Origin of the sequence: Cloacibacterium rupense, from assembly GCF_014645495.1 — a bacterium.
Lineage (GTDB): Bacteria > Bacteroidota > Bacteroidia > Flavobacteriales > Weeksellaceae > Cloacibacterium > Cloacibacterium rupense.
Genome location: NZ_BMLV01000007.1, coordinates 1 through 57,671, shown reverse-complemented (window position 1 = coordinate 57,671; position 57,671 = coordinate 1). Strand labels below are relative to the sequence as shown.

56 protein-coding genes and 2 tRNA genes (1 of these 58 running past the window's edge) are annotated in these 57,671 nt (G+C 32.6%); 38 read left to right on the top strand and 20 right to left on the bottom strand.

Going from position 1 to position 57,671, the window contains the following annotated elements; translation table 11 throughout:
* The 3 genes in view from IEW40_RS13410 to recR are tightly spaced (at most 26 nt apart) and all read right to left on the bottom strand, a layout consistent with a single transcriptional unit that may run on beyond the window.
* On the bottom strand, window positions 1–435 hold the 5' portion of the coding sequence (locus tag IEW40_RS13410) for a glycosyltransferase family 2 protein (RefSeq protein WP_229663460.1). It extends 402 nt beyond the left edge of the window; 435 of the gene's 837 nt are visible here — the first part of the coding sequence; it begins with the start codon at window positions 433–435; its stop codon lies off the left edge, out of view.
* Window positions 436–461: 26 nt separating this feature from the next.
* Window positions 462–1,274 (bottom strand): glycosyltransferase family 2 protein, encoded by an 813-nt coding sequence (locus IEW40_RS13405; protein ID WP_188618627.1) that lies wholly within the window; start codon window positions 1,272–1,274, stop codon window positions 462–464.
* Between the two features lie 15 nt (window positions 1,275–1,289).
* Window positions 1,290–1,901 carry a recombination mediator RecR gene (recR, locus tag IEW40_RS13400; RefSeq protein ID WP_188618626.1) on the bottom strand — a complete coding sequence of 204 codons (612 nt, stop codon included), beginning with the start codon at window positions 1,899–1,901 and terminating at the stop codon, window positions 1,290–1,292.
* 59 nt (window positions 1,902–1,960) lie between these two features.
* On the opposite strand from recR, the gene IEW40_RS13395 reads away from it, so the two are divergent.
* From IEW40_RS13395 to IEW40_RS13385, 3 genes are all read left to right on the top strand, one after another.
* Window positions 1,961–2,563, top strand: a complete 603-nt coding sequence (locus IEW40_RS13395; RefSeq protein WP_229663462.1) for an LURP-one-related family protein — start codon at window positions 1,961–1,963, stop codon at window positions 2,561–2,563.
* 101 nt (window positions 2,564–2,664) lie between these two features.
* Window positions 2,665–4,107 carry an aminoacyl-histidine dipeptidase gene (locus IEW40_RS13390; RefSeq protein ID WP_188618625.1) on the top strand — a complete coding sequence of 481 codons (1,443 nt, stop codon included), beginning with the start codon at window positions 2,665–2,667 and terminating at the stop codon, window positions 4,105–4,107.
* A gap of 127 nt (window positions 4,108–4,234) precedes the next feature.
* Window positions 4,235–6,736 (top strand): M14 family zinc carboxypeptidase, encoded by a 2,502-nt coding sequence (locus tag IEW40_RS13385; protein WP_188618624.1) that lies wholly within the window; start codon window positions 4,235–4,237, stop codon window positions 6,734–6,736.
* 66 nt (window positions 6,737–6,802) lie between these two features.
* Here the strand turns inward: IEW40_RS13385 and IEW40_RS13380 are convergent, their stop codons facing one another.
* The 3 genes from IEW40_RS13380 to IEW40_RS13370 are packed head-to-tail and all read right to left on the bottom strand — an operon-like array spanning window position 6,803 to window position 8,398.
* A complete protein-coding gene (locus IEW40_RS13380; protein WP_188618623.1) occupies window positions 6,803–7,207 on the bottom strand; it encodes a nuclear transport factor 2 family protein in 405 nt (134 codons plus the stop codon).
* Between the two features lie 41 nt (window positions 7,208–7,248).
* Window positions 7,249–7,632: a DUF3037 domain-containing protein gene (locus tag IEW40_RS13375; RefSeq protein ID WP_188618622.1), complete on the bottom strand. Its 384-nt coding sequence runs from the start codon at window positions 7,630–7,632 to the stop codon at window positions 7,249–7,251.
* Window positions 7,619–8,398: a HipA family kinase gene (locus tag IEW40_RS13370; RefSeq protein WP_188618621.1), complete on the bottom strand. Its 780-nt coding sequence runs from the start codon at window positions 8,396–8,398 to the stop codon at window positions 7,619–7,621. The genes IEW40_RS13375 and IEW40_RS13370 overlap by 14 nt, the downstream gene beginning before the upstream one ends.
* Before the next feature lie 120 nt (window positions 8,399–8,518).
* Here IEW40_RS13370 and polA point away from each other — a divergent pair, with 120 nt between their 5' ends.
* From polA to IEW40_RS13315, 11 genes are all read left to right on the top strand, one after another.
* Entirely contained in the window at window positions 8,519–11,380 is a 2,862-nt protein-coding gene (gene polA / locus IEW40_RS13365; protein WP_188618620.1) for a DNA polymerase I, read from the top strand.
* 263 nt (window positions 11,381–11,643) lie between these two features.
* Window positions 11,644–11,913: a YciI family protein gene (locus IEW40_RS13360; RefSeq protein WP_188618619.1), complete on the top strand. Its 270-nt coding sequence runs from the start codon at window positions 11,644–11,646 to the stop codon at window positions 11,911–11,913.
* A 3-nt stretch (window positions 11,914–11,916) separates the two neighbouring features.
* Window positions 11,917–12,810, top strand: a complete 894-nt coding sequence (locus tag IEW40_RS13355) for a glycosyltransferase family 2 protein (RefSeq protein ID WP_188618618.1) — start codon at window positions 11,917–11,919, stop codon at window positions 12,808–12,810.
* Window positions 12,811–12,829: 19 nt separating this feature from the next.
* Window positions 12,830–14,509 (top strand): amidohydrolase, encoded by a 1,680-nt coding sequence (locus tag IEW40_RS13350; RefSeq protein WP_188618617.1) that lies wholly within the window; start codon window positions 12,830–12,832, stop codon window positions 14,507–14,509.
* Window positions 14,510–14,513: 4 nt separating this feature from the next.
* Window positions 14,514–15,554: a hypothetical protein gene (locus IEW40_RS13345; RefSeq protein ID WP_188618616.1), complete on the top strand. Its 1,041-nt coding sequence runs from the start codon at window positions 14,514–14,516 to the stop codon at window positions 15,552–15,554.
* 25 nt (window positions 15,555–15,579) lie between these two features.
* The gene (locus tag IEW40_RS13340) at window positions 15,580–16,374 is read left to right on the top strand and encodes an FkbM family methyltransferase (RefSeq protein ID WP_188618615.1); all 795 of its coding nucleotides are present in this window, start codon (window positions 15,580–15,582) and stop codon (window positions 16,372–16,374) included.
* 136 nt (window positions 16,375–16,510) lie between these two features.
* Window positions 16,511–17,992, top strand: coding sequence for a lipopolysaccharide biosynthesis protein (locus IEW40_RS13335; RefSeq protein ID WP_188618614.1), 1,482 nt, complete (start codon window positions 16,511–16,513; stop codon window positions 17,990–17,992).
* Window positions 17,993–18,222: 230 nt separating this feature from the next.
* Window positions 18,223–18,777, top strand: coding sequence for a hypoxanthine phosphoribosyltransferase (gene hpt, locus IEW40_RS13330; RefSeq protein ID WP_188618613.1), 555 nt, complete (start codon window positions 18,223–18,225; stop codon window positions 18,775–18,777).
* Window positions 18,778–18,895: 118 nt separating this feature from the next.
* Window positions 18,896–19,474 (top strand): adenylate kinase, encoded by a 579-nt coding sequence (locus IEW40_RS13325; protein ID WP_188618612.1) that lies wholly within the window; start codon window positions 18,896–18,898, stop codon window positions 19,472–19,474.
* A gap of 94 nt (window positions 19,475–19,568) precedes the next feature.
* On the top strand, window positions 19,569–20,552 hold the full coding sequence (obgE, locus tag IEW40_RS13320) for a GTPase ObgE (RefSeq protein WP_188618611.1): 984 nt from the start codon (window positions 19,569–19,571) through the stop codon (window positions 20,550–20,552).
* A gap of 679 nt (window positions 20,553–21,231) precedes the next feature.
* Window positions 21,232–22,482 carry a DEAD/DEAH box helicase gene (locus IEW40_RS13315; protein WP_188618610.1) on the top strand — a complete coding sequence of 417 codons (1,251 nt, stop codon included), beginning with the start codon at window positions 21,232–21,234 and terminating at the stop codon, window positions 22,480–22,482.
* Window positions 22,483–22,599: 117 nt separating this feature from the next.
* On the opposite strand, the gene IEW40_RS13310 is transcribed toward IEW40_RS13315, so the two are convergent.
* The 10 genes from IEW40_RS13310 to IEW40_RS13265 form a co-directional block, all read right to left on the bottom strand.
* Complete coding sequence (locus IEW40_RS13310) at window positions 22,600–23,364, bottom strand: TatD family hydrolase (protein ID WP_188618609.1); 765 nt, start codon at window positions 23,362–23,364, stop codon at window positions 22,600–22,602.
* A 65-nt stretch (window positions 23,365–23,429) separates the two neighbouring features.
* Window positions 23,430–23,948: a GNAT family N-acetyltransferase gene (locus tag IEW40_RS13305; RefSeq protein WP_188618608.1), complete on the bottom strand. Its 519-nt coding sequence runs from the start codon at window positions 23,946–23,948 to the stop codon at window positions 23,430–23,432.
* 39 nt (window positions 23,949–23,987) lie between these two features.
* Window positions 23,988–24,326, bottom strand: a complete 339-nt coding sequence (locus tag IEW40_RS13300) for a hypothetical protein (RefSeq protein WP_188618607.1) — start codon at window positions 24,324–24,326, stop codon at window positions 23,988–23,990.
* Between the two features lie 32 nt (window positions 24,327–24,358).
* A complete protein-coding gene (locus tag IEW40_RS13295) occupies window positions 24,359–25,057 on the bottom strand; it encodes an SIMPL domain-containing protein (protein WP_188618606.1) in 699 nt (232 codons plus the stop codon).
* A gap of 51 nt (window positions 25,058–25,108) precedes the next feature.
* Entirely contained in the window at window positions 25,109–26,059 is a 951-nt protein-coding gene (locus tag IEW40_RS13290) for a GSCFA domain-containing protein (RefSeq protein ID WP_188618605.1), read from the bottom strand.
* 3 nt (window positions 26,060–26,062) lie between these two features.
* A complete protein-coding gene (locus IEW40_RS13285; protein WP_188618604.1) occupies window positions 26,063–27,034 on the bottom strand; it encodes a polyprenyl synthetase family protein in 972 nt (323 codons plus the stop codon).
* A 113-nt stretch (window positions 27,035–27,147) separates the two neighbouring features.
* On the bottom strand, window positions 27,148–28,290 hold the full coding sequence (locus IEW40_RS13280) for an inorganic phosphate transporter (protein ID WP_188618603.1): 1,143 nt from the start codon (window positions 28,288–28,290) through the stop codon (window positions 27,148–27,150).
* Between the two features lie 35 nt (window positions 28,291–28,325).
* Window positions 28,326–28,964, bottom strand: a complete 639-nt coding sequence (locus IEW40_RS13275; protein WP_188618602.1) for a DUF47 domain-containing protein — start codon at window positions 28,962–28,964, stop codon at window positions 28,326–28,328.
* 80 nt (window positions 28,965–29,044) lie between these two features.
* Window positions 29,045–29,758 (bottom strand): DUF2490 domain-containing protein, encoded by a 714-nt coding sequence (locus IEW40_RS13270; protein WP_229663459.1) that lies wholly within the window; start codon window positions 29,756–29,758, stop codon window positions 29,045–29,047.
* Between the two features lie 183 nt (window positions 29,759–29,941).
* On the bottom strand, window positions 29,942–31,630 hold the full coding sequence (locus IEW40_RS13265; protein ID WP_188618601.1) for a DEAD/DEAH box helicase: 1,689 nt from the start codon (window positions 31,628–31,630) through the stop codon (window positions 29,942–29,944).
* Between the two features lie 231 nt (window positions 31,631–31,861).
* Here IEW40_RS13265 and IEW40_RS13260 point away from each other — a divergent pair, with 231 nt between their 5' ends.
* Both IEW40_RS13260 and IEW40_RS13255 read left to right on the top strand, forming a co-directional pair.
* On the top strand, window positions 31,862–32,392 hold the full coding sequence (locus IEW40_RS13260) for a hypothetical protein (protein ID WP_188618600.1): 531 nt from the start codon (window positions 31,862–31,864) through the stop codon (window positions 32,390–32,392).
* 11 nt (window positions 32,393–32,403) lie between these two features.
* The gene (locus tag IEW40_RS13255) at window positions 32,404–33,051 is read left to right on the top strand and encodes a DUF2461 domain-containing protein (protein ID WP_188618599.1); all 648 of its coding nucleotides are present in this window, start codon (window positions 32,404–32,406) and stop codon (window positions 33,049–33,051) included.
* Between the two features lie 7 nt (window positions 33,052–33,058).
* Here IEW40_RS13255 and IEW40_RS13250 read toward each other — a convergent pair whose 3' ends face one another.
* From IEW40_RS13250 to IEW40_RS13240, 3 genes are all read right to left on the bottom strand, one after another.
* Window positions 33,059–33,844 (bottom strand): hypothetical protein, encoded by a 786-nt coding sequence (locus IEW40_RS13250; RefSeq protein WP_188618598.1) that lies wholly within the window; start codon window positions 33,842–33,844, stop codon window positions 33,059–33,061.
* 156 nt (window positions 33,845–34,000) lie between these two features.
* Entirely contained in the window at window positions 34,001–34,516 is a 516-nt protein-coding gene (locus tag IEW40_RS13245; protein ID WP_188618597.1) for a TlpA family protein disulfide reductase, read from the bottom strand.
* Window positions 34,517–34,659: 143 nt separating this feature from the next.
* Window positions 34,660–36,291, bottom strand: coding sequence for an alpha-amylase family glycosyl hydrolase (locus tag IEW40_RS13240; RefSeq protein ID WP_188618596.1), 1,632 nt, complete (start codon window positions 36,289–36,291; stop codon window positions 34,660–34,662).
* Between the two features lie 296 nt (window positions 36,292–36,587).
* On the opposite strand from IEW40_RS13240, the gene IEW40_RS13235 reads away from it, so the two are divergent.
* From IEW40_RS13235 to IEW40_RS13140, 20 genes are all read left to right on the top strand, one after another.
* Entirely contained in the window at window positions 36,588–37,874 is a 1,287-nt protein-coding gene (locus IEW40_RS13235; protein ID WP_188618595.1) for an adenylosuccinate synthase, read from the top strand.
* A gap of 331 nt (window positions 37,875–38,205) precedes the next feature.
* On the top strand, window positions 38,206–39,036 hold the full coding sequence (locus tag IEW40_RS13230; protein ID WP_188618594.1) for an energy transducer TonB: 831 nt from the start codon (window positions 38,206–38,208) through the stop codon (window positions 39,034–39,036).
* 183 nt (window positions 39,037–39,219) lie between these two features.
* Window positions 39,220–39,993 (top strand): ParA family protein, encoded by a 774-nt coding sequence (locus tag IEW40_RS13225; protein ID WP_188618593.1) that lies wholly within the window; start codon window positions 39,220–39,222, stop codon window positions 39,991–39,993.
* Window positions 39,994–40,054: 61 nt separating this feature from the next.
* Window positions 40,055–40,942, top strand: coding sequence for a ParB/RepB/Spo0J family partition protein (locus IEW40_RS13220; RefSeq protein ID WP_188618592.1), 888 nt, complete (start codon window positions 40,055–40,057; stop codon window positions 40,940–40,942).
* The gene (locus IEW40_RS13215) at window positions 40,942–41,526 is read left to right on the top strand and encodes a DUF5683 domain-containing protein (RefSeq protein ID WP_188618591.1); all 585 of its coding nucleotides are present in this window, start codon (window positions 40,942–40,944) and stop codon (window positions 41,524–41,526) included. The genes IEW40_RS13220 and IEW40_RS13215 overlap by 1 nt, the downstream gene beginning before the upstream one ends.
* Before the next feature lie 247 nt (window positions 41,527–41,773).
* On the top strand, window positions 41,774–42,475 hold the full coding sequence (gene dapB, locus IEW40_RS13210; protein ID WP_188618590.1) for a 4-hydroxy-tetrahydrodipicolinate reductase: 702 nt from the start codon (window positions 41,774–41,776) through the stop codon (window positions 42,473–42,475).
* A 203-nt stretch (window positions 42,476–42,678) separates the two neighbouring features.
* Entirely contained in the window at window positions 42,679–44,334 is a 1,656-nt protein-coding gene (gene lepB / locus IEW40_RS13205; RefSeq protein ID WP_188618589.1) for a signal peptidase I, read from the top strand.
* Window positions 44,335–44,443: 109 nt separating this feature from the next.
* Window positions 44,444–45,052, top strand: a complete 609-nt coding sequence (locus IEW40_RS13200; RefSeq protein WP_188618588.1) for a WbqC family protein — start codon at window positions 44,444–44,446, stop codon at window positions 45,050–45,052.
* A gap of 12 nt (window positions 45,053–45,064) precedes the next feature.
* The gene (locus IEW40_RS13195) at window positions 45,065–46,720 is read left to right on the top strand and encodes a S8 family serine peptidase (RefSeq protein ID WP_188618587.1); all 1,656 of its coding nucleotides are present in this window, start codon (window positions 45,065–45,067) and stop codon (window positions 46,718–46,720) included.
* 133 nt (window positions 46,721–46,853) lie between these two features.
* Window positions 46,854–47,327, top strand: coding sequence for a lipocalin family protein (locus IEW40_RS13190; RefSeq protein WP_188618586.1), 474 nt, complete (start codon window positions 46,854–46,856; stop codon window positions 47,325–47,327).
* 19 nt (window positions 47,328–47,346) lie between these two features.
* The gene (locus tag IEW40_RS13185; protein WP_188618585.1) at window positions 47,347–48,039 is read left to right on the top strand and encodes a YiaD family glycine zipper/OmpA-like lipoprotein; all 693 of its coding nucleotides are present in this window, start codon (window positions 47,347–47,349) and stop codon (window positions 48,037–48,039) included.
* Window positions 48,040–48,132: 93 nt separating this feature from the next.
* Window positions 48,133–49,020, top strand: a complete 888-nt coding sequence (locus IEW40_RS13180; RefSeq protein ID WP_188618584.1) for a decaprenyl-phosphate phosphoribosyltransferase — start codon at window positions 48,133–48,135, stop codon at window positions 49,018–49,020.
* Window positions 49,017–50,333, top strand: a complete 1,317-nt coding sequence (locus IEW40_RS13175) for an FAD-binding oxidoreductase (protein WP_188618583.1) — start codon at window positions 49,017–49,019, stop codon at window positions 50,331–50,333. The genes IEW40_RS13180 and IEW40_RS13175 overlap by 4 nt, the downstream gene beginning before the upstream one ends.
* Window positions 50,334–50,456: 123 nt before the next feature.
* Entirely contained in the window at window positions 50,457–51,182 is a 726-nt protein-coding gene (locus tag IEW40_RS13170) for an SDR family NAD(P)-dependent oxidoreductase (protein ID WP_188618582.1), read from the top strand.
* Window positions 51,183–51,791 (top strand): hypothetical protein, encoded by a 609-nt coding sequence (locus IEW40_RS13165; RefSeq protein ID WP_188618581.1) that lies wholly within the window; start codon window positions 51,183–51,185, stop codon window positions 51,789–51,791.
* Window positions 51,792–52,379, top strand: coding sequence for an HAD family hydrolase (locus IEW40_RS13160; protein ID WP_188618580.1), 588 nt, complete (start codon window positions 51,792–51,794; stop codon window positions 52,377–52,379).
* 68 nt (window positions 52,380–52,447) lie between these two features.
* Window positions 52,448–53,590 carry a cysteine desulfurase family protein gene (locus IEW40_RS13155; protein WP_188618579.1) on the top strand — a complete coding sequence of 381 codons (1,143 nt, stop codon included), beginning with the start codon at window positions 52,448–52,450 and terminating at the stop codon, window positions 53,588–53,590.
* Window positions 53,591–53,699: 109 nt separating this feature from the next.
* Window positions 53,700–54,017, top strand: a complete 318-nt coding sequence (gene trxA, locus IEW40_RS13150) for a thioredoxin (RefSeq protein WP_188618578.1) — start codon at window positions 53,700–53,702, stop codon at window positions 54,015–54,017.
* Window positions 54,018–54,143: 126 nt separating this feature from the next.
* Window positions 54,144–54,217: transfer RNA gene (locus IEW40_RS13145), tRNA-Asp, on the top strand.
* Window positions 54,218–54,249: 32 nt separating this feature from the next.
* Window positions 54,250–54,323 (top strand) — tRNA-Asp (locus IEW40_RS13140).
* Window positions 54,324–54,403: 80 nt separating this feature from the next.
* On the opposite strand, the gene IEW40_RS13135 is transcribed toward IEW40_RS13140, so the two are convergent.
* The gene (locus IEW40_RS13135) at window positions 54,404–55,279 is read right to left on the bottom strand and encodes an AraC family transcriptional regulator (RefSeq protein WP_188618577.1); all 876 of its coding nucleotides are present in this window, start codon (window positions 55,277–55,279) and stop codon (window positions 54,404–54,406) included.
* Window positions 55,280–55,488: 209 nt separating this feature from the next.
* Here IEW40_RS13135 and uxuA point away from each other — a divergent pair, with 209 nt between their 5' ends.
* Window positions 55,489–56,664 (top strand): mannonate dehydratase, encoded by a 1,176-nt coding sequence (uxuA, locus tag IEW40_RS13130; RefSeq protein WP_188618576.1) that lies wholly within the window; start codon window positions 55,489–55,491, stop codon window positions 56,662–56,664.
* A gap of 68 nt (window positions 56,665–56,732) precedes the next feature.
* Window positions 56,733–57,548, top strand: coding sequence for an SDR family oxidoreductase (locus tag IEW40_RS13125; protein ID WP_188618575.1), 816 nt, complete (start codon window positions 56,733–56,735; stop codon window positions 57,546–57,548).
* Window positions 57,549–57,671 lie beyond the last annotated feature (123 nt).

The following is a 57,671-nucleotide window of genomic DNA, read 5'->3' as shown; positions in this document are numbered from 1 at the left end:
TGGCGAAAATAATTTTTCGAAACTATTCAATACATTTGGAACAGAACGCTTGCTTTCTGGTAAAAAGTTGCCTTCCAAATCATGAAGTCTCAGCCCCAAACATCCAAAATTAGATTGAGCATCTGCAAAATCTATTACTTCTTTCATGTAATCTCCTTCTAATTCTGTATCAGGATTTAAAAGCAAAATATATTCACCCAAAGCCGTTTGAACTGCTTTGTTATTGGCCTTTGCAAACCCTTCATTCGAAGTGTTTTCTATGAATTTTATTGTAGGGAATTCTGAAATTAATGCTTTCCAAGAACTATCTGGAGATTGATTATCTATTACAATCACTTCATAATCTACATCATGAATATATTGCTCAATAGAATGCAAACAATTTCTGAGCAGTTGGGTAACATTGTAATTTAAAATGATAATCGAAAGTTTCATTATCGGCTTTTTTATTTAATAATATTTTATTCTTTTTTAAAAATGGAGTAAAATTGGTTTCTAAAAATTAATAAAAAGAATTTTGCTTTATAGAATATTCTGTAAAATATAAACTCTATGAAATTTATCTTTTTTTGACTATACATCGATTTTAAATTGTAAATAAAACCTTTTTCCATTTCAAAAAGATTTCCAGAAAGACCAGAAACGCCAAATGTTCTTTTTCCGTTGCCTGCTATCACTAGATTTTCATTTAAAATGTACATATTAAAATTTAAAGATACTTTTAACCAATAGTGATGGTCTTCAGCAAAGTTTTGATTTTCATCAAAATAACCTACTTTTTGCAATATTTTACTTTTGAAAATTACGCTAGGAACAGGGATGCCATTTCTGATTAATAATTTTTTAAAAGTAACCTTTGCGAGTTGATTTTTAACAACATACGGAAATAAAATCTTTTGTGAATTTATATTGCAAGAAATAAAATCAATATTTTCAACTTCTTGATTCAGAAATTTTATTTGTTTTTCTGTTTTCTCTGGCAACCATTCATCATCAGAATCCAAAAGAGCAATATATTCTCCTTTTGCCATTTTCAAACCCGCATTTCTGGCTGCTGAAACCCCTTTGTTGGGTTGATTGATTAGGGTGATATTTATTTCGGAGTTTTCATTAATGAATTTTTTCACCAAAAACTCACTGTTGTCACTAGAGCCATCATTGATGATGATGATTTCAAAGCATTCTGTGTCAATGGTCTGATTTTTAACAGATTCTAAAGTTTTTAGAATTGTTTTTTCAGAATTATACATTGGGATGATTACCGAAATCAACATTATTTCTTTTCTTTTTTATGATTTTTCGTTGTATGGAAGTCGATTAATGATAGAACGCCCCAGCGAAATTTCATCAGCGTATTCCAATTCATCTCCCACTGCAATTCCACGGGCAATACTAGAAAAAGTAACCGGAAATTCTTTGAATTTTTTGTATAAATAATAAGCGGTGGTATCTCCTTCCATGGTTGCGGAAAGTGCAAAAATGAGTTCTTTTACCATTCCTTCATTTAGTTTTTTCTCAATCGAAGAAATATTCAGTTGGTGAGGCCCTATCCCTTCCATCGGTGAAATCTTACCGCCCAAAACCAAGTATTTTCCATTGAATTTAGATGTGTTTTCTATTGCCATTACATCTCTCACATCTTCCACAATGCAGAGGATTTCATCATTTCTTTTTGGGCTGTTGCAAATTTCGCAAATGTCTTCATCAGAAAAATTGTGGCACTTTTTGCAATATTTAATCTCTGTAACCAATTTTTGAATAGCATTTCCCAAAGCCAAACCTTGAGATGGTGGCTGGCGAAGCAAATGTAAAGCCAATCTGAGTGCAGATTTTTTGCCAATTCCGGGCAATCCCGAAATTTCTTCTACCGCTTTTTCTAAAACCTTACTTGGAAAATTCATCTCACAAAAATACCTTTTAATTTGAAAATTTGAAAATTAAAATTATCTTTATGAAAAATATATTTATGCAAAATTTACAATATCCTTTATTCTTAAAATTCAAAATTACTACTTTGGCTGGCGATTTTACCATTACAGACCGTAACGAAAATTCTCTAGCATATGTTCGTCAAAAATTATTTAAACTAAAGGAAGATGTAGTGGTTTTCAATGACGAAAGTAGGTCACAAGAAAATTTTAGAATCAAAGCCAATCAATGGATAGATTTCAATGCAAGTTATGCCATTACAGATTCTTTTGGTAAAAACATAGGAAAGATTGCAAGAAAAGGTATGCGTTCTATTTGGAAAGCTACTTACAATATTTTTGACCAAAATGAAAATCAAAAATACAAAGTTCAAGAAGAAAATGCTTGGGTAAAAGTTCTAGACGGAATGGTAGGCGAAATCCCTATTATTGGGATATTTACAGGATATTTTCTCAATCCTAGTTATATTGTCCACGATAATAATGGCAAAGAAATCTATCGTTTAAAAAAAATGCCCTCATTTTTCGGGAGAAAATTTCAGTTAGACCAAATTAATGATATTCCTGACCACGAAGAAACCTTGGTGGTTTTGAGTTTAATGATGATGGTGCTTCTAGAAAGAGCTACAGGATAATTCGTTAGTTGTAGAAATGTTGATTGTTTTTGATTAAAATTCTTTAACAAATTCAACAGAATTCAAATATCAAAATCGTAAATTTGAACAAATTTTAAAAAATGTCTATTACACACTTAGAACCTCAAAATATTTGGAAGAATTTCGCTGCTTTAAATGCAGTTCCGAGACCTTCTAAAAAAGAAGAAAAAGTTATTGAATTCATTAAAAATTTCGGAAAAAATCTCAATTTAGAAACCATAGAAGACGAAGTAGGCAATGTAATCATCAGAAAACCTGCTACTTCGGGTATGGAAAACCGCCAAACGATTGTTTTGCAATCTCACCTTGATATGGTTTGCCAAAAAAATAGTGATGTAGATTTCGATTTTGAAACTCAAGGAATTGAAATGTATGCAGATGGAGATTGGGTAAAGGCAAAAGGCACTACTCTAGGCGCAGATAACGGATTGGGAGTTGCAGCTATTATGAGTATTTTAGAAAGCTCGGACATTGCTCATCCTGCAATCGAAGCACTTTTTACCATCGATGAAGAAACCGGAATGACGGGAGCCCTTGGACTGAAAGCAGGTCTGTTGACAGGTGAAATTCTCCTAAATCTAGATACCGAAGAAGATGACGAGATTGATATAGGCTGCGCTGGTGGAATAGACGTAACCGCTACTGCAAATTATCAACTTACCTCAACTTCCTCAAATTTTGTGAAAATTGACATCAAAGGTTTGCAAGGTGGGCATTCTGGAATGGACATTCACAAAGGTTTTGGTAACTCTAATGTAATTTTAGGAAGATTGCTTTACACGGGAATTGATAATGGAATTCAATTAATTTCTATTGACGGAGGAGGGCTGAGAAATGCAATTCCTAGAGAAGCTCACGCTGTAGTTTCGGTACAAAATGTGGAAGAATTTTCACAAAAATTAGAAACTTTAAAAACTGAAATTTTAGAAGAATTTGCTTCTGTAGAGAAAGATTTAAACATTAGTTTCGAAAAAACGTCTGCTACTGAACAAGGACTAAGTACAGAAGATTCTAAAAAAATCATTTTAGCATTAAAATCTGCTCATAATGGTGTTTACAGAATGTCTCCAGATGTAGAAGATTTGGTAGAGACTTCTAATAATATCGCAAGAGTAGAATTGAAAAACGGAGCTTTAAAAATCCTCAATCTGTCTCGTTCTTCAGTAGAATCTAGTAAAATGGCAGTTGCCGAGCAACTAAAATCTGTTTTTGAACTGGCAGGAATGGAAGTAGAATTTTCTGGTTCTTATCCTGGTTGGAAACCAAAACCTGGCGCAGAAATCATTAAAATAATGACAGAAATCTACGAAAAAGATTTCGGAACAAAACCACACGTTGTAGCTTGTCATGCTGGTTTAGAATGCGGAATTATAGGTGCCAATTATCCAAAAATGGAAATGGTAAGTTTCGGACCAACCATCAAAGGAGCGCATTCGCCAGACGAAAGAGCAAGCATTTCATCAACCCAAAAATTCTGGAAATATTTGCAAGAGATCTTGAAAAATATTCCTGTAAAGAATTAAAAAAATAGAAATTCAAAATCATTTTTATATTTTTAAAATCCAAGACACTTGTTTTGGATTTTTTTTGTTAACAACCCTACAATTAATAGGGATATATTCACTATTTTTGAGAAATTTTTGATTTGATATGAAGAAACTATTATTTTTATTATGGATGGGTGTTAGTGTTATGGCTTTGGCACAAATAAAAAGTCCGTATGAGTTTTTGCCAACTTATGGTAAACAAATTACCCATTATCATCAGGTAGAAGAATATTTCAATTACCTTACTACACAAACTCCCTACGTAAAACATCAGAAATATGGAGAAACATCAGAACATAGAAATCTTAATGTTTACTACATTTCTACCCCAGAAAATTTAGCCAATCTAGAACAAATAAGACTTCAAAACTTAGCTTCTATTGGTTTAGCTCCAAAAAATTCTGCCACTGTAGGAGATAAATTAATTGTTTGGTTAAGTTTCAATGTGCACGGAAACGAATGGGCAGGAACAGAAAGTGCTCTTTCTGTAGCCTATGAACTCGCCAATCCTGAAAATAAAACTACTAAAGAATGGTTAAAAAACACCATTGTTATTTTAGACCCTTGTATTAATCCTGACGGTTATTCCAGATACGGAAATTGGTTGAGAGAAATTTCAGGTAAAAATACCAATCCTAATAAATTTGATAGAGAGCACGCCGAAGAATGGCCTGGTGGAAGATACAATCATTATATTTTTGATATGAATAGAGATTGGGCTTGGCAAACTCAGATTGAAACTAAACAAAGAATGGCGATTTATAATCAATGGATGCCACATGTACATACAGATGTACACGAGCAAGGGTACGATTCTCCTTACTTTTTTCCTCCTGCAGCAGAACCTCAGCACGAATTTATAGAAGCTTACCAAAAAGATTTTCATAAATTATTAGGAAAAAATATCGCAGCTAAATTTGATGCCAATAATTGGATGTACAATACCAGCGAAAGATTTGACCTTTTTTATCCTAGTTATGGAGATACCTATCCTATGTACAACGGTGCTGTAGGTATGACTCTAGAACAGGGCGGAATAAGAGCTGGTAGAGAAATCACGATGGAAAATGGGGTAAATCTTACCATAAAAGATAGATTAACGCACCATAAAACAGCAGTATTGGCGGTAGTAGAAACTTCGGCTTCGCAGATAGAACCTTTATTGAAAGGATTTAAAAATTTTATGAATAATCCTAGAACTCAAATGAAAGGTAAATATGCAACGTACATTTTAAAAAATAACCCAAAATTGAATCAATTAGCTGATTTGCTGAAAATTAACAAAATAGAATATTCTTACGCTACCGAAAAATCTAACGCTTCAGGCTTCAATTATTTTACGAAAAAAGACGAAAATTTCTCTGTAGAACCCAACGATTTAATTGTAAAAGTGAACCAGCCGAAAGCTGTTTTTACTCAAATTTTATTTGAACCTACTAATAAAATGACAGATACCCTTTCTTATGACATTACCGCTTGGAATCTTCCTCTTGCGTATGGTGTACAAGGTTATGCTGTAAAAAACGCACTCAATCTAAAAACTAAAAATGTAGCAGAAACTGCTTCTAAATCTATTCCGAAAACAGTTTATGCATTTTATGTTCCTTGGAATAATAGAACTTCGGCGGAGATTTTGGCGCAACTTCATCAGAAAGAAATCAAGGTAAGATATGCAATGAAACAAGCTGTTTTCGGAGATGTAACCATAGAACCGGGCGGTCTTATGATTGCCAGAGGAGATAATCCTAAAATTGCAGATTTTGAAAACACTGTTGCAGAAATTGTAAAAAAGAAAAGTGATTTTGCTACCATTTCCAGTGGATTTTCAAAAAATGCCAAAGATCTGGGTGGAGAAAATTTTCCATTGATGAAAGCTCCGAAAGTGCTTTTACTTTCAGGAAACGGCGTTACTTCTACAGAATTTGGAGCGGCTTGGTATTATTTTGATGAAATCCTGAATTATCCTGTAACCATTGTTGACCAAGATAAGTTAAGAAATGTAAAACTCTTTGAATTTAATACTTTAGTTTTGGCTGATGGAAGATATAATTTTTCTGATGCTGATATGAAAAGATTAAATGAATGGATAAACAACGGCGGAAAAGTAATTGCAATAGATGGAGCTCTGAATGTTTTTGACGGAAAAGATGGCTATACGCTGAATCCTTATGCTACTGATGAAGAAAAACAAGCTGCCGAAAAAGCCAAAAAAGAAAAAGAACTGAAAGAGCGTTTCTTAGATTCTGGAAATGAAGAAAGAAGAATGCTAGCCAATTCTATTCCTGGGGCAATTATTGAAAATAATTTAGATATTACTCACCCTTTGTCTTTTGGTTTGGGCAAAAAATATTACAGTTTAAAAACGGGAGATAAAATTTATTCTCTCTTAAAAGGCTCAAACAATGTAGCTTATGTTCCTAAAAACTATAAAAGCTACGGTTATATCGGTCATGACTTTGGTAAAAAATTACCAGAAACAGTCAGTTTTGCAGTAGAGAGTAAAGGTGCGGGGAAAGTAGTTTATATGATAGATAATCCGCTTTTTAGAGCATTTTGGGAAAATGGAATTTTATTGTTTAGCAATGCACTTTTCCTAGTGAATTAAAAATTTACAAAGCTTATAAAATTAAAACACCAAGAATTTCAACTTCTTGGTGTTTTTTTTATTCAATTATTTTTGGATGAAATAGACTTTAGCAATTTTATCATTTTTGATTTCATAAATCGCAATCGCTTCCAGATGACTAGGACCAAAACCAGAAACGATTTCGTGGTCAATAACGGTGTTTCCCAAAATAGTTCTGTTTTTAATGTCGCAATGTAAATTTGGGGTATCTTTAAACATTACTGAATAATCTTTTCTCATGTAATCTTTCCCTTTTCCTATCAACTGATTGGGAAACATATAAAGTTCTACATCATCTGAATAGGGTTCTAAAAATGCATCAATATTTCTAGCATTGTAGGCTATTAACTGTTGTTGAACCAATTTTTCTGGCGTTGATTTTTCATTATTTTGAGCAAATGAACAAAGGGAAAATAGCAATAAAATAACAATGAAAACATTTTTTCTCATAGCGATAGTTTTTAATTAAATCATAAATTGAATGTAAATTTTTATTTTACCAACTCTTCAAAAAGTCTTTCAAAGGTTGTATCCAAATCTTTCGATTTTCCCGGATGAGGTCTCGAGGTTTGTATCACGGCACTTCTCACAGCAGTCAACCATCGGAAACGTTCTGGGATGTCCATCATTGCAATTGGGCCGCCCTCTTTTTCGCCTTTGGCTACTTTTTGGAAATTTTCTAGGTTTTTAGACACTTCTTCATAGTCTAATTTGCTATGCATCAGTCTAAATTTGTCTTTGCATAGATGAAATTCTACTCTGATGTATTTTTCCTTTTTAGAAAACATCACCAATCCTATGTTGAAAAATTCTTCTCTTTCAACCTTTGGTACAAGCCTTATAACGGCATATTCATATATTTTATCCTCTTGCATTTTTGGCTTCGTTTAAAAAGATTTCAGAATATTCTAGTCTGTTTTTCAAGAAATTAAAATAAATTTCTCTTATTTCTTCAGGCGTTTCATCGGCATCATTCCATTGTAGCCAATCTTCAGGAATTAAATTGACAATTTTTCTAAAAATGTCTTCATTTAAAACTGATTTTGCAAAAGCATCTGCTTCGTCTAATTTTGTTGCTTGAGGCAATAAAACGTGGTCTTTTATATATTTGAAAGGTGTTTTGGCTGCAGCATCAAAATTTTGCCAAGAATGATGGAAGTAAAATGAAGCACCATTGTCAATCACCCAAAGTTCTTTGTGCCACCAAAGCAAATTGGTATTCTTAAAAGTTCTATCAATATTGGTAATAAATGCATCTAGCCAAACAATTTTGGAAGCTAAAAGTGCATCTATTTTCATACTTGGGTCGTAGGCAATTGCTCCAGAAAGATAATGCAAGCCTAAGTTGAGACCTTCAGAAAATTTCAATAAATCTTGAATTTCTTCATCGGCTTCAGTTCTCCCAAAATCTACATCGAGGTTGGCAAAAACCAATTCTGGTATTTTCAATCCTAAAATTTCAGCAATTTTTCCGCCTAAAATTTCAGAAATCAGCATTTTCACACCGTGACCAGCACCTCGAAATTTCAAAACATATTTAAAATCGTCATCCGCTTCCGCCAATGCAGGCAAACTTCCTCCTTCACGCAGTGGAAGAATGTAGCGCATCACTGTTACAGTTCTTAAAGATAAATCATTCATCGTTTCAAAAGTACGATTAAATTTGAAATTTTTCGAAAATATAAACTTCATTCCCAACTTCTCACAAATTTCTTCTACCTTCCATCTTCTACCTTCCTACTTTTCCTTATCTTTGCTTTTATGACAAATTCTGCCGACAAAAGACTCTATCTTATCGATGCGTATGCCATGATTTTCCGTGGTTATTACGCACTCATCAGAAATCCTAGGCTCACTTCCAAAGGTCTTGATACTTCCGCTATTTTTGGGTTTACCAATTCTTTAATAGAACTCATCAGAAGAGAAAAACCGTCTCATTTGGCGGTGGTTTTTGATGTAGGAAAAGCCAGTGTAAGAACTGATGATTTTGCAGATTATAAAGCCAATCGTTCCGAAACTCCTGAAGCGATAAAAATTGCTGTTCCGTATATTCACAGGATTTTAGAAGCCATGCACATCCCGATTTTAGGTGTAGAAGGTTATGAAGCAGATGATGTTATCGGGACCATTGCTTGCAAAGCCGAAAATGAGGGTTATACTACTTTTATGGTAACGCCCGACAAAGATTTTGCACAGTTGGTGACAGATAAAATTAAAATTTACAAACCAGCTTCCAAATTTGGAGATGTCGAAATTTTGGGAGTGGAAGAAGTGAAAGCCAAATACGAAATCGAAGATCCGAAACAAGTCATCGATTTTCTAGCCATGATGGGAGATGCTGTAGATAACATCCCAGGTTTGGAAGGAGTGGGCGAAAAAACCGCTCTAAAATTTCTAAAAGAATACGGAAGCATCGAAAATCTTTTGGCAAATACCGCTCAACTGAAAGGAAAACTCAAAGAAAAAATAGAAAATTCGGCTGAAAGAGGGATTTTGTCTAAAAAATTAGCCACCATTATTTGTGATGCTCCGATAGAATTTCACCAAGAACAATATGATTTAGAAACTCCTGATTTCGAAAAAGTGAGAGAGGTTTTTGATGAAATAGAATTCCGAAGATTGTACGAAAATTTGTACCGAGCATTTAATGAACAATCAGCAATCAGCAATCAGCAATCGGCTGTCATTGCGAGCGAAGCGAAGCAAACTGTTGAATCAAAAACCTCAAACCTCGAACCTCGTATCTCGCAACACGGAACTCAACTCGATCTTTTTGCGAATTTCGAAGAATTAGAACAAGCCACTTCTACCAAAAAAACGGTGAAAGATAACGACCATTTGTATCAATTTATCGACACGCCAAAAGCGCAAAAAATGTTGGTTCAGAATTTAATGGCTCAAAAAGTCGTGTGTTTTGATACCGAAACTACCTCGCTCAACGAACTGGAAGCTGAATTAGTGGGAATGAGTTTTTCTTACAAAAAAGGGTTGGCGTATTACATTCCACTTTCCGAAAAAAGGGAAGAAGTTCTGGAAACTTTAGAAATTTTCAAGCCATTTTTTGAAAAAGAAGTCGTTCAGAAAGTTGCTCATAATCTTAAATTTGACTTAAAAGTGCTTCATCAATACGGTGTACGAATAAAAGGAAACCTTTTTGACACGATGATTGCGCATTATCTACTAAATCCTGATGGAAGACACGGAATGGATTATCTTTCGGAAATGTACCTCGATTACAAACCGGTTTCCATCGAAACATTGATTGGCAAAAAAGGAAAAAACCAAGGAACTTTTCGTGATGTAGATCTATTAGAAGCAACAGAATACGCTGCCGAAGATGCCGATATTGCCTTTCAATTGTACCAACTTTTCGCGCCTCAACTCAAAAAAGAAAACCTCGAAGATTTATTTTATAAAATCGAAATGCCTTTGATGACGGTTTTGGCAAAAATGGAATTGGCGGGAATTTCCCTCGATGAAAACTGGCTGAAACAAGAAAGCATTGATTTAGAAAACGATTTAAGGAATTTAGAAAAGGAGATTTTTGAACTTTCTGGTGAAGAATTTAATATGAATTCTCCTCGTCAGTTGGGAGAAATTTTGTTTGAAAAAATGAAACTCGACCCGAAAGCGAAAAAAACAAAAACAGGACAGTACGCTACTTCCGAAGATGTTTTGCAAAAATTGGCAGGAAAACACGAAATCATAAAACATATTTTAGAATACAGAACCTACCAAAAACTGAAATCCACTTACGTAGATGCGTTGCCAAGTCAGATTGATAAAACCGACAATAGAGTTCATACCAATTTCTCGCAAACTACTGCTGCAACAGGAAGATTGGCTTCTGTAAACCCGAATTTGCAGAATATTCCGATTCGTACGTTGCGTGGTCAACAAATCCGAGGTGCATTTGTTTCGGGGGAAGGCAAAAAAATTATTTCTGCCGATTATTCTCAAATAGAATTGCGTTTAATTGCAGAAATTTCTGGCGAAGAAAATATGATTAAAGCTTTCCAAAATGGGGAAGATATTCACGCTTCTACAGCTGCAAAATTATTCGGAATTCCTTTGGAAGAAGTGACCAAAACTCAACGTTCCCAAGCAAAAACCGTGAATTTTGGAATTATTTACGGACAAGGTGCTTTTGCTTTGGCAGAACAAACCGGACTTTCTAGAACCGAAGCAAAACAACTCATCGATTCTTATTACGAAACCTACCCAAAATTGAAAATTTGGATGGCAGAACAAGTGCAAAAAGCCCGAGAATTGGGTTATGTAGAAACGTTGTTCAACAGAAAACGCCATTTGAAAGACATTAATTCTGCAAATTTTGTGGTGAAAGCTCACGCGGAAAGAAACGCTGTAAATGCGCCAATTCAAGGTTCTGCAGCGGATATTATAAAAATTGCGATGATTAACATTGACAAAGTTTTTGAAAAAGAAAAACTAAAAACCAAAATGCTGTTGCAAGTTCATGACGAATTGGTTTTTGAAGCACCCGCCGAAGAAGTAGAAGTGGCAACTTACCTCATCAAAACCGAAATGGAATCTGCCGTGGAAACACAAGTTCCGCTTTTGGTGGAAGTGGGCGTTGGTAAAAATTGGTTGGAAGCGCATTGATTTTGAGTGGAAGTGTTCTTGAGTTGGAGAATGGTAGAATTTTAGGGAGTTCCGTAGGAACGACAGAAATTGTAGCATCGGAATTTATTCCGATGAAAATTGTAAAAAATGCAGATTTTGAAAGGGAGTTCCGTAGGAACGACAGATATTTTAGGTTTGGAATTGATTCCAAACAATAATCAAAATCAATAGGAACGGGCTTCAGCCCGTTTTTAAAACAAAAAAATCAATTGGCTTTAGCCAAAATTTTAATACCAAAAATTATGAAAACCGTAGTCCTATACGAAACCGCTCCAGAAACTACCATGGAAAAAATGATGGAAGTTTTCCCAGCGCATCAAGAAAATGAAGACAAATTTGTAAAAGCAGGAAAAATCTTGGGAATTGGTCCGTTTGCCATTCCGGGAGAAGGAGCAATGGCGATTTTTACGGATAAAGAATCTGCCGAAGAATTTGTAAAAGGCGATCCTTTTGTAACCACAGGTTTGGTGTCTAAAGTGACCATCAAAGAATGGCATGATGAATTGATGTAATCAATGAAGTTTTTAATTATTATTCCCGCTCACAACGAAGAAGAAAACATTCTTCCGTCTTTAGAATCTCTGAAAAATCAGACGTTTCAGGATTTTAAATGTGTAATAGTGAACGATGGTTCTACCGATAAAACCCAAGAAATTGCTGAAAAGTATGAAGTACAAAGTACAAAGTACAAAGTATTAAATTTAGAGAAATCTGAACATCAGCCTGGTGCAAAAGTGGTGAGAACGTTCAACAAAGGTTTAGAAACCGAAAATGTAGAAGAATTTGATGTGGTTTGTAAGTTTGATGCAGACATTATTTTCCCTGAAAATTATTTAGAAAAAATAAACGAAGTTTATGAGAATAATCCAAATGCAGGAATGGTTTCGGGCGTGGTTTTTATCAATAAGGACTTTAAAACAAACAATTATACAACTTCACAACTTCTCGATTTTACCAACCAAAATGAGTGGACTTTCGAAAATCTTTCTTCCAAAAATCACGTTCGTGGCCCGATAAAATCTTACCGAAAAGAATTATTTCTGAAAATGAATGGTTTGAGAGCGGTTCTCGGTTGGGATAATATTGATGTGATGCTTTGCAAAATGCACGGTTACGAAACAGTTACCATTAAAGAACTTTGGGTGAAACATCTTCGCCCAACGGCTTACAAATACAAATCTCAAAAAGCAGAAAAATTAGGAGAATATTTCTACAATATTGGCTTAAATTTTCCTTTGGCTGCCATTTCTTCGGCGAAATCTTCGTTGAAAAATAAATCTTTTTCGGAGTTTTTTATTACGATGAAATCTTTTTTAAAACAGAAAAATCCTAGAGTTTTAACGAAAGAAGAAATTTCATTTATCAGAAATTTGCGTTGGAGTGAAATGTTTAAAAAATTAAAAAATTAAAATAATAAATGATTAAACAATGAAAAATAAATTCATCATATTCTTGCTTTTGTTCGTCGGAATTTTTTCCGCACAAAAAAAAGTAGATTTAATTGTTTATAATGCCCGAATTTACACCGTAAATCAGAATTTTGATATTGCAGAAGCAATGTCGATTTCCAAAGGAAAAATTGTGGCAATTGGTGGAAAAGAAATTTTAAAAAATTACATCTCAACTCAAAAAATAGATGCTCAACAAAAGTCAATTTATCCAGGTTTTATAGATGCGCATTGTCATTTCACAGGTTATGCAACCGATCGATGGAAAAGCGATTTGGTTGGGACTAAATCTTGGGATGAAATTGTAGAAAAAATCAAAAAATACAGCAAAACTGCCCCTAAATTTTGGTTATATGGAAGAGGTTGGGATCAGAATGATTGGACAGTTAAAGAATTTCCAACAAAGGAAAAATTAGATGAATTGTTTCCTAATCGTCCGGTTTATTTAAAGAGAATTGACGGTCACGCTGCTGTTGCCAATCAAAAAGCATTGGATTTAGCAAAAATTACGGTTGATACTAAAATTTTAGGTGGAGAAATCGAACAAAAAAATGGTAAATTGACGGGTATTTTGGTCGATAATGCGATGGATTTGGTAGAAAAAGTAATTCCTGCGATTGAAGATGATTTGGCGATTAAATATTTCGGGGAATTGCAAAAAGAGTGTTTTGCTTTTGGTTTAACTTCGCTTCACGATTGTGGAATTTCTAAACATACTTTGTCTCTTTTAGAAAAGTCTCAAAAGCAAAATGTACTGAAAATGAATATTTTCGCTTTGTTGGAAGATAATCCTAATTATTACGAAAAATGGATAAAAAAGGGACGTTATACCAACGGAAAAATAACTGTTGGTGGTTTTAAAGTCTATGCTGACGGCGCTTTGGGAAGTAGAGGTGCGTGTTTGCTGAGCGATTATCACGATAAACCGAATTGGAAAGGTTTTCTTTTGAGCGATAAAGAACATTTTAAAAAGTTAGCTAAAAAATTGGTTAATAGTGATTTGCAAATGTGTACTCACGCCATCGGTGATTCTGCCAACCGAGAAATTTTGAAAATTTATGGAGATGTTCTAAAAGGCAAAAACGATAAAAGATGGAGAATAGAACACGCGCAAATTGTAAATTCTGCTGATTTTCAATATTTTGGAAGATATAATATCATTCCGTCTGTTCAGCCAACTCACGCAACTTCTGATATGTATTGGGCGGAAGAAAGATTGGGAAGTGAACGTATAAAAACAGCGTATGCTTATCAAGATTTGTTGAAACAAAACGGTTGGGTTGCGTTGGGAACTGATTTTCCTGTGGAAGATATCAATCCATTTAAAACGTTTTTGGCTTCGGTTGCCAGAAAAGATGCGCAGAATTATCCTGAAAATGGTTTCCAAAAAGAGAATGCTTTAACCAGAGAACAAACATTGCGTGGAATGACAATTTGGGCAGCAAAATCGGTGTTTCAAGAGAAAGTAAGAGGAAGTTTGGAAGTAGGAAAAAATGCAGATTTTATTATTATGAATCAGGATTTAATGAATATTGATGAAAGAGATATTTTGAAAACTAAGGTTTTGGAAACTTGGGTTGATGGAATACAAGTTTATTTTAATTTTGATATTGATAATATAATAGTGACAGAAAAAAAGATAAATAAACAAAGTTATTAATTTTTTGAAAAAAATCGCATATATAGAACTGGATACTCACGCAGAAATTGTGCTGAATTTTATGGAATTAATGAATGATTCCACGGCGTTTTCTGTGGATTATTATTTCAGCGAAAAAATTCTGAAAACATTGGATTTGCAGGGAATTGAGAACAAAATAAAATCAAACCATCAAACGATTTTCGAACAACTTCAAACTAAAAATTATGATTTGATTATTATCGGAACCGTTCATCGTTATTTCAATGTTTTTGAGAAAATTGCAGAGAAATTTAATACTTCGATTATTTGTCATAATTTGAATTTTGTGAAAGCTACAAATTTTAATTTGTTGAGTTCTGTTTTCAAAGAAGATTTTAAATATCGTTTGAAATTATTGTTGAAAGAAGGTTTGTTGAAGAAATCGAATGTTTACCAAAAAGCGAAAAATCTTTTGGTTTTAGATGAGAATTTAACCAAAGAAAATTACAGCAATTTACCTCTTTTTTACACTAAATTTTTCGAAAAACCTGAAAGCGAAACTTTCACTATTGTAATTCCGGGAGCGGTTTCACGGAAAAGACGAGATTATGAAAGAGTTTTAAAATCAATTCAAATATTTCATTTTCTTTTTGAAATTATTTTTCTCGGAAAAGTGCAAGGAAAGGAATTAGAAATGCTTCAAGATTTTGAGAAAAATAAGCCAGGAAACATTTCCTTCAAATATTTCACAGAAAAAGTGCCTCAAAATGTTTTTGATGATTATATGCAAAAAGCCGATATTTTGTGGTGTCCTATTCAACAAGAAACAAAGTTTTTTAGTCAAAAAGAAATTTATGGAATTACCAAAATGAGCGGAAACATTGGCGATGCTATTAAATATGGAAAATTGGCGATTTTTCCAGAAAATTATCCTTCGAAATATTCTTTTATTATTCCTGAAATAGACAATATAGAAGGACAGTTATATCCTCATCAAAAACATTTAGAATATGATTTTCAGGAAAATTTCAGCAAAGAAAAAGTCTTAAAACAATTAGAAAAAACTATTTTTGCACTGTTGTAAACAATCAAAATCTATCATCCAATCAATGAGCATTTATCATTTTTTAACAGAAACTTCTCAATATATCATTCCACAGATTTATAAACAAAGGTTTTTTAAAAAACAAGTTCAACTTTCTAGAGAAAATATTTTCGAAAGAAAAGTAGAGCCAGAATTGCTTTGGTTGACAGAATTTCTCCCTAAAGATGCTGTTTTTATGGATGTTGGTGCTAATGTTGGGCATTTTCTATATCAATTAGAATATCATCTTTTTCCACAAAATATTTATGCTTTTGAACCGAATAGAGCTTTGAATAAAAAATTGAAAAGATTGTTCCCAAAAGTGAATCTTTTTTCGGTGGCTTTGTCGGATGAAAACACTGTTGCAGAATTTAAAATTCCTATTTTAAAAGGCGAAAAAGTAAATTCTAGAGGAACATTACAAGTAGATTTCCACGAAGAAAATGAAGAAAAATTTGTGATTGAAAAAGTAAAAGTGGTGAAATTAGATGATTTTGAGCCTTTGAAGAATTTGAAAAAATTAGATTTTATCAAAATTGATGTAGAAGGAAACGAGATGAAAACGCTTCGTGGGGCTAAAGAAACCATTTTGAAACATCAACCAACTTTAATGGTAGAAATGGAACAACGCCACCACAAAGAACTGCTTTGGAACTTGATTTCTGAAGTAGAAAGTTGGGGTTTTACTGCCAATTATTTAGATAGAGAAACTTTTAACTTAAAGAAATTGACAGAAGAATTTATCAATTCTCAAGATGCAGTTTTCGTGAAGGATTATAAAAATTACATCAATAATATTATTTTTATTGCAAAATCGTAAAATCGCAAAACTGTAAAATCGTAAAACTGTTAAAAATTAATTTTAAACTTTACATTTTCACGATTTCACAATTCAACAACTCAAGAACTCAACAGCTTTACAATTTTACAACTCAACAACTTAACAACAAAAAAGAATGAGCGTAGTAGCCAGACAAAGTTTTAAATATTCCATCATTGGTTATCTTGGATTTTTAATCGGGATGGTTTCTGCTGTTTTCATTTTTCCGAGCAATCTAGATTATTACGGCAAGTTGCGCTATATTTTGCCAGCCGCTCAAATGTATATGACGGTGGTGGTTTTTGGCTTGTCTTTTTCTAATGTTTATTTTTTCGGTAGATTAAAAGAAGTCAATAAACAACAGAATTTTCTCTCTTGGTCATTGCTTTTGGTTACGATAAATTTTGTGTTTTTTACCGCCATATTTTTCGCGGTTTTTTATTTTTTTCCAAGTCTTAAGGAAAATTCTAAGCTCTGGAGTTTAAGGAAAGTGATTGTTCCGCTTATTTTGGTTTTGTCACTGTCTTCGGTTTTTAACAAATATATTTCTAATTTCAAAAGGATTGTTGTGCCTAATATTTTTGAGAATTTATTCCCGAAAATTGCCAATTTATTAGCCTTTGGGTTGTTTGTGTTTGTAGATGTAGAAAGCATTTCATTCGTTGTATTTTTTGCGATTTTTCTATTGAGTTTTTTCGGGTATATTTTTTACACGAATAAATTAGAGAAAATTCAACTAGACTTTAGCACAGATTATCTCAAACAAAATCATTTTTGGAAAGAAGTTTTCAGCTATAGTTTTTACGGATTTTTGGGGAATTTGGGCAGCGTTTTGGCACTCAATATTTCTAGTTATATGATTAGCGAATATTTGTCTTTTGAGGAAAACGGGGTTTATGCTACCATTCTTTCTATCGTTCAGCTCATCAGCATTCCAGCCATGGGATTGTATAATATTTCGGCACCCATTATAAGAAAGCATATTGCCGAAAAAACCATCAAAGACTTAGATATATATTACAAAAAAACGTCACTTAGTTTATTTTTTCTAGGTTTGGTCTTGTTTTCTTGCATTGCGGTTGGCTATCCTTACCTTACCGAATTTATGCCAAAAGCAGGCAAATCTTTGCTAGAAGCGCAGCCATTAATCTGGGTCATTGGTTTTGCGTTGCTTTTCGAATTGGCTACAGGTTTTAATGGGCATATCATTTCGATGTCTAAGTATTACCGTTTTAATATCTATGTTATGCTATTTTTGGCGGTTCTTACAACGGTTCTTAATTTTTATTTTATTCACAAAACTTCTTTAGGAATTTTAGGAATTTCCATTTCTTACGCTATTTCGCTTACGGCATTTAATTTAGCAAAAATCGCTTTTAATTACTATAAATTCAAGGTTTCTCCGTTTACTATAGAGATGTTATACAGCATTATTTTATCTACTTTAGCCATTTCAGTAGCTATAATTTTGCCAGATTTTAGTCATCATTTTATTAATTTGGTATACAAACCAGCTTTGGTTTTGGTTATTTTCTTCTTTGGAAATCATTTTATGAAAATTTATCCGCTAGAAAAATACCTCAATAAAGATTTTTTCAAATCTATTCTTAAATTTTAAGAAATCTCAAATTTTTAGGGCAATCTTTTTCTGCCAAGCTATTGCCAGCGCTAGAAAAAGCCGGGCTATCCATTTCAATCTTTTTATAAATTTTCTCAGATTATTGCTCAATAAAAAATTTATAAAAAGGATTTTCATTACTATCCCTATTGCAAAAACATATACCATTTAACCAATTTTACTGATAAAATTCATAAAAAAAACGTAAATTTGCACATACTTAAATATTTATGGAAAGCGTAAAAATTCACGACAAGACTTTCGTTCCCTATCTTAAGCACGCCGAACTGCAAGAGGTTATCAAAGAATTAGCTCTTAAAGTTTATGAAGATTATAAAGACGAAGTTCCTGTTTTTGTAGGAGTTCTTAATGGGGTAATTATGTTTTTTTCAGATTTTCTGAAACATTATCCTGGTGAATGCGAAATTGCATTTTTACAAGTAAGTTCATACACTGGTACACAATCTACTGGTATAGTTTACAAAAAAATGGATTTAACTAAAGATGTAGAAGGCAGACACATTATCCTGATGGAAGATATTGTAGATACAGGAAATACTCTAGAAAGTCTATTCGAATATTTTAAAAATACGCAGCGCCCAAAATCGCTTAAAGTAGCTTCACTTTTGATGAAGCCAGAAGTTTTCAAAAACAGATTCCCTATAGATTATGTAGCCAAAGAAATTCCAAATAAATTTGTATTAGGTTACGGATTAGATTATGATGAATTGGGAAGGAATTTACCAGATTTGTACCAATTAGAAGAAGGTAGAATTAATCATTAATCGGCTGACGGCCTTATGCTGTTAGCTTATAACAATATAAACTTTTGTATTATTTTTAACTTTACAAATAGGTAACCGCAAAAGCCAAGAGCATTTTGCCAGTAGCCAACCGCTAATTATGATAAACGTAGTTCTATTCGGGCCTCCAGGAAGTGGGAAAGGAACCCAAGCTCAGAATCTCATCGAAAAATTTAATTTAAAGCAAATTTCTACAGGAGATTTATTCCGTTTTAATATAAAAAACAATACTGAATTAGGAATATTAGCCAATTCTTTTATCGAGAAAGGACAGTTGGTACCAGACCAAGTAACCATTGATATGTTAATAGAAGAGGTTAAAAAACCTACAGATGCTGCGGGATTTATTTTTGATGGTTTTCCTAGAACTGCAGTACAAACAGATGCTCTAGAAGTAATTGTAAAAGAAGTTTTGAATGATAAAATAGATGTTTGTCTTTCTTTAATCGTAGAAGATGAAATTTTAGTTCAGAGACTTACAAAAAGAGGAGAAACAAGCGGTAGATCAGATGATAGCAATGAAGAAGTAATAAGAGCCAGGATTAAAGAATATTATGCCAAAACTGCTGAGGTAGCAGAACTTTACAAAAAACAAGGTAAATATGTAGAGATTAATGGTGTAGGCGAAATAGCTGAAATTGCAGAAAAACTTTTCGCTGAAGTAGAAAAAATAAAATAGTTATTAGTTGCTAGTTGTCGGTTGTTAGTAAAAAAATCTATACAATTTTCCGACAACCATCAACCATCAACTATCAACTAACAACAAAATATTTATGAGCAATTTTGTAGATTACGTAAAAATACATTGTAAATCTGGTCACGGAGGTGCTGGTTCTGCACACCTTCGCAGGGAAAAATATATCCCTAAAGGTGGTCCAGATGGAGGTGATGGCGGCAGAGGTGGCCACGTAATTATGAGAGGCAATGCACAAGAATGGACGTTGCTTCCGCTTCGATATACCCGTCACGTAAAAGCCGAAAGAGGCGAAAATGGTGGTAAAAACCAATTGACTGGTGCTTTCGGTGCAGATGTTTACATCAATGTTCCTATTGGTACCATTGCAAAAAATGAAGACGGTGAGGTGATTGGCGAAATTATGGAAGACGGCCAAGAAATCATCATCATGAAAGGTGGAATGGGTGGTCTTGGAAATGAGCATTTCAAATCAGCTACCAACCAAACACCTCGTTATGCACAGCCAGGAATGCCTGGCGAAGAAGGTTATGTAGTTTTCGAACTAAAAATTCTGGCAGATGTTGGTTTAGTTGGTTTTCCTAATGCTGGTAAATCTACACTTCTAGCTGCTGTTTCTGCAGCAAAACCAAAAATTGCAGATTATGCTTTTACTACTCTTACTCCCAATTTAGGTATTGTAGAATACAGAAATTACAAATCTTTTGTAATGGCTGACATCCCGGGAATTATAGAAGGTGCAGCTGAAGGAAAAGGTCTTGGCCATAGATTCTTAAGACATATCGAACGTAATTCTATCTTGCTTTTTATGATTCCTGCAGATTCTGTAGATCATTTTAAAGAATATCAAATTCTCTACAAAGAGCTAGAAGAGTATAACCCTGAATTGATAGATAAAGACATTATCGTTTCTATTTCAAAATCAGATTTATTAGATGATGAATTGAAAAAAGAAATCACAGCAGAATTTCCTGAAAAACTAAAACCACTTTTCTTCTCTGGAGTTACCCAAGAAGGATTGGTAGAACTGAAAGATGTGATTTGGAAGAAATTACACGGGTAAAATTTTTAATAAATGAAAAAACTAATAACCACACTATTTACTTTTTTATCTTTCTCAATATTTTTTACTCAAGAATATATCAAAATAGGAAAATTTGAATATAAAAAACGGAAAAAATTTTTGGTGATGATAAAAGTTTATTTTTAGAATTTAAAGGAGATTCTAAACTAGCTTTTTCTGGTTTTACATTAGCTGATGCTTATAAAGAGAATGTTAAATTATCAAAGACAATAATTCTCCCACAGAAAAGAAAAATTTATTACAGAACTATTTTTGATAAGCATAAGGCTCAACAAAGATTAGATTCTATTGATTTTGTTTTTAAGCAAAGGAAAAATGGTTTTTTTGTTTTTGAGTTATTCAATTAATTATTTTGGTGGAGTTCAAGAGAAAAAGAAAATTCTTGGAGGTAATAAATATCATAAAAGTATTGGCTCGAAGTAGCTTTTTCAATCTATTTCTAAAGAAGTATTTTAATCCTATAATTTATATTTTAGTATTAATAATAGTTTTTTTTCATTTATTTCTAAAAGACTATCTTTGCCAAATAATTCGCGGCATTCTTTAGCCAAAAGTATTTATACTTTTTTAAAAATTTCTGGAATTTTTCATTGATTTTTTGCTCAAAAATGTAGAAGTAGAACACTTCGCCCGCACACATTTTTTAAAATTTAAACATTTGTTATTTACAGACTTACAACTCATTAAGCCCATTCTAGATGCGCTTACCAAAGAAGGTTATGAAAAACCAACACCTATCCAAGCGCAAGCTATTCCTCATCTTTTAGAAGGTAAAGATTTATTAGGAACTGCGCAGACTGGTACAGGTAAAACAGCAGCTTTTGCCATTCCAATTTTGCAAAATTTATCGCATAAAAACACAAAAAATCATCAGATTAAAGCCTTAATTCTAACACCTACCAGAGAATTGGCGATACAGATTGAAGAAAGTTTCAAAGCTTATGGTAGAAATTTGCCGTTGAAAACTTTGGTGATTTTTGGTGGCGTAAAGCAAGGTGCACAAGAAGCTGCTCTTAAAAAAGGCGTAGATGTTTTGGTGGCAACTCCTGGGAGATTACTCGATTTTATTAATCAAGGTATTATTTCGCTCAAAAATTTAGAAATATTTGTTCTCGATGAAGCAGATAGAATGCTGGATATGGGTTTTGTGCATGATGTAAAACGCGTTGTGAAATTACTTCCGCCAAAGAGACAAACGCTTTTCTTTTCGGCAACTTTTCCTAAAGAAATTCAAGAATTAGCCAATTCTATGCTTCATCATCCTGTAAAAGTAGAAGTAGCGCCCGTTTCATCTACCGCAGATACCATTAATCAGTCAATCTATTTTGTGGAAAAAGATGATAAATTAGACTTGTTGATTCATATTCTTCAAGATCAAAAATTAGATCAAGTTTTGGTTTTTGCCAGAACTAAACATGGTTCAGATAAAATTGCCAGAAAACTCCAAAAAACGAATATTACTGCAGAAGCCATTCACGGTAATAAATCTCAAAATGCCAGACAAACTGCTCTTAGTAATTTCAAAAATAAAAAGACCAGAGTTTTGGTGGCAACAGATATTGCAGCAAGAGGAATTGATATCGATGATTTGAAATATGTGATTAATTTTGAACTTTCAGACGTTTCGGAAACCTACGTTCATAGAATTGGAAGAACGGGTAGGGCAGGAGCAGAAGGAACTTCTATTTCGTTTGTAGATGGTTTAGATTTGGTAAATCTTAGAAATACCGAAAAGTTGATTGGTAAGAAAATTCCTGTGGTAAAAAACCACCCATACCATCCAGAGAAATTGGTAGAACAAAAAAGAGATTCTAATAATAAACCTTTTACACCAAGACCAAAGCCGCAGAAAAAAGAAGATATTACTTTCAAAAAACCAACAAAGAAGGTTTTTTATAGAAAGAAATAGTTTTCACGCAAAGGCGCAGAAAAAAGCAAAGACCGCAATGATTATTTATTACGGTCTTTTTTATTATGCGAGAATTTTTGCGCTCATTGCTAAAAAACTTTGCGAATTTAAGTGAAATTACTTCCCGAAAATTTTATGGGCATTTTCACTCGTAATTCTATCAATTTCTGTAAAATCTTTTTTATAAATATCTACTAATTTCCCTACCACCAAATCTAAATACGAACTTTCATTGCGCTTTCCACGGTGCGGAACTGGTGCCAAATAAGGAGAATCTGTCTCTAAAACAATTTTTTCTAAAGGAATTTCGTGTAAAAATTGGTCTATTTTTCCATTTTTGAAGGTTACAACACCGCCAATTCCGAGAAGAAAATTCAAATCTATGGCTCTTTTTGCTTGTTCTAAATTTCCAGAAAAACAATGAAAAATCCCTCGCAACTTTGGGTGTTTTTTACGTTCTAAAACTTCAAAAGTTTCATCAAAACTTTCTCTAGTATGAATTACGATGGGTAAATCTCTTTCTATCGCCCAATCTATTTGTTTTTCAAATGCTTTTATCTGAATGTCAAGCGTAGATTTGTCCCAATACAAATCAATTCCGATTTCACCAATTGCAGGAAATGGTCTTTTGTTCAAATAATTTTCTATAATTTCTAACTCTTTTTCCCAAGTTTCTGGCTTTACATAACAAGGATGTAGCCCCATCATGGCAAAAATATGATTGGGAAATTCAGTTTCTAGTTGAAGCATTTTTTCGTGAGAATCTGAATCTATTGCAGGAAGATAAAACTCTGTAACGCCTTTATTGATGGCACGTTTTATCATTTCTGTTCTGTCTTCATCGAATTCTTCGGAATATAGGTGAGTGTGGGTGTCAATCATTTTTTTAATTGAAAATTGAAAATGTAGAATTGAAAATTAACTCTATTTTCTTAAATATTAATTCTTTATTTTTTGTTTATTAGAAGTTTCATCAATAAGTCAGTCTGAACATCTTTACCGAGTACAAATTTATGCTTTCCGAAAACTTTAAAACCATTTTTCTCATAAAATTTAATAGCTCTGTGATTTTCTTCCCAAACACCGAGCCATAGAAATTCTAAGTTCTTTTTTTTACCAATTTCTATTGCTTTGTTCAATATAATTTGCCCAATTTTTTGCCCTAAAAAGTCTCTCAAAACATAAATTCTTTCAATTTCAAGATGATTTTTTTTGAAATTTTCGGTTTGTGCATTCCCGAAATTTAATTTTAGATAACCTAAATTTTCATTTTCATTTTCAATAAAATAAAATTCTGAGTCTGGATTTTCTAGTTCATTTTTTAATTTTTCTAAACTCAAATTTTCATCTAAATATTTTTGCATATCTTCTTCAGAATTCACTTCTTCAAAAGTTTCTCTGAAGGTTTGAATACTTATTTTCTGAAGATCTTCTAAATCTGATGAATTGAGTTTTCTGATTTGCATTTTTAATTTTTGACTAAAATTTTATTAAAAATGGTTGTTTTAAACTTGTTGATTCATGGGCTGTTCAGAGTTTATTGCTGTTATAACTTCAGCGGTCACATCTTTTCCTCCGGTAAAATTTTTGTAAAAAGAAACAAAGGAAAAAATCGGTCCAAATGGAATTCCCCACCAACCAGCAAAAAAGGTAATTAGAGAATATTTCCAACTGTAAGCTATAGCAGATTCTCCTGATTTTATAAAATAAATATCGCTATTTCTTCTAAAAGTCATAATAATGATTGAAATGGTATAAGAGAAAATTACAAATTTCCCTCCTTTTTTCAACTCGTTGTTAATTTGTTCGTCTGATAAATTTTCTAGATTTTTAATTCCTGCCATTGTTTTTTTGTTTTTATTGGTTGTTTAGATTTTTATTCTAATTTAAAATTTACAGAAAGACTTGCCGAAAATCCTATTTTTCTGAAATTCAAGTCTGAAGGTTCAAATTCTTCTTTTTGTTTTTGAGAATTATAGCCAAAAGATGTATTAAGAAATTGTACAGAACTAGTAGGAATTGTTACTTTAAGGTCAGAAATAAAAATGGCATTACCAGCTTTTTGTCCGATTGCGTTGGCAATATTATTGGCGTTTTTCTTTGCTTTAATAATCGCTCTTCTTTTAAGGTCTGCCAATATTTTTTCTTGCTGAGAATGTTGAGTTTTTAGCAATTGAATATTAGAAATATCTTCTTTTTCGAGTTCTTGTATTACTTTTCCTGCTGTTAATCCATCAAATACTAGTAAATCATAAGATTTGGTTTTCATTACGTCTGTAGATTTAAGGGCGTATTTTTTATAACTGCTTCCTAAATCATTCATTAGCAATTGTTTGTTGGTGTCAATTCCTAGATTTTTAAGTTTTGAAACCATTATGTTTTCTAATTCTTCTACCGATTTTTTGTTTTTAGTGTCGTTTTCAGAAATGGTAATTTTAAGATAAATTCTATCAGGAATGACCAAAGTATCTGCTTCGGCAGAAGTTTCTAAATAAGGTTGGTCTATAAAATTTTTGGTTTGAGAAAAAGCAAACGAAACAATAAATAAAGCGATGAAGGTAAATAAATTTTTCATAATAAATTTTTTATTTAAAAGATGGTTATTTGTAGGTTTTGGTTGGAAATTTTAAAAAATTTTATGTTTCACTTTACTTTGTTGAATGGCAATTTTTTCTTTCAATTTTTCTAAAAAGTCTTGATATTTTGGTGACTTTTCATCATTCGGACGGTGTTCTAGTGAAGCTTTTATTTTATAGTTTTCATTGATGAAATTTTTAACTTCATCAGAAAAATAAGCATCACCAAATTTCTCCCAAATGTATTGAATGGCTTGATTGTTTGGGTGAATTAAATCCTCTTTGTAAAAACGATAATCACGCAAATCATCCATCATAATTTCATAGATTGGTAAGTAATGGCAATTTTTGAAATTGGGTAAAATTTCGTGTAATTCACAGATTAATTTAGATTTACTCCATTGGTTTTCTACCATACCATCTTTGGTGTGACGAACTGGTGAAACAGTGAACAATATTTGTACATTTTCTTCACAAATATCATTCAGTAAGTTAATGGTTTCTAATATTGAATTATGGAGTTCATCAGTCGTTAAAAACCTCTTTTTGAAGAACTTTTGTGGTATTTTGTGACAATTGGCAACCAATTGATTTTTGGGCAAAAATTCATAAATATAAGATGTGCCATAAGTAATGAGAACCCAATTTGTTTTTTGCAAAAATTGATTTCCAGTTTCTATATTTTGATTGATTTTTTCTAATGTTTTGTGTGCGTAATTGCTGTTGAAAGAAGAGTGGTGATTGAGAGAAATGTACTCTTCATTAAACAAAATTAAATCTTCGTTTTTATAATTTCTACAATCGTGAAGGTTTTTGATGGCTACGTTCAGAGAAAATGGATTAAAAATTGTACCGAAAGGATTGCAAAGCGTTTGCATTTGTCCGTCCTGTAATTTTTCGCTCATTTCTGCAGCAAAACAAGAACCGACTGAAAAAATTCGGTCGGTTAATAGAATTTTTTGTTCTGAATTTTCTAGATGTACTTCTGTTCTGAATTTCATTTTTTAAGATTCTCTTCTTAATAGATAATTAGCCAATTCTTTGAAAGGTTTTTTCTTTTCTTCAGGAAGGTTAATTTTACTTAAGTAATCGTGCCCAATTTCGTTGTGTTTGTGGATTAATCTCAGTACTTTTTCATCTACTTTTGCTCTTCTGAAGATTTTTTCTACACTGTATACTTTATCTACATTTTCAGTTTTTTTAGAATACCAGAAGTTGAGTTCTTTTTTCTCTTCTTCGGTTGCGTGTTCCATGGCTAGAAGATAAAGAATGGTTTTTTTGTTTTCGAAAATATCACCTGCATGTTTTTTTCCAAACTGTTCTACATCTCCGAAAACATCTAGATAATCATCCATAATTTGGAAAGCGATACCAATATGTTTTCCGAAATTATAGAGATGTTCTGCTTCTTCTTCACTGGCATCAGCAATTAATGCTCCTATTTTGAATGATGCAGCACTTAGAACACCTGTTTTGTTGGTAATCATTTCTATGTAATCATCATAAGTCACATTTTCCATGGTTTCAAAGTTCACATCCATTTGTTGGCCTTCACAGAGAACAGCACCTGTTTGAGAAAAAATTTGAATACATTTTTTAAATAATTCAGGTTCTAAATCTTCAAAAAATTGATAAGCTTTGATTAGAAGTGCATCACCAGAAAGGATACCAACATTAATTCCGTGTAGAGTATGTATTGTAGGATTGTTTCTTCTGAGTGGAGCTTCATCCATAATATCATCATGAATTAATGTGAAATTGTGAAAATATTCTATCGCTAAGGCTGGTTTTATGGCTTTTTCGGTATTTCCATTAAATAGGTCACAAGCCATCAAAACCATGATTGGTCTTAGTCTTTTTCCTGCATTACCTATAATATAATTCATTGGTTGGTAGAGTTCGGCAGGTTTATTTTTGAAAGTATGTTTTTGTATTGCTTTGGCAATGATTTGTTGATAATTTTCTAAAAAATTCATATAAAAATGGTTTAACACAAAAGTAAGAATTTTGGATGAGAGAGTGTATGGTTTATAAATAAAAAACTTTGCTAAATTTTAGCAAAGTTTATAATTATTGATATTAAAAATTTTTATTTTATAAAAACTACTAATAGATAAGTAAGTCCAGCTACTACAGCACTTACAGGAATGGTAAGAATCCAAGCCCAAAGTAAACTTACTGTAATGCCCCATCTTACTGCAGATACTCTTTTGGTAAGTCCTACCCCAATAATAGAACCAGTAATGGTATGCGTAGTAGAAACAGGAATACCTAAATGCTCTGTTAAAAATAAGGTAATAGCACCGGCGGTCTCGGCACTTACACCTTCTAGAGGAGTTACTTTAGTAATTTTAGTACCCATCGTTTTCACAATTTTCCATCCACCACTCATGGTTCCCAATGCGATAGCAAGGAAAGAAGCAAATGGTACCCAAACATAATGAGTAACAAAATAAGAAAATCTTTCTTTAGATTCTAATGCCAAGTAAATTGGGTCTTGCAGAGTTTGTACATGGTGGAAAATTATAGCAGCACCAATAATTCCCATTACTTTTTGTGCGTCATTAGTTCCGTGTCCTAAACTGAAGAGTGCAGATGAAACCAACTGTAATTTTTTGAAAACTCTGTCAGCTTTGTGTGGCACAGATTTTCTGCTGATGAATACAATAATTAAAGTAATAATTACCGATACAATCATCCCTACAATCGGTGCTAAAAATATAAATAAGAAGATAGGAACTACTTTTTCATATTTTACAACATCTAAGGAGAGTAAATTCTTAAAGGCTTGTATGATATTGTCAACTGTTCCAGCATCTGCATGCATACCACTTAGTAGTTGATATTGAGTATACCAAGCGTGCATAAGTGCAGCGCCCATAAATCCTCCAATTAAAGTATGTGAAGATGATGAAGGAATTCCAAACCACCATGTAAGCAAGTTCCAAATGATGGCTGCAATAAGACCTGCTAAGATTACTTCTAAGTTAATGAAGTCTTCATTTACAGATTTTGCAATGGTATTACCAATTCTAAACTCTCCGATAATGTACAATGCTGTGAAAAAAGCAGCAAAATTCCATACGGCAGCCCACAAAACTGCCTGAAACGGAGATAAAACTTTTGTGGAAACGATGGTTGCAATAGAATTGGCCGCATCGTGAAATCCATTGATGAAATCAAAGATTAATGCCAAAGCAATAATAATGATTAATAATATAGGAAAATCCATTCGAAATTTAAGTTAAGTTATTTAATTAGAATAGATTATGCGTATTTAATCACGATGTTTTCTATGGTGTTGGCTACATCTTCAGCTTTATCTGTTACAGTTTCTAAATATTCTAGTACAGATTTTACTTTAATGATTTTGATAGGGTCATTGCTTTCAAAAACTGAAACAATTCCTTGGCTTAGTACATCATCTGCAATATTTTCGAATGAATTGATTTTAATGCAAGCTTCTTTTACTTCAGCAGGATTTTTAAATTCTTTCAAATTTTTAATTGCATTTTGAATTTCTAGACAAGATTTATAAATCAATAATGAAAATTCTGAATATTCTTTTACTTCTGGACTTTTGTACAAGTAAATGTATTTTGCAGAAGCATACATGTAATCTGCAATATCATCTAAACCTGAGGTAAGATAATTGATATCTTCTCTGTCAAATGGTGTAATGAAGTTTTCTCCTAGCTGAACGAAAATTTCGTGAGTTAGATCATCCATTTCGTGCTCATAATCGCTCATTTTATTCAGTAAAGTTTCATCATTTAGGTCAAAATCTTTCAATCCTTCGTGAAATTCTTTTGACATTTCTACTAACTTCTGTGCTACTTGCTCGAATAACACAAAGAAAATTTTGTCTTTAGGTTGAAACGCTCTAAAAATGTTTCCGATTCCCATATTTTTATAATTTTAAATTGTTGCAAATTTCTTAAAAAAAACACTACATTTTTACGAATGATTATTAAGTTTTATTAACATTAGTCTGCGATAGGTATATGATGTGTTTCGAAGTATTTTAATCGATCAAAAGTAAAGTTTAGTCCTACATATAAAAAGTGTAAATTTCTGTTTCCACTAGCAGTAAATTCTCTTTGCCATACATATCCTAGATTGGTATTTACATAATCATTAAACTGATAACCAATTCCACTGAAAAAACGATTTCTTTTGAATGTAGGAGCATTTGGCCCTACAAAAATTTCGTCAAAGGCATTTACAAAAAAGGTGTTTGGTTCTACTTTTTCTTTATTTATTGGTAATGTTAATGCTAATCTATATCTAAATCTAGAAGTATTGTCTGCAATGTCTTTTTGCGGAAAATAGAAAAACCTTTTTTCTGCTCTTGCTCTGTGGTCTATTTTTATTTTTCCTAATTTTTGAGAATATATATACTGTAACCAAACTCTTAATTCTTCTTGATAGAATTTTGAATCTCTATACGTTCCATATCTGCCTATTCCTATAAAGGGTTGATTATTTTTGTCAATATTGTAACCAATACCTCCTTTTACTTCATAATAGTCTGGTTTTGAAAACTCTTCTATAGACCTAGATTGTAGCTCTAGGTAGGCCATCCATTTTTTATCATGTTTATAGGTAAATGATACCATATTAAAACTTGATAAATGCTCATCTGTCTGAGAATAAGCAAAACTGCTAATAGCTAGCATTAAAATTAATATTTTTTTCACAATTTCTTAAAATTGGTGGCAAATATATCTAAACTTCAATTTGCATGTATTAACTCAATATTAAGTTTTTGTAAAGGTAAAATTTATCATGTAAAGTTTATTATTTTTAAAAATTTTTTATTCAGCAAACAAAAAAAACAGCAATTAATTGCTGTTTTTGTGTATTTATGTTGATTAAAAATTTTAGTTAGCTACTTCGGCTCTCATTTCTTTTCCTTTGAATTTTTGAGCTGAAATTCCCTTTAAAACCTCGTCTTTAAAAGACTTTTCCACTTCAAAGAACGAGAATTTTTCTAAAATTTCTATATCACCAATATCTGCCCTTTTTTTAGACTTAGCAGTTGCTTTATTGATAATTTCTAGCATGTCCATTTTTTTGAGTTGGTCTCTCTTACCAAGGTTGAAGAAAAAACGAGTCATGTTTTCGTTTCTGCGTTTTGGTTTTCCGCCTCTTTCTCTACCTCCATCTCTATCAGAACGTCTGTCTCTGTCTCTTCCTCTATCTCTGTCACGGTCTCTTCTGCTACCTCTGTCATCTCTGTCATTAGAGAATTTTTGGTCTGCTAAATCTTTTTTGTCTTTATAGAAAAGTGCCAAATCTCTCAATTGTAATTGAAGCAATTGGTGAACCAATTCTTCTTTAGAGAATGCAGATAAATCTGGGATAAGGCTGTCATCAAAAGTAAATAAATCTTCGTGCTCTGTAAATAGTTTTTCGAAAACACCTTCTACCTGAGCTTTGATAATTTCTTCACCTGTTGGTATTTTTTTCTCAACAATCTCAATTTTAGTAGAAATTTTGATTTGTTTTAGCTTTCTAGATTCTTCAGGTTTAATTAATGACATCGAAATACCATCTTTACCAGCTCTACCTGTTCTACCACTTCTATGTACAAAAACTTCAGGGTCATCTGGAAGCGAGTAGTGGATAACGTGTGTAAGAGAATCTACATCTAAACCTCTAGCAGCTACGTCTGTTGCTACTAAAATATCAATGTTTTTGAGACGGAATTTTTTCATTACCGTATCTCTTTGTGCTTGTGATAAATCACCGTGAAGCGCATCTGCAGCGTATGCATTTTGCATCAAGAAGTCTGCTACTTCCTGAGTCTCCATTCTAGTTCTACAAAAAATAATAGAGTATTGGTTTGGGTTGGCGTCCAATAATCTTTTTAGAGCCTCTTTCTTTTGTCTGTAACCTACCACATAGTATTCATGAGTGATGTTTTTTTTCACAGCATTTATACTTCCTACAGAAATTCTGTGTGGATTGCTGAGGTAGTTTTTAGAAATACGTTCTACTTCTTTGCTCATAGTTGCAGAGAAAAGTAGCGTTTGTTTTTCTGAAGGAGTTTCGCTTAAAATAGTTTCTAAATCGTCTTTGAAACCCATAGAAAGCATCTCATCAGCTTCGTCTAAAACAAGCCAATGAATTTCTGAAAAGTCTAATGCTTTTCTGCCAATCAAATCAATTACACGCCCTGGAGTTCCTACAATAATTTGTGGTTTCTCACGAAGTGAACGGATTTGTTCTGTAATACTACTTCCACCGTAAACTGCGGTAGTTTTTAGGTGAGGAAGATACTTTGTATAGTTTTTAATGTCTTTGGTAATCTGAAGGCAAAGTTCACGAGTAGGGCAAAGCACTAATAACTGGATTTTACGACTGGTGTCGTCTATCATATCCAGAATAGGTAGCGAAAATGCTGCTGTTTTGCCTGTTCCTGTTGCCGCAAGTGCGATGAGATCGCGTGTATCCGAAAGGATAAAAGGAATAGTCTGTTTCTGGATTTCTGTCGGCGTTTCGTAGCCGAGTTCGCCAATAGCCTTCAATAAATCAGGACTTAAATTGGATTCCGTAAATAAATTCATTTAAAGATCGTCTATTAATTAAGCGGCAAAGATAGTGATTTTATTTTTAATAATAATTTTTGCTGTTTTTTGGGAATTTTTTAACGAAGATGGAAGATGGAAAAAATAGATTAATTTCCTAAATTTAGATCTTTTAGAGCAAAGGTTTGTAAAAAAGTGAGTGGTTTTTAGATTGAGCTCCGTAGGAGCGAAAGATTTGTGAGAAATTCATTAATTTTGAAAAAAAACTATATGACAAAGAACTTTAATAAATATCAGAGGTATTTTACTTATTTAATATTATTGATTTTAGCATACGGATATATTTGCAGATGGTTTGATATTTATTTTTTTTGGGAATCTAGAATTATTGCTTTACCAATATTGCTTCTGATGATGTTCTATATATCTGTGAAAATTTTTATTAAAGAAAGAGAATTTCTAAGCAGTTCTTTTTTCTATATTATTTTATGTTTGTATGGGGGATATCAAATTTACAAAGAATTTAACCTAAATAAAGAGGTTGTTGAAAAATCAGAAAATTTCATTAAAAATAACCAATTGATAAAAAATAATGTTGGGGAAATTAAAAGTATAGCTCTTCCAATCAATAAAAAAAATTTGAGTGGAAATGATTATAGTATTACTTTTTTAGTGAAAGGAGAAAAAAAGTATGCTGATGTAATTGTTAACTCATATTATCAAGATAGAAATCTTAAAAATATTGATAATTTGAAAATTATAAGTTTTGAGATAAATGAAAATTATAATTATGTTGAATAAAAAAATAAAATATGCAATCATCCACCCTTCAATTTCTGAGAAATCTTGAGAAAAATAATAACAGAGATTGGTTTAATGAAAACAAAACCATTTATCAAGAAGCGCAACAAGATGTGGTTTATTTTGTTGAAAAATTAATAGAAGAAATGGCAAATTTTGATGAAGAACTAGTGAAGTTAGATGCTAAAAAATCACTTTTTAGAATTTATAGAGACACCAGATTTTCTAAAGATAAATCTCCTTATAAAACAAATTTTGGGGCGAGTTTGGGGATGGGAAAAGGAAGTCAGAAAGCAGGATATTATCTGCATATAGAACCTGGGAAATCTTTTCTTGGCGGCGGAATTTATATGCCAGAACCTTCGGTTTTAAAAGCAATAAGAAAAGAAATTTCTGCTTTTGGTGAAGAATTTAAAATGATTTTAGAAAAAGATGATTTTAGAAATTATTTCCGAGGATTGAGTGTAGAAGATAAACTGAAAAATGTGCCTCAAGGTTTTGAAAAAGATGATAAAATGGCTGAATTTTTAAAGCTAAAGCATTTTATTGTAACGCATCCTGTTTCAGATGACTTGCTTTTGAGTGAAAGTGCACCCAAAGAAATTGCCAATGTTTACAAAGCCATGAAACCTTTGGTTGACTTTTTAAATGCTATTTAAAATCTAATTATTTAATTTTTGTCATACTTCCAAAAAGGCTATCCAGATGATAAATCCGATGAAACGGACTAGCTATATTTTCTAGAATGGCCATATTTTCTATGTATTGATATTTAGAAGCCAAAGAACTCATATCAGAAACAATAATCAGCCAACATTCATCTAATGTAGAGTCGTACAAAGGGTATTTTTGGTTTTTCTTTTCTATAGTTTGTTTTATTTTTTCGGAACAGAGTTCCTCAAAAAGATTCATTTCAGGATTAAAACTTATAAAGATATTTCCTTCAGATTTTATTTTCTTAATTTTTAAAAAAATACCTTTCGGTCTTAAGTTTTTGATGGAGTAAAGTAAATTTTGAAGAAGAATTTCTTTGTTTTTGAGTGCTTCTAGAGCTAGATTTTCATCTATTTCGATGAGGTAAAGACCTTGCAGGTTTTTTATATCTTTTTGGAGGATAAGTTCAGCTTCTCGAAAAATTTTGTTCAGTTGGCTTTCTATTTTCTTTTTGTCTAGATGGTTAATGACTTCTGTGAGTTCTAGACCTATTTTTTTGTTTTGATGCTGGATGATGAAGTCTGGGCTTTCGCAGGTGAGATTTTCAAAGTTGAGGTCTGGGAATTTTTGTAAAAAAGAGTGGAGCAAAAGTACTTCGGATTTTTTCTTGAACTTGTCCCGAAAATGGATGTTAGAAGAATCAATTTTTTGGTGAAGTTTCCTCATCGCTTGTTCTTTGAAACGATGGTTTATCTTGCAGAGATTCCAACTGCGCATCAAATCTTCATCAGTAAACATAACGGTTTGATTTTAAGATTTGTACAGTTCTAAATTACAAATATTTTTAATATAAAATTGATTATTAACAAAATTTAAAATTAATGTTTCGGGACAAAAAAAATCACAACGAATTTTCATTGTGATTTTTAGTCTTTTTAGAAACTGAATTGAGTTTTATTTGCTCAGTTCGTCTATCGTTTTTTGAATTTCTGGGTCTTCTGGTGTGATGGCATAATATTTCGCAATTTCAGATTTCTGGTTTATCACCAAATATCTAGGAATCCAGTTGAGGTCAATATAATTGTTGAAGTTGTTTTTCCAACCTTCATTGAACCAATAGTTTTCTTTATTTTGCATATTGTGTTTTTCTAAGCCTTTTTTCCATGCTTCAAAATTTCTATCCAAAGAGAGAAAAACAAAATCGATATTGGTGTTTTTTTCTTCTAATTCTTTGGCTTTTGGCATTGCATTGAGGCAATCTCTACACCAACTTGCCCATAAGTCTATGACTAAAACTTTGCCTTTATGTTTTTCTAAAATTTTAGAAATAGTAGTGGTTTTGCCATCTGTATCTGTAATTTTTTGCGCCAAAGCTTCTTTAGAAAAGCTGGTTTTCATTACCGAAGGTACTTTCTGTGCAAATGCATTGCTCATTATAAATAATGAGAATAATAAGAGTATTCTTTTCATAAATTTTATACTTTCTTTACTTTTCAAATGCAAAAGTATGCCAAAAATTGAATTTGACATTATTTTTATACTATTTAGAAAGATAGATAAATAAAATAAAGCGCAGAAATCTACGCTTTATTGATATTTTTGGGGTCAAAAATTTAGTTTTTTTCTAACAAAACAATATTGTTGTTGTTTGTGAGAGAAACTTTGCCATCTATTACAGGCATTGTAGCACCAGAATAAGAATCTTTTACTCTGGTTCCGTTGTCAAAAATTCCAGAAACGTTTACTTCTTTAGTTCCATTTGGTAAATTTAGACCAATCACCACTTTGTCTGTTTTGTAAGTTCTAGAAAACCAGTAAGGCGAATTGGAAATCATTCTGTGAAAGCCAGCTCCTACAGCAGGATGGTTTCTACGAAATTGACCTAACTTCTGCCAATATTCTAATAGTTTTTTGGTTTCTGGGTTGTTTTTAATATCGTCCCAATTCATATTACTTCTTAAGTTAGCATCGCCTTCTGCACCAGCTACAATCAATTTTCTGCCAGTTTCATCACCATAATAAATTTGAGAAATTCCTGGTGTTAAAAGTAATTTCGTGGCGGTTTCGTAAGTTCTTTTTCTCTCTTTGTCAAAAGGCCAACCATCATCGTGAGACGTAGCGTAGTTCATTACGGTTTTTCCTGCTAAATCTTGATGTAGAATTTTGTCATAATTGCTGAAGATTTCTTCGTAAGATTTATTGGCATCTCCTTTAAAATCAAAATTGATGAGAGAAGTAAATCCATTTTGGAAATAATTTACTTTTTTGTCTCCGAAATCATAGATTTGTTTGGCTGAAATTCCGTAGCCATAGACTTCTCCCACAGTAAAAAATGGAGTGTTTTTGTCTAAAACTTTATCAGGATTATTGAGTTTAAATTCTGCAAAAGCTTGGTCACAAACTTTTTTGAAATCTTTCCAAACGTCTTCGTTGGTGTGTTTTACGGTATCTACTCTGTAACCATCTATCCCGAATTCTCTTACGTAATCTGATAGCCATTTCATAATATAATATTTCGGAGCTCTAGGATAGCCTGTTTTTACAAAAAATTCGTTCAGTTCAGACATTTCTTTTTCATATCGGCCTTCTTTTCTCCATTTTTTTTCTAGTAGAGTGGGCAACCCTGCTTTCTCATTACTTTCGGTTAAAACATCTGGCAGATTCGCTACCAAAGTGCATGCAGTGGTATTTTCGAAATTGCTGTATTTACATTGAGGTTCGGTTCTTACCCAAGTCATAGGGTAGGTTTCATCTATTTCTGTAGTAGGACCGGTATGATTGATAACAGCGTCTAGTACGATTCTGATGCCTTGTTTGTGAGCTTTTTCTACCAATTCTTTCAAATCTTTTTCAGTCCCAAAATTCGGGTCTAGAGTAGTCCAATCTTTTGCCCAATATCCATGGAAGCCGTAAGTTTTGCCAGTTCCTTCGTCTGTAGCGCCATGAATTTGTTCTACGATAGGGGTCATCCAAATGGCATTAACGCCCAATTTCTTGAAATAACCTTCGTCTATTTTTTGGATGATACCACGCAAGTCTCCACCTTCGAAACCTCGAAGAACGGCCGCTTTTTCGGTTCTGTTAAAATTGATGTCATTTTTAGAATCACCATTGTTGAATCTATCAGTGAGTAGAAAATAAAGATTAGCACCTTCCCAAGCGAAGGGTTCTGAGGTTTGGGTATTTTGAACACTGGTGCAACTTGCAAGAAATGCAAATGCCGAAAGCATTACTATTTTTTTCATGAGCAGATATTTATTTGTTTTTTAAGTTTTATGTAATCACTTTTTTACGATTGTCATCTACCTTTATAATGCAATACAATTTTATATCGGTATAAATATTTGTAACATACAAAATAAGATGCATTTCATGGCAATCTTATGAAAAGGATTTAATTCGATAAATTTATGAATTATTAGAATGATAATTATAAAATCTGAGTATGATATTTTTTATTATCTTAATTTTCTGTCAGTTAATTTGGTGAAACAATTTATAAAAATTACCTTTGTAAAGTCTAATAAAAGTATTAAAATATATGTCAACTTACGTTGTTGTTGGTCTTCAGTACGGTGATGAAGGCAAAGGAAAAATAACCGATGTTCTTTCTGCAAAATCAGATTATGTTGTTCGTTTTCAAGGTGGTGATAATGCGGGTCATACCGTTTATGTAGGCGAAGATAAATTTGTACTTCATTTGCTTCCTTCGGGAGTTTTGCAGTGTAGAGGTAAATGTATTATTGCTAATGGGGTAGTGGTAAATCCAAAAGCTTTCATTAAAGAAATAGAACAAATAGAAGCGAAAGGTTACAAAACAGACCACGTTTTTATCAGTAGAAGAGCGCACGTGATTATGCCTTATCACATTATGCTAGATACTTATAGAGAAGAGGAAAAAGGAGGTACACAAATTGGGACTACCAAAAAAGGGATTGGACCTTGCTACGAAGACAAAATTGCAAGAGTAGGTATTAGAATGATTGATCTTCTAAACCCTGAGGTTTTAAAAGAAAAAATTGAGAAAAACCTTAAAATCAAAAATAATCTTTTCGAGAAATATTTTGAAAAACCAGCCATGAGTTTTGATGAGATTTATAATGAATTTCTAGAAATTGGTAAAAAATTACAAGACAGAATTGTGGATACTGAGTTAGAAATCAACGAAGCAATTAGAGATAATAAAAATATACTTTTTGAAGGGGCGCAGGCATTGATGCTTGATATCGATTTTGGAACTTATCCTTATGTTACGTCATCTTCACCTTCTACAGGTGGTGTTTGTACAGGTGCTGGGGTTCCGCCAACTGCATTGCAAAATTTAATTGGTGTTTCTAAAGCTTATACTACTAGAGTTGGTCATGGTCCTTTTCCCACAGAATTAGACAATGAATTGGGAGAAAATATTAGAAAAATTGGTCACGAATATGGGGCTACAACAGGTAGACCTAGAAGAACAGGCTGGTTAGATTTGGTTTCATTGAAACACGCTTGTATGATTAACGGAATCAATAACTTAGTTGTTACCAAGTTAGACGTTCTTACTGGGCTTGGTACACTAAAAGTGGCTACTCATTATAAAACTGAAGACGGGAAAATTATAGATTATTTTACATCTTCTACTACTAAATTGTATGATTACGAACCAATTTATGCAGAATTAGAAGGTTGGACAGAGGATATTACCAAAGCAAGAAGTTTTGATGAATTGCCAGAGAATGCTAAAAAATACATCGCTTTCATTGAGCAATATTTAGGCATTAATGTATATTTGGTTTCGGTAGGGCCAGAGAGAAGTCAAAATATCATCAGAAAAGAACTTTTCTAGTAAAAATTAAATATTTAAACTAAATATTATGCAAATCGCACAAATTTTTGTGCGATTTTTTTTGTTTCATAATTGTCAGAAAATCAAGGTGTTTTTTGCTTTTAATTTTTTGAAAGGGGATGAATTGTTGTTGTTTTAATAAAAATTTTCTTTAAAAATGAAATTTGTGTAATGGTTGAAGTTTGAAATTTAATTAATTTTCTTAAATGATTTTAAAATTTTAAAGAGTGTGTAAAATTTTGGCAAGATTGTTGGATATGCCTAAATACTTTTTGCAAAAAGGTAATAAACTAATAATTGTGTTTATATATTAACCATTAAATTTTTCACAATGAACAAAAATTTCTTTACTCACGATGAGCATCATGCTCTCAATGAAATCGTATTCGAAAATAGGAATAAAGAATACGGAGCTTATGCGCTAAGAAATGAAGCTAACGCATTGATGCAGAAAGCTTTATTTGTAGGAGTAGCCTTATTTGCAACAGTAGCAATTGTACCTTTTGTAGTGTCTCAGTTGAAAAAAACTGATAAAGTAATTACTGATCAAGGTCCTATCGTTTTAGTTGATGTAGAGCAGCCTATTGATAAGCCTATTGATAATGTGAAACCAATAGTAGTGCCGCCAAAACCAGATGTACCCGTGAAAACTCAAAGCCTTACACCTCCAGAGCCTACTAGAAATCCACCTGTTGAAACTACGATTAATCAAAATGTGGATGATGCAGTAATTTCTACCGTTACATCACCTGGGCAATCTGTAACCAATCCTAACCAGCATATAGAAACTGGTACAGCAATAAATACAATGCCCACAGTAGATACCACTCCGAAACCAAATCCTGATGCAATTATAAAAGATGTAGATGTTGAAGCTAATTTCGCTGGTGGAATTGATGGTTTCAGGAATAAAGTGGTTCAGAATTTTGATAATTCTGCAGTAGATAATGAAAGTGGTGAAGTAATAAAAGCAGTGGTAACTTTCGTAGTAGAAAGAGATGGCACCATTTCTAACATCAAAGCAACCGGAGTAAATGCAGATTTTAACAGAGAAGCAGAAAAAGTAATCAAAAGCATTAAAGGCAAATGGAATCCTGCAAAATTAGGCGGACAAAACGTTCGTTCTTATTTCAGATTCCCTATTTCTATGCAATTTGAATAAGACATTGTTTTAAATAATTTCAATCAATTTGTTATTTCTTTTAATTATCCACATTTTCTAAAAATTGTGGATAATTTTTTTGTGCTTTAACCCTTTAATTAACAATACTTTAATATTTTTGGCACTTATTAACAATGAACGGAATTACAAATTATCGTATTTTTGAAAAACTAAATAATTTTTATGGGAAAAATAATAGGAGTTGCCAATCAAAAAGGAGGTGTAGGGAAAACTACTACAGCAGTTAATCTTGCAGCAGCTTTGGGCGTTTTAGAGAAAAAAGTACTTTTGATAGATGCAGATCCACAGGCTAATGCTACATCTGGTCTTGGGATAGAAGAAGTAAATAATTCTACTTATCATCTTCTAGAACATAGTGCAGATGTTAAAGATTGTATTTATAAAACCACTTCTCCTAATTTAGATTTAGTGCCTTCTCATATCGATTTGGTAGCTGCCGAGATAGAATTGGTAGATAGAGATAAGCGTGAATATATGCTAAAAAAAGCATTAGAATCTGTAAAAGATGAATATGATTATATCATTATAGATTGTGCACCAAGTTTGGGATTGATTACTGTAAATGCCCTTACAGCGGCTAATTCTGTAATTATTCCTATTCAGTGTGAGTATTTTGCGCTAGAAGGTTTGGGTAAATTATTGAATACCATTAAAAATGTTCAGAAAATCCATAATAATGATTTAGATATAGAAGGTCTTCTTCTAACGATGTATGATTCTAGATTGAGACTTTCTAACCAAGTAGTCGAAGAAGTAAATACCCACTTCCCAGAGATGGTTTTTGAAACAATAATTTCTAGAAATGTAAGATTAAGTGAAGCCCCAAGTTTCGGAGAAAGTATCTTAATGTATGATGCCGAAAGCAAAGGAGCAATCCAATACCTTCAGTTAGCGGAAGAAGTACTTCTTAAAAACGAAAAATTACAACAAGCATAATTTTAAATATTGATGTTGAATATTTTATCAATAATCAACAATCAATCATTAATTATAAAATATGAAAGACAAAAAAAGAGCAATGGGACGTGGCTTAGGAGCCATTCTTAGTGCCGAAAGCAAAAGTACTATTAATTCTGCTACAGACACAGGAGCAGAGCAATTGGTAGGAAATATGGTAGAAGTAGCTCTAGAAGATATTTATCCCAATGCTACACAACCTAGAACTTATTTTGACGAAACTGCGTTGCAAGAATTAGCGCAGTCTATCCGAAATTTAGGAGTAATTCAGCCAATTACTCTAAGAAAAGACGGAGATAAATTCGAAATTATCTCTGGGGAAAGACGTTTCAGGGCTTCTAAAATTGCAGGTCTTAAAAGCGTTCCTGCATACATAAGATTGGTTAATGACCAAGAATTGCTAGAAATGGCATTGGTGGAAAATATTCAGCGCGAAGATTTAGATGCCATAGAAGTAGCCCTTACTTATCAAAGATTATTAGACGAAATAGGCCTTACTCAAGAAAACCTTAGTCAAAGAGTAGGGAAAGAAAGAAGTACCATTACCAATTCTATTAGATTATTAAGGTTAAGTCCAGACATTCAGCAAGCCATAAGAGCTGGTGAAATTTCTGCTGGGCACGGTAGAGCCATCATTAGTGTAGAAGACGAAAAAAATCAACAAGAATTATTCAATAAAATTTTAAAAGAAGGATTGAATGTGAGACAAGCCGAAAAAGCAGCCTCAGAGTTTAAAAATCCTAAAAAAGAAGTGGCAAAAAAAGAGGTAGAATTACCCAACCACCTCAGAAAAGTACAAAAATCACTTTCAGATGTGCTAGATGTAGCTGTAGAGATTAAATCTTCAGGCAAAGGCAAGAAAGGAAAAATTATTTTAGATTTTAATAACGAGGAAGAACTCAGCAAAATCCTCTCACATTTTAATTAATGAGAACAGTACTTTCAGCGCTGCTTGTCCTATTTTTTGGGTTCTATTTTTCGCAAGAAATTAAACCTTTAGATACCATCAAAACGGAAAAACAAGTAGTAGAAGACATAGAAAAAGCCAATGCAAAAGCATTACCGAAATACAATCCTACAAAAGCAGGGTTGTATTCTGCTGTTTTACCAGGGCTAGGGCAGTATTACAACAAAAAATATTGGAAAATACCCATCGTTTGGGGAGCTATAGGAACAGGGGTAGGCGTAATTGTTTATAATGATAAGCAATACAAAAGATACAGAACCGCTTACATTGCGGAACTCAACGGTCAAGATCATGAGTTTTCTAATATTCCAGGAATTGATAAAACGGTATTAGGAAATACCCAAGACAATGCAAAAAGATACAGAGATTACTCCATCGCAATTACAGGTTTAGTGTATATTTTGGGGATTGTAGATGCGGTGGTAGATGCTCACTTGTACGAGCAAAAGCACGACCCGGATTTAGCCCTTAAGCCAACTATAATTAATGATAATATAGGAATTGGACAAGCAAAAGCAGGGTTGTCTTTAAGTTATAGATTTTAAAAAATCAATATAAATTTTGGCAGCTAGAACTTCGTTCGCAGACTTCAATAAAAGAATTAGCTTTCATTTTGTCTGTGTCTTCCGCTCCCAATCTTTTTTGGGTAGTTTCGGCAAGTTCAGCCACCCAAAAAAGAATTTTCGCTCAAGTCGGGTTGCAGAGACGCTTTCAGAATTTATAGCGCATCGCATAAAAGACAATTATAAAATAAATTAGGGTTCATTCCCAATAAATAGAAAATAAAAGATTATGAAAATAGCACTTGTAGGTTATGGTAAAATGGGAAAAATTATTCACCAAATTGCCCTTAAAAGAGGTCACGATGTGGTAGCAACACTAGACGAGACGCCTACCTTAGAAAAACTAAATAATCCAGATGTGGTAATAGAGTTTTCTTCGCCAGAATCTGCTTTCGGAAATATAAAATTTTGCCTAGAAAATAAAATTCCAGTAGTTGCAGGTACTACAGGTTGGCTAGAAAAAAAACCAGAAATAGAAAAAATTGCCCTAGAAAACGAAACAGGTTTTTTATATGGTTCTAATTTCAGCTTAGGCGTAAATCTTTTCTTTGCACTCAACGAAAAATTAGCCGAAATGATGGCGCCTTTTCAGAATGATTACAATTGCCAGTTAGAAGAAATTCATCATATTCATAAGTTAGATGCACCTAGTGGAACAGCTATTTCCATTGCAGAAGGCATTTTTAAACATTCGGATTATAAAACTTGGAAATTAGACGAAACCCAAGGCGCAGAATTAGGAATAACTGCCATCAGAGAAGGAGAAGTTCCGGGTACACACAGTGTTTTTTACCGCTCAGAAGTAGATGAAATCGAAATTAAGCATACTGCGTTTAACAGAAATGGTTTTGCACTAGGTGCAGTAATCGCAGCAGAATGGTTGCCAGGTAAAGTAGGAAATTTCGGAATGAAACAAGTTTTAGGATTGTAAATTTATAATTTTAGATTTGGGATTTGGTATTTAAAATTTTTGGATTATAAATTTTTAGTTTAAAAAAAACACCTTCAAACTAATTCAGACCATTTCAAACAAAATCAAACGATTCAAATCATTCAAACCTTTAACTTTGTAACAAATATCAAAAAGCATTACTAATAGCTTAGAATATCAGGAAGCTAAAAGCAAAAAAAACTATGGATTACATTATTCAATATTCTATTTACGTACTGATTTTGTCAGTTTTATTAGGAGTTTCTTCCTTTAAATTATACCAAAAAATGGGTTACAAAGGTTGGGAAGCCTTTGTTCCGTTTTATAATTATTACATTATTCTAAAAGAAATTGCTGAGCCAAAATGGTGGGTTGTATTTGCCTATTTGCCAATTGTTGGCCCTATAATGATGACGGTTTTTCATCTTTTCTTGATGAAAAAATTCGGAAGAACTACTACCGCGGAAAAACTTTTGACCGTGTTTTTGCCATTTATTTATTTGGCTTACACCAGTTATTTCCAACCCAATAAAGTTGACCGTTTTGCGGTAGATGACGAAAAAGCGAAGAAAGAATCTTTTTTAGGCTCTATTACCTTTGCGGTAGTTTTTGCAACCATTATTCACGCATTTATTACACAGCCTTTTGCCATTCCTACTGGTTCTATGGAGCGTACCCTTTTGGTGGGAGATTTCTTGTTTGTAAACAAATGGAGCTATGGTTACAGAATGCCGATGAGACCTTTGGCGTTACCATTCTTACAAGGAACAATTTTTGACAGCGGTAAAGATGCAAATCCTAAAAACGACCCTAAATCTTATGTAGATGTTGTAAAATTACCCTATTTTAGAATTGGAGAATTCAAAAAACCTAAGAAAAATGATATCGTAGTTTTTAATTATCCTGGTGATTCTGTACACACTGCAATAGATAGAATGGATCCTTATGTAAAAAGATGTGTAGCAGTAGGTGGTGATGTTCTAGAAATGAGAGCAGGAAGATTATATGTAAACGGACAGCCTGAAAAGTTGATGGGCGATGCAGAGGTACAGCACGCATATATTATCTATACTAATAATGAGATTGATATCAATTCACTTTATAAAAATTTAACTTATTTACCGATTGTAAATTCTGGTCAAGATTCTAAAATCGGACAATATTATTATCAGTTCCAAGGTCTTACAGATGATTTGCTTGCTCAAATCAAACAAATGCCTGAATTTATAAAAGCTGAAGAGGTTTTGGATGAAAAAGGAAAAGCTCAAGTAGAGTATTATCCTCGATTTGCTGAAGATGGCGATTATCTGAGAGATGCAGCTGGCGAAGTTGTTTTCTCTAAAAAACTAAATATTACCAATACGATTTTTCCAAATAACAAACCATGGAATACAGATTGGTACGGTCCGTTGACTATTCCTAAAAAAGGAGATGTAATTACTGTGACACAAGAAAATTTACCAGAATACAAAAAGCTAATCACAGTTTATGAAGGAAATATTTTAGAATTCAAAGGTGGTAAATTCTACATCAATGGAGTGCAGACCGATAAATATACCGTGAAGCAAGACTACTATTTTATGATGGGTGATAACAGAGATGCTTCTCTAGACGCACGATTCTTTGGTTTCGTTCCAGAAACGCATATTGTAGGTTCTCCTATGTTTACTTGGATGAGTGTGCAAGGTGTTTTTGATGACGGCCCGAAAAAAATCCGTTGGGATAGAATGTTCAAAGCAACCAATACCGGAGAAAAAGACAAAACTTCTTACTGGTGGATTGCTGCTGCCATTCTTATTTTATTCTTTGGTTGGGAGTTTTTTGTAAAATTATTCAAAGGCAAAAAAGAAGAAGAGTAATCTCAACAAAAAATATATCAAAAACCCTTTCTTTGCAATTAAGCAGAAAGGGTTTTTTTAATGAAAAACATTTTATTTTTTTTAACTTTGAAGACTAATTAATTTTTTAATGAAAATTTTACTTCCTATATTTTATTTACCACCTATTTCTTGGTTTTCAGAATTTTTGAAAGAAGAAAACGAAGTGGTTTTAGAACAGTTCGAGAATTTCCCGAAGCAAACCTATAGAAATAGAACCAATATTTATGGTGCTAATGGTAAGTTGTCTCTAATCATTCCTATTCATCATACTGGTAAAAGATGTGTCAAAGATTTAGAAATTTCTTATGCGGAAGATTGGCAAAAACTCCATTGGAAGTCCATCAAAAATGCATATCAAAGTTCGCCTTACTTCGAATATTACGAAACAAAGCTTGAAAACATTTTTAAAGACCAACCCAATACACTTTTGGCATTCAATTTGAAAGCATTAAAAGTGATTCTAGAAATTCTAAAAACGGAAAAAGAATATTCTTTAACAGAAGAGTATGTACAATCTGTTGATTTTTTTAATTTTAGAGAAAAATTTTCGGCAAAAAAAGATTCTGAATATCAAATGAATGAGTATTATCAAACCTTTAGTGATAAACTAGGTTTTATCAAAGATTTATCAATTATAGATCTGATATGCAATCTAGGTCCAGAATCTGCTACTTATATTAAAAAAATTACAAAATAAAATACTATACAAATGAGAAAAATTTTATTGGCAGCTGTTTTTTTAGCTGGTTTTAGTTTCTCTTTTTCGCAAGAAACTAAAGAGGATGACAAAGATCTTAAAACATGGTATCATAAAGATTATCTAACCACCAAAGTCTATGGTGTAAATACAGAAAAAGCCTATCAATTTTTTGAATCAAAAGGTCTTAAACCCAAATCTGTGGTAGTAGCTGTAGTGGATAGTGGGGTAGAAGTAGACCACCCTGGTTTGGTGAAAAATATGTGGAAAAATGTAAATGAAGTGCCAAATAACGGCAAAGATGATGATGGCAACGGGTATGTTGATGACATTTACGGGTGGAGTTTTATAGGAGGTAAAAACGGTGATGTAGATGTAGATAATACAGAAGTAGCTAGAGTTGTGAAAGAGTATAAACCTTACTTCGAAGGTGATAATGCCATCAAAAACAAGGAGAACCAAAGCAAAATGGTTGCTGAATTTGAAATGTACCTTAAAGCTAAAGAGATCTTTACTAAAAAAAGCATGGAAGCTCAGCAACAATTTCAGTTTTATACTGGCTTTCAAAAAGAAATACCAAGTGTAGTTGCTACCTTAGGAGGTAAAAACCTTACTGCAGAAAATTTGGCAACTATCAAACCTACTACACAAATAGAAGCTAGAAATTTATCTATTTTAGGCAGTGTCGCCAAAGATCCTTCAGTTCAAGGAAAAACACCTGCCGAAGTACAAACATTTTTAGAAAAAGAAATTAAGGAAGCGTTAGAGTATTTTGAACCTCAAGCAACTAAACAATATAATTTGGATTATGATACCAGAAGTATTGTAGGAGATAACTATAATGATATTAATGAAAAATTCTATGGCAATAACCATTACGAAGGTCCAGATGCTAAGCACGGAACTCACGTAGCAGGAATAATTGCCGGATTGCCTCAGAACGGAGAACCACAATATGGTGTAGCTTACAAAGTTGCAAAAATTATGACTGTAAGAGCGGTTCCTAATGGGGATGAAAGAGATAAAGATGTTGCCAATGCTATAAAATATGCAGTAGATAACGGTGCCAAAGTCATTAATATGAGTTTTGGAAAGCCTGTTTCTCCCGGAAAAGAAAAGGTGTGGGATGCTTTTAAGTATGCAGAAAACAAAGGTGTAGTCTTGGTTCATGCTGCAGGTAATGATAATGAAGATTTAGAATTAAATGATAATTATCCTACCAATTTTAAATCTCAAAAAGATACAAAGCCATTCCTAAACAATATGATAACGGTTGGCGCTAGTACCAATGATTCTCAGAATTTGAAGGCAGGCTTTTCTAACTTTAACTCAAAAATGGTAGATGTATTTGCACCTGGTGATAAGATTTACTCTACGGTTACAGATGGTAAATATGAATACTTGCAAGGTACATCTATGGCAAGTCCTGTTGTAGCGGGAGCGGCAGCAGTTTTGCTTGCTTATATGCCGAATTTAACGCCTTCTCAGGTAATAGAAAGTTTAAAAAATTCAGTGAACAAGAGTTCAATCAATGATTTTGGTAAATATTCTGAGACTGGTGGCGTAATTGATACTTACAAAGCTGCAGAATATGCATATAATCATTTTTATAAAGGGAAATCAACAAAACCAGCTTCTAAATCTAAAAAAATGATAAAAAAGAAATAATTAATTTAATTCATATAAAATGATTAAAGAAGTCCTTTTTTAAGGGCTTTTTTAGTTTACAAAAGATTTTGGTGTTTTTTTATAGAATATTTAATAACTTTACAGATAACAACATTAAACAAAATTTTAAAAGATGAAAAAAGTGTTATTTTCAGGGATAATAGGAGCAGTTATTGCTGTTTCTTGTTCCAGTAGTGCTAATCAAGCTCAATATTCTAGAGCGGAATTATTGAAACTTAAAGGAAGCTGGGAAATTACCAGTGTAGATTATGAAAAAGAGTATAAAATTAAACCATTTGATGAAGGTGCAGATGCGCAATGTTTTGTAGGAAGTCAGTGGAATTTAATTCCTAATAATAATACAGGTTCTTATAGCTTAGCAGGAGGTGGAGATTGCCCTACTGTTACTAGAGCGATTAAATTTGATGTGAATTCTGAAAAACAGTTTTCATTCAAGAAAATTGATGCTGGTGTAAAAGCTAAAACTGTAAGTTCTGGATATGTTTTAGATTTTCAAAATCAGACTCCTACTACATTTACTTTGGTTCAAAATGTACCTTTCGAAGGGAAAATACTAAAAGTATATTATAATTTCACCAAAAAATAATCATCAAAAAACATTAAATATGAAAATTTTCAAAATAACAAATATAGCAGCTTTGTTTCTGTCATCAGCGTTAGTTTTAACAAGTTGCGAAGCAATACAGAATTCTAATAATACTCAAAGAGGTGCTGCTGCTGGTACAGCTGCTGGTGCCGTAATTGGAGGTATTCTAGGGAATAATGTAGGAAAAGGAAAAAATGGTGCATTAGGAGCGGTTTTAGGAGGTGTAATTGGTGGTGTAGCAGGTGGTGTTATCGGTAATAAAATGGATAAACAAGCCAAAGCCATCAAAGAAGCTTTACCAGGGGCGCAAGTAGAAAGGGTAAATGAAGGGATTAAAATTACATTAAGTGAAAATACAGTAAATTTTGATTTTAATTCTGCATCACTTACTGATGTTTCTAAAGCTAATTTAGATAAATTATCAGAAGTTATGACCCAATATCCAGATACTAATATCAATGTTTATGGGCATACTGATAGCAAAGGAGCAGATGCATATAACCTAACTTTATCTGAAAAAAGAGCCAATTCTGTAATAGACTATATGGTTTCTAAAGGAGTGGCTAGAACCAGATTAAACGCTATGGGAATGGGAGAAAGTGATCCTATTGCAAGCAATGATACAGATGAAGGTAGAGCTAAAAACCGTAGAGTAGAATTTGCAATTACTGCAAATGAAGAAATGATTAAAGATGCACACCAAGGTCAATAATCTGAATTTATATTAATACTATGACAATCGTCTCGTTTTTCGGGGCGATTTTTTATTTTTTTATTCTTAAATTTGTCTTTTACAAAAACATTAATGATTAAATATCTTAAACTACTTCGCGTGGAACAGTGGGTAAAAAACTTCTTTGTTTTTATTCCGCTTTTCTTTTCCGGAAATATTACCAATCTTGAATTTTTAACTAAAAGTATATTTGCTTTTGTAGTTTTTTCACTTATAGCAAGTTCTATTTATATTCTAAACGATTATAAAGATATAGAAGCGGATAGGAAGCATCCTGAGAAAAAAAATCGTCCTTTAGCCAATGGTTCTATTTCTAAGGGGGCCGCATTGTTTCTTTTCACAGTTTTAATCTCTGCGGTAGCTTTTTTAATTTTTTTCGGACAAGAGTATTTTCATAAGAATCTATGGAAATTTGCAGTCATCATTGCTTCGTATTTTATAATGAATCTAGCGTATACTTTTAATTTAAAACATGTGGCAATAGTAGATATATTTATAATTGCTATTGGTTTTGTGTTAAGGGTTTTAGCAGGCGGTTATGCAACAGGGATTAAAATTTCGCAATGGGCCATTTTGTTAACTTTTGTTTTGGCACTGGTTTTGGCGGTTGGCAAGAGAAGAGGTGAACTTATAAACGCTGCTATTTCTGGTAAAACTAGAAAAGCTCTAGATGGTTATAATGTACAGTTTGCAGATATTGTATTGTCTATTTCAGTTACATTAGCAGTTATCTGTTATTTAATGTTTACGCTCACACCAGAAGTTCAAGAGAGATTTGGCGTCAGAGTTTTTTACACGGTTTTGTTTGTTGTTTTTGCCTTTCTTAGATATTTACAGCAAACTTTGGTCTATAATAAAACAGAATCACCCACCAAAATAGTCTATAAAGATCGTTATATACAAGTCACCATTTTAATTTGGATTATTACTTTCTTAGTTTTAATTTACTACAAATCATGAAACCAAATTTTGTAAAATTAGTTACCAATTGGGGAAATTACCCTGTGGTGAAAAAGGAATTTAAATCTGAGGAAAATTATCAGAAAATCAAAGAATTTGTCTTAAATCATAATGAAGTGATTGCCCGTGGTAATGGCAGATGCTATGGTGATGCAGCGTTAGGTGAAGCTATTTTTTCTACAACTAAACTCAATAAATTCATCAATTTTGATAGATTAAACGGAGTAATAGAATGCGAAGCCGGTATTTTATTGTCTGAAATCTTAGAAGTTACCGTACCACAAGGTTATTTTTTGAGCATTACTCCTGGTACTAAGTTTATTACTCTTGGTGGAGCAATTGCGTCTGATGTACACGGCAAGAATCACCACTCTGAAGGTTGTTTTGTAGAATGTGTTCTCAGTTTTAAAATAATGGATGAGAAAGGCGTAATCCTTAATTGTTCTAGAGAAGAAAATTCTGATAAATTTTGGGCAACTATTGGCGGAATGGGACTTACAGGAATTATCCTTTCAGCGAAAATCAAACTTAAAAATATAGAATCTGCATACATTCGTCAAGAAAGCATAAAAGCAGAAAATCTACACGAAATTTTTCAACTTTTCGAGGAAAGCGAAGACTGGACTTATACTGTTGCTTGGATTGATTGTCTGCAAAAAGGTAAAAATATTGGCAGAAGTATTTTGATGAGAGGTGAGCACGCACTTAAAGTAGAACTTCCTTTTAAATTGGCAGATAAACCGCTTAGATTGAAGAAAAAATTCAGTCCTACTGTTCCTTTTTACTTCCCGAAATTTGTTTTGAATAAATTTACTGTTAAGGCATTTAATTTCTTGTATTTTAATAAACAGAGACCAAAAATTGTAAAAAATATCATAGATTATGAAACGTTTTTCTATCCTCTAGACGCCATTAATGATTGGAATAAAATCTATGGAAAAAGTGGTTTTATTCAATATCAAATGGTAATCCCAAAAGATAAAGGCGAAGAAGGAATGAGAAGGATTTTAGAAACTATTGCCAATAGCGGACAAGGCTCTTTTTTAGCCGTTCTTAAACTTTTTGGCAAGAACAATCCTTTGGCGTATAATTCTTTCCCTTTTGAAGGTTATACCTTGGCTTTAGATTTTAAATTGAATAGAGAATTGGTGCAATTAGTGAACAATCTAGATAAAATTGTAGAAGAATTCGGAGGAAGAATTTACTTAACTAAAGACAGTATGAGCAAATCTTCTTTGACTAATTACCTCAAAAATGTAGAAAGTTCTAAGTTTACCTCTTTGCAAAGTAAGAGAATTGCAAGAGGCGCTTAAATGAATAACAAAATTGTAGAATTGTAGTGTGGGAGAATAAGAAAGTGATAGAATTTGAAAAGTAGTTGTAATCAAACTATATCAAACAACTTCAAACCACATCAAATAAAATTAAACAAAATTATGATTATATTGGGTTCCACTTCAGAAGTTGCGCAGGCATTTGTAGAAAAAGCTTTGAATGCTGGAGAAAAGTACGAAACCATTTACTTTTTTACTTCAAATAAGGAAATTACCGAGCGTTTTGCGAAGCATATAGATGTGAAATATTTACAGCAATCTGTAGTTTTGGAGCTAGATATCACCAAGGAAATCAATTATAATATTTTTGATAAAATAGACAGCAATTTGCTTTTTTGTGCCACAGGTTTTCTAGGAAAAGGCACAGAAGAAGGGCTTTATGATAATGCCAATACAGAAAAAATTATAAATATTAACTACGCCAAATTAGTACCTATCATTAATTATTTTGCTCAAAAATTTGAAGGAAAAAGAGAAGGTACAATCATTGGTTTGTCTTCTGTAGCAGGTGATAGAGGTAGACAAAGCAATTTTATTTATGGCAGTTCTAAGGCTGCTTTCACGGCTTATCTTAGCGGATTGAGGAACTATCTTTTTAGTAAAAAAGTTCACGTGATGACCGTGAAGCCAGGATTTATGGAAACCAAAATGACCGAAGGGTTACCACTTAACTCCAAATTAACTGCCAAGCCAAAACAGGCGGCAGAATGCATTTACAAAGCCTACAAAAAGCAAAAAAATGTAGTTTATGTTTTACCAATTTGGAGATTAATTATGCTCATCATTCAGCATATTCCGGAATTTATTTTTAAAAAATTGAAACTTTAATTGGAGAGAAAAATTTTATTTAAATCCAATCCAATTTCTATTATGAATATTTTTTTCGTGATAGGAATTATTTTTTGTGCATTAATGATAAAATTAATTTTGAATAGTAATTTATCATTAAATAATTCAGAAGAGTTTTATGCTGTTTTAGTTTGCATTTCTTTTTTTGGAATATTGATTTTAGGAAGTTTATATTATTTACTTAAAACACAAATTTTAACAATAACAAAAGAGAATTTAGTTTTATCTTATCTATTTTTTCCTTGCAAGATAAAAATTAAGTTTGATGAGATTAAACGAATTAGACAGATTTCAAAAGAGGTTAAAACATCCGGAACTCTTTTTTCAGAAGGAATTCACTTGACAAATTCTTTTGAGACGTATATAGATTTAGAAAACGGAAAATCTATTAAAACTTTTGCATTAAATAAATATGAATTTCAGGAAGTTCTAAAATTATTAAGGAAACTAAAAACTGGTGAAGGAAAATTAAATTCTTTTAAATTGCCTAAAATTTTATTTTTAATTGAAAATATTTCTGCAATTTTGTTTATTATTATATTTTTAGTAATAATTTTAGGACTATCATATAACTTATTATTTAAGTAAATGAAAAAACTTTACCTTTTTGATTTTGACGGAACGCTTACGTACAAAGACACCTTGTTTTTGTTCTTAAAATATTATGATTCTAAAAAATATTTTTGGAGTTATCTGAAGCATATTCCAGTTTTTATATTGGTAAAGTTAAAACTAATGGATGCTGAAATTGCTAAAAAAAGTTTTGTAGCATCTATCTTAAAAGGAGAAAGAGAAATTAAAATTAACAGAAAAGTCATTGCTTTTTTCGAAGAATATTATCCTAAAATTATAAGAAAATCTGCCCTAGATTTTTTAAAAACAATAGACGGAAGTCATACAACTTGTTACTTGATAACAGCTTCTTTAGATATCTGGGTAAGACCTTTCGCCAAAAAAATGGGAATGACACTCATAGCAACAGAAGCTCAATTTGTAGCAGGGCGTTTTACTGGAGATTTTCAAACTAAGAATAATAACGGCGAAGAAAAAGTAAAGCGTATAAAACAAGTCATTGGCGACCAAAAATTTGATAAAATCATTGCCTTTGGAGATACTTCTGGCGATAAACCTATGCTTGCTTTTGCACACGAAAGTCATTACCGTTTTTTTAACTAATTTTGCACTTTAAATTTTAACAAATTTATCATTGAGATTATTCTTTAGTCTTGATAAAAATCTACGTAATGAAAAGAATATATTTAGATAATGCAGCTACTACTCCCATTTTAGATGAAGTAATAGATGCGATGATGACGGTAATGAAAACCAATTTTGGGAATCCTTCTTCTACTCACAGTTTAGGGCAAGAAGCGAAAATGATTTTGGAAGAAAATAGAAGACTAATAGCTCAGGAATTGCATGTTTCTCCAGCTGAAATTATTTTTACCTCTTGTGGTACAGAAGCTAATAATTTGATTATAAAATCTGCGGTTGAAAATTTAGAAATCAAAAGAATTATCACTACAGAAATAGAGCACAAGTGTGTATATGAGACTGTGCTAGATGTGCAGCAGAAAAGTAGTATAGAGGTTGTTTATCTTCAGGTCAATAAAAAGGGTGATGTAGATTTAGATGAGCTAGAAAACGTTTTGAAGACTTCTGATAAAACAACCTTGGTAAGTTTGATGCATGCTAATAATGAAATCGGAAATCTACTAGATTTAGAGAAAACAGCTAAAATTTGTAAAGATAATCAAGCCTATTTTCATTCTGATACGGTGCAGACAATGGCACATTTAAAATTAGATTTTTCACAAATTCCCATAGATTTTGCAAGCTGTAGTGCTCATAAATTTCACGGGCCAAAAGGTGCTGGTTTTGCATATATTAGAAAGTCTACACATTTAAAAGCTCAGATTCATGGAGGGACACAAGAACGCAGCCTAAGAGCAGGTACCGAAAATGTGGTAGGTATTGCGGGTCTAGGTAAAGCTTTTGAATTTTCTGTTGAAAAAATGGCTGAATTTTCAGAGTATATCCAAGGCATAAAAGACTATGCCATAGAACAATTGACCAAAAACATACCAGGTATTTTATTTAATGGTAGAAGTGCTGAAAAAGAAAAAAGCCTTTATACTTTGCTAAGTATTTCATTACCTTCTATGAATCCTTTGATAGGATTGCAACTAGATATGAAAGGAATTGCTGTTTCGCAAGGCAGTGCATGTAGTTCTGGAGCAGCCAAACCATCATCAGTATTATCTAAAATTTTACCAGAGCAAGTACAACAAACTACTACGCCTCTTAGAATTTCTTTTTCTCACCAAACTTCAAAAAATGATATAGACCAATTGGTAAATGCTCTGAGAGAAATTTTAGGATTATAGATAATCAAAATATTTTGCATAGACAATTAATAAATGAATTTGGCAAGAAAATTGTAACTTTGCAACTTAAAATATTAAAAAATAAACAAATTAAAATACTTTTAAAGTTATGGCAGTAGAAATTACAGACAGCAATTTTCAAGAATTAGTATTAAATTCAGACAAACCAGTTTTGGTAGATTTTTGGGCAGCTTGGTGTGGTCCTTGTAGAATGCTAGGTCCAATCGTAGAGGAGCTTCATGGTGACTATGACGGAAAAGCTGTAGTAGGAAAAGTTGATGTAGATAACAATCAACAAATCGCTATGGAATATGGTATTAGAAATATTCCTACCGTTTTAATTTTCAAAAACGGAGAAGTAGTTGATAAATTTGTAGGAGTAGCGCCTAAAGCTGCTATCGCAGAGAAATTGAACGCATTTTTGTAAAAAATATATGTTGAAAATGAATGCTTTCCGAATAGGAAAGCATTTTTTTTATAAAAATGTTTGTAGGATTCAAGAAAAGTTGTAATTTTGCCATCACGAAAAACGAGCAACGTTCTTTATAAACCAGATCCGGTAGTTCAGTTGGTTAGAATGCCGCCCTGTCACGGCGGAGGTCGCGGGTTCGAGTCCCGTCCGGATCGCAAAAAGTTTATCAATTACTTTTCAAAAAATTGATCCGGTAGTTCAGTTGGTTAGAATGCCGCCCTGTCACGGCGGAGGTCGCGGGTTCGAGTCCCGTCCGGATCGCAAAAAAAGCTTTACAAATTTTTGTAAAGCTTTTTTGTTTTTCTTATCATTGCATAATAAAATTTTCTAGAAATTAAAAATTATATATTCTCTAGAATTTTCTGTCTGTAAAGAGTAGGGGTAAATTTTGTATGTCTTTTAAACATTCTGTTGAAATGCGTAATAGATTCAAAACCGCATTCTATGCTTATTTGGTTAATGCTTTTTTCGCCTAAGGTAAGAAGTTTGCAGGCATAGCCTATTCTCATGTCCATTATATATTCTGTGAATGTTTTACCAGTTTGTTCTTTGAAATATCTGCAAAATGAACTGGCATTCATTGCAGCTAAAGATGCTATTTCTACCAATGATATATTTCTGGTGTAATTGATGTTAATGTAAGAAATGATTTTTTCTATCCTATTGTCACCCAATTTTGGAAATGATTTGTAGAAATGTGGTGTGGCTAGAATAGTTTTTTTTTTGCACGTAGCAAGTTCTTGTAGAATTGTAAGGAGATTGGTTACTTGTTGCAACCCTTCCATTTCTGGCAGTTTTTGTAGAGTTTCTATGATTTTTTCAGAATTTTCTTTGGTGTAAAGTACCCCTCTTCCAGATATTTCTAGAAGGTTTTTAATCTGTAAAAATTGAGGATAATTGTTGATTGAGTAGCTCATAAAATCTTTCTCAAACTGTATAATTGTACCTTTTACCCTTAGTTTTGAATCTTTTTTTTTGTAAGAATCATCACTATTCATATAATGAGGAAGATTATTGCCAAAGAGAATTAAATCACCATCAGAAAACTGATGTATGGTGTCACCAACAAAGCATTGTCCGAAACCTTCTTTTACAAACATAAGTTCATATTGGCTATGAAAATGCCAAGGATAAGTGAAATGCTGATAGTCATAATGCCTTGCTTTTATAGGAATACTGCTCGAAATGGGCAGTTTTTCATTCATTATTGTTCTCATAAACAGTTACTTATGGTTTTGGTTATATTTTAATTGCAAATATACGCTTATTATTAGCAAAAATAAGTAAAGTTATGTGTTTCTGATGTTAGTAAATTTACAAAGTTTTTAAGGACTTAAATATTTTAAACTTAAAAATATGAAAATAAGCAAGAGGTTTTAAATCACTTGTTTTTAATTAAATTTTAAAATTTTAAAGAATTACGATTATGGAAAAAACCTGGAGATGGTTTGGCAAGAAAGACAAAATTTCACTTAAAATGCTCCGTCAGATAGGTGTTGAAGGTATAGTAACCGCACTTCACGATGTTTCTAATGGAGAGATTTGGACTTTGGAAGCCATTAATGATCTTAAAAATTATATTGAAAGTCATGGTCTTCGTTGGTCTGTAGTAGAAAGTCTTCCTGTGAGCGAATCTATAAAATATGCTGGTAAAGACAGAGATGATTTGATAGATAAATATATTGTAAGTCTAGAGAATCTAGGTAAAGCAGGTGTAACTACAGTGTGTTACAATTTTATGCCGGTTTTAGATTGGGCGCGTACAGATTTGTTCCACGAATGGGAAGACGGTTCTTCATCACTTTATTTTGATAAGGCCAAATTTGCTTATTTTGAAATATATATTTTAGAAAGAGAAGGTGCGGAAAAAGATTATTCTCCAGGAATTCTAAGCAAGGTAGAAGAACTGAAAAAAACCGCTACAGAAGATGATAGAAAAGAGCTTATAGATTCTATAATTGTAAAAACGCAGGGTTTTGTAAATGGTAATATAAAAGAAGGAGACCTAGATCCTGTTGGAATTTTCAAAAAATTATTGGCGTTGTATGATGGTATTGATAAAGATGTACTTCGCCAGAATATGAAATATTTCTTAGAAAGAATAATGCCAGTTTGTGAAGAGTGGAATATCCAAATGTGTGTACATCCAGACGATCCGCCATTTCAATTATTAGGTTTACCTCGTATTGTTACTTGCGAAGAAGATATTGATTGGTTTTTGAATGCAGTAGATAATCCTCATAATGGTTTGACATTTTGTGCAGGTTCATTAAGTGCAGGATTGCAAAACGATGTACCAAAATTGGCGAAAAAATATGCTTCGAGAACAAAATTTGTACACCTTAGAAGTACCAATGTTTTTGAAAATGGAAATTTCATAGAAGCTCATCATTTAGGGGGAAGAGGTCATTTAATAGATGTAATTAAAGTTTTTGAAAAAGAAAATCCTAATTTGCCTATGCGTGTTGACCACGGTAGATTGTTAGCAGATGATATTGATAAAGGGTACAATCCGGGATATTCTTTCCTTGGTCGTATGTTGGCACTAGGTCAGTTAGACGGAGTGATGGCAACAGTGCAATCTGAATTACAAAAAAATTAGATTTAAGATTAATTATCCGTCAGAATTTTGAGAGTAATTCATTAAAACTTAAAAAAATAAATTTAAAAATGAACGAAATATTCAGCATCAAAGGCAAAGTAGCCATTATATCAGGGGCAGGAGGTGTTTTGGGAGGTAGTATTGCCAAAAGTTTCATACAAGCAGGTGCAAAAGTTGTAGCAATAGACATAAGGCAAGAAAATCTTGACTCTAGAATTAAGGAACTTACAGATTTAGGTGGCGAAGCAATAGGTGTTATCGGAAATGTTCTAGATATAGAAAGTTTAGAAAAAGTAGCAGAAAAGGTGATGGAAAAATGGGGAAGAATAGATATTTTGCTCAACATTGCAGGCGGAAATATACCAGCTGCCACTTTGTCTGCAGACCAATGTTTCTTTGACATGGATTTAGATGGCTGGAACAAGGCTACCAATCTTAATATGAACGGAACGGTGTATCCTAGTTATGTTTTCGGGAAAGTAATGGCAAAGCAAGGTAGCGGAAGTATTATTAATATTTCTTCTATGGCTGCCTATTCTGCTATTACCAGAGTTGCAGGATATTCTGCAGCTAAAGCTGCAATTACCAATTTTACACAATGGCTAGCTTCTGATTTAGCAATTAAATTTGGAGACGGAATTCGTGTAAATGCCATTGCACCGGGATTTTTTATTGGTGACCAAAACAGAAATATTCTCATCAATCCAGATGGTTCTCTTACTGAGAGAAGTGTAAAGGTGATTGCAAAAACACCAATGAGACGTTTTGGCGAAATTGAAGAACTGAATGGAGCGGTACAGTTCCTATGTTCTGATGCAGCCAGTTTTATTACAGGAGCATTATTGCCAATTGATGGCGGTTTCAGCGCATTCAGTGGAGTGTAAACTCAATTGTAAGGATTAATTTATTATATAAACAAGACCTTGTTTCCCTTATTGGGAATGAGTGTCTTGTTTTTTAGTATAAGTGAAGTTGATTTATGTATTAGCTATGCTTTAAAAAAAAAA

Excerpts from the sequence above, each read along its gene's own strand:
- IEW40_RS13380 (WP_188618623.1), bottom strand. The coding sequence starts at position 7,207 with ATGAGAAAAAATGTTTTCATTGTTATTTTATTGCTATTTTCCCTTTGT.
- IEW40_RS13290 (WP_188618605.1), bottom strand. The coding sequence starts at position 26,059 with ATGAAATTCAGAACAGAAGTACATCTAGAAAATTCAGAACAAAAAATT.
- IEW40_RS13230 (WP_188618594.1), top strand. The coding sequence starts at position 38,206 with ATGAACAAAAATTTCTTTACTCACGATGAGCATCATGCTCTCAATGAA.
- IEW40_RS13125 (WP_188618575.1), top strand. The coding sequence starts at position 56,733 with ATGAACGAAATATTCAGCATCAAAGGCAAAGTAGCCATTATATCAGGG.
- uxuA (WP_188618576.1), top strand. The coding sequence starts at position 55,489 with ATGGAAAAAACCTGGAGATGGTTTGGCAAGAAAGACAAAATTTCACTT.
- IEW40_RS13355 (WP_188618618.1), top strand. The coding sequence starts at position 11,917 with ATGAAGTTTTTAATTATTATTCCCGCTCACAACGAAGAAGAAAACATT.
- IEW40_RS13260 (WP_188618600.1), top strand. The coding sequence starts at position 31,862 with ATGACAAAGAACTTTAATAAATATCAGAGGTATTTTACTTATTTAATA.
- IEW40_RS13170 (WP_188618582.1), top strand. The coding sequence starts at position 50,457 with ATGATTATATTGGGTTCCACTTCAGAAGTTGCGCAGGCATTTGTAGAA.
- IEW40_RS13340 (WP_188618615.1), top strand. The coding sequence starts at position 15,580 with ATGAGCATTTATCATTTTTTAACAGAAACTTCTCAATATATCATTCCA.
- IEW40_RS13310 (WP_188618609.1), bottom strand. The coding sequence starts at position 23,364 with ATGATTGACACCCACACTCACCTATATTCCGAAGAATTCGATGAAGAC.
- IEW40_RS13350 (WP_188618617.1), top strand. The coding sequence starts at position 12,830 with ATGAAAAATAAATTCATCATATTCTTGCTTTTGTTCGTCGGAATTTTT.
- IEW40_RS13180 (WP_188618584.1), top strand. The coding sequence starts at position 48,133 with ATGATTAAATATCTTAAACTACTTCGCGTGGAACAGTGGGTAAAAAAC.
- IEW40_RS13185 (WP_188618585.1), top strand. The coding sequence starts at position 47,347 with ATGAAAATTTTCAAAATAACAAATATAGCAGCTTTGTTTCTGTCATCA.
- hpt (WP_188618613.1), top strand. The coding sequence starts at position 18,223 with ATGGAAAGCGTAAAAATTCACGACAAGACTTTCGTTCCCTATCTTAAG.
- IEW40_RS13375 (WP_188618622.1), bottom strand. The coding sequence starts at position 7,632 with ATGCAAGAGGATAAAATATATGAATATGCCGTTATAAGGCTTGTACCA.
- IEW40_RS13235 (WP_188618595.1), top strand. The coding sequence starts at position 36,588 with ATGTCAACTTACGTTGTTGTTGGTCTTCAGTACGGTGATGAAGGCAAA.
- IEW40_RS13295 (WP_188618606.1), bottom strand. The coding sequence starts at position 25,057 with ATGAAAAATTTATTTACCTTCATCGCTTTATTTATTGTTTCGTTTGCT.
- IEW40_RS13285 (WP_188618604.1), bottom strand. The coding sequence starts at position 27,034 with ATGAATTTTTTAGAAAATTATCAACAAATCATTGCCAAAGCAATACAA.
- IEW40_RS13240 (WP_188618596.1), bottom strand. The coding sequence starts at position 36,291 with ATGAAAAAAATAGTAATGCTTTCGGCATTTGCATTTCTTGCAAGTTGC.
- dapB (WP_188618590.1), top strand. The coding sequence starts at position 41,774 with ATGAAAATAGCACTTGTAGGTTATGGTAAAATGGGAAAAATTATTCAC.
- IEW40_RS13325 (WP_188618612.1), top strand. The coding sequence starts at position 18,896 with ATGATAAACGTAGTTCTATTCGGGCCTCCAGGAAGTGGGAAAGGAACC.
- lepB (WP_188618589.1), top strand. The coding sequence starts at position 42,679 with ATGGATTACATTATTCAATATTCTATTTACGTACTGATTTTGTCAGTT.
- IEW40_RS13255 (WP_188618599.1), top strand. The coding sequence starts at position 32,404 with ATGCAATCATCCACCCTTCAATTTCTGAGAAATCTTGAGAAAAATAAT.
- IEW40_RS13275 (WP_188618602.1), bottom strand. The coding sequence starts at position 28,964 with ATGGGAATCGGAAACATTTTTAGAGCGTTTCAACCTAAAGACAAAATT.
- IEW40_RS13135 (WP_188618577.1), bottom strand. The coding sequence starts at position 55,279 with ATGAGAACAATAATGAATGAAAAACTGCCCATTTCGAGCAGTATTCCT.
- obgE (WP_188618611.1), top strand. The coding sequence starts at position 19,569 with ATGAGCAATTTTGTAGATTACGTAAAAATACATTGTAAATCTGGTCAC.
- polA (WP_188618620.1), top strand. The coding sequence starts at position 8,519 with ATGACAAATTCTGCCGACAAAAGACTCTATCTTATCGATGCGTATGCC.
- trxA (WP_188618578.1), top strand. The coding sequence starts at position 53,700 with ATGGCAGTAGAAATTACAGACAGCAATTTTCAAGAATTAGTATTAAAT.
- IEW40_RS13305 (WP_188618608.1), bottom strand. The coding sequence starts at position 23,948 with ATGCAAATCAGAAAACTCAATTCATCAGATTTAGAAGATCTTCAGAAA.
- IEW40_RS13265 (WP_188618601.1), bottom strand. The coding sequence starts at position 31,630 with ATGAATTTATTTACGGAATCCAATTTAAGTCCTGATTTATTGAAGGCT.
- IEW40_RS13360 (WP_188618619.1), top strand. The coding sequence starts at position 11,644 with ATGAAAACCGTAGTCCTATACGAAACCGCTCCAGAAACTACCATGGAA.
- IEW40_RS13155 (WP_188618579.1), top strand. The coding sequence starts at position 52,448 with ATGAAAAGAATATATTTAGATAATGCAGCTACTACTCCCATTTTAGAT.
- IEW40_RS13370 (WP_188618621.1), bottom strand. The coding sequence starts at position 8,398 with ATGAATGATTTATCTTTAAGAACTGTAACAGTGATGCGCTACATTCTT.
- IEW40_RS13160 (WP_188618580.1), top strand. The coding sequence starts at position 51,792 with ATGAAAAAACTTTACCTTTTTGATTTTGACGGAACGCTTACGTACAAA.
- IEW40_RS13385 (WP_188618624.1), top strand. The coding sequence starts at position 4,235 with ATGAAGAAACTATTATTTTTATTATGGATGGGTGTTAGTGTTATGGCT.
- IEW40_RS13280 (WP_188618603.1), bottom strand. The coding sequence starts at position 28,290 with ATGGATTTTCCTATATTATTAATCATTATTATTGCTTTGGCATTAATC.
- IEW40_RS13220 (WP_188618592.1), top strand. The coding sequence starts at position 40,055 with ATGAAAGACAAAAAAAGAGCAATGGGACGTGGCTTAGGAGCCATTCTT.
- IEW40_RS13190 (WP_188618586.1), top strand. The coding sequence starts at position 46,854 with ATGAAAAAAGTGTTATTTTCAGGGATAATAGGAGCAGTTATTGCTGTT.
- IEW40_RS13225 (WP_188618593.1), top strand. The coding sequence starts at position 39,220 with ATGGGAAAAATAATAGGAGTTGCCAATCAAAAAGGAGGTGTAGGGAAA.
- IEW40_RS13335 (WP_188618614.1), top strand. The coding sequence starts at position 16,511 with ATGAGCGTAGTAGCCAGACAAAGTTTTAAATATTCCATCATTGGTTAT.
- IEW40_RS13245 (WP_188618597.1), bottom strand. The coding sequence starts at position 34,516 with ATGAAAAGAATACTCTTATTATTCTCATTATTTATAATGAGCAATGCA.
- IEW40_RS13175 (WP_188618583.1), top strand. The coding sequence starts at position 49,017 with ATGAAACCAAATTTTGTAAAATTAGTTACCAATTGGGGAAATTACCCT.
- IEW40_RS13300 (WP_188618607.1), bottom strand. The coding sequence starts at position 24,326 with ATGGCAGGAATTAAAAATCTAGAAAATTTATCAGACGAACAAATTAAC.
- IEW40_RS13405 (WP_188618627.1), bottom strand. The coding sequence starts at position 1,274 with ATGTTGATTTCGGTAATCATCCCAATGTATAATTCTGAAAAAACAATT.
- IEW40_RS13250 (WP_188618598.1), bottom strand. The coding sequence starts at position 33,844 with ATGTTTACTGATGAAGATTTGATGCGCAGTTGGAATCTCTGCAAGATA.
- IEW40_RS13390 (WP_188618625.1), top strand. The coding sequence starts at position 2,665 with ATGTCTATTACACACTTAGAACCTCAAAATATTTGGAAGAATTTCGCT.
- IEW40_RS13195 (WP_188618587.1), top strand. The coding sequence starts at position 45,065 with ATGAGAAAAATTTTATTGGCAGCTGTTTTTTTAGCTGGTTTTAGTTTC.
- IEW40_RS13215 (WP_188618591.1), top strand. The coding sequence starts at position 40,942 with ATGAGAACAGTACTTTCAGCGCTGCTTGTCCTATTTTTTGGGTTCTAT.
- IEW40_RS13200 (WP_188618588.1), top strand. The coding sequence starts at position 44,444 with ATGAAAATTTTACTTCCTATATTTTATTTACCACCTATTTCTTGGTTT.
- recR (WP_188618626.1), bottom strand. The coding sequence starts at position 1,901 with ATGAATTTTCCAAGTAAGGTTTTAGAAAAAGCGGTAGAAGAAATTTCG.